Source organism: Seramator thermalis (assembly GCF_004138125.1).
GTDB classification, from domain to species: Bacteria; Bacteroidota; Bacteroidia; order Bacteroidales; family Dysgonomonadaceae; genus Seramator; species Seramator thermalis.
This window is the reverse complement of sequence record NZ_RXHS01000009.1, coordinates 57,672-115,342: the sequence shown is the minus strand read 5'-3', so window position 1 is coordinate 115,342 and position 57,671 is coordinate 57,672. Positions and strand designations below refer to the sequence as shown.

The window sequence follows — 57,671 nt, the reverse complement described above, 5'->3', positions numbered from 1 at the left end:
TGTACTCAACAAGGTCGAGAAGATCAGCCATAGCGCCGGCAACCGAACCATTCGAATGATGATGTCGTCTATCGGACTTTTTGTCTTTTGTGCCCGTTTCTGTAGTTTTTTTGATAAGGCATTCAAAAGAAATACAAGAATGAGGAATATCGCAGCAAATGCTATGAACAGAACTAAGTATCTACTCGATGGATAACGCTCAAAAAGTTGATCAAACCATTCCATATTATATTGCTGAAAAAATTAAGAGATGAGTTTTGTCAAAAAAGGAATTACTTTGGATTGTAGCGATATTCGGTATTTGGCGATGGGCGAAAAATCTCCTACTTTTATACTGATCCCGTCGCTCGGGATTGCGCGAAACATATCTTCATCGGTGGTGTCGTCGCCAATTACCAGCACAAAGTCAAATTTTTCTTTCTGCATGCGCCGCTTTATTTCGGTGCCTTTATTGAATGCAGATGGCTTTATTTCCAATATTTTATTACCCGGAACAATTTGTAGATTCAGCCTTGTGCAGGGCTCTATTAGCGCCCTCACCAATTGTTCTTCGCGCAAATTGGCCAACCATGTATCGGCCTTGCGATAGTGCCACACAAGAGCTGTATTTTTTATTTCTAACCACGAATTGGGAGTTTTTTCTATCGTGCGTTGTATGATGTCCAATATTTCGGAATCCCATTGCTCGATTTTTTTAAAATTTTCGTGCCATTCGCCATTTTCCTTATACAGTGCACTATGTTCCGCCGAAAGATCTATTGGCAAATCACCAAACCATTTTTCTAACATCTCACTGCTTCGTCCACTGTTGATCACCACGTGGTTAGCCGGATCTTTGGCCATTTTTTCGAGTAACGAAAGCAGTATGGGTGAAGGAGCCGCTTCTTCCGGCTTTTTATAAAAAGGCGCAAGTGTTCCGTCATAATCGAGTACGAGCAGCCTGTGTGACGATCTGTCGTATTGTCGTTTGATCTGTGCCAATTGTTTCTTATCGATGATTTTCTGGTAAATTTCTTCGTTTTGTTTTTTGATATAGGATAATTCCTTGACAAAATCGTTAGCCCATTTTTGAACGGTTTGATTGGAAATTGTTTTTTGCATTCTCCATAAGCGTTCTTTTTTTTCATGTTCACTCATTGTGATGGCTTGCAAAATGGCATTCTCTATTTCGTTGGCATCCATCGGGTTGATGATAATCGCATCGGTAAGTTCGATAGCTGCACCTGCCATTTCGCTCAGTATCAGCACGCCGGGTTTTTCACGTTTCGATGCGAGATATTCCTTTGCCACCAGATTCATTCCGTCGCGAAGAGGCGTAACCAGCGCTATATCTGCAACATCATACATGGCCGAGAGGCCTTCGAAATCGAAGCTTCGATAGTAATAATGGATAGGTGTCCATCCCACGGTGGCATACTTGCCGTTGACCTGCCCGATTGTTTGATCGATACGTGTTTTCAGATCGGCATATCTCTCTACATTGTCGCGCGAAGGTGTAACGATCATGGCCAGCGAAACTTTTTCGCGATATTCGGGATGATTCTCCAAAAATTGTGCAAACCCTTTTATTCTGTTGAGAATCCCTTTGCTATAGTCCAAACGATCTACGGATAATATGATAGTCTGATTGCCCAATTTCTTTTTCAGCTCGGCCGATTCTTTTCTCACTGCCGGAAGCAGAGCCGCATCGTGATATTTTTGGTAGTTGATTCCCATCGGAAAAGCATCCACATGTACGGTTCGGTCCTGAAGTTTTATTTCATCCAAATCGCAATTGAGATCGAGAACCCGATAAAGCGAACTGATAAAATGGCGCATGTAGTCGTGTGTATGCAGACCAATAAGGTCAGCCCCAAGTAAGCCTTCCAACAACTCTTTCCTTTCGGGGAGTACCCTGAATAGCTCGAATGATGGAAACGGAATATGATGAAAATATCCGATATTTGCCTGTGGTTTGTGGTCTCGAATCTTTTTGGGGAGCAACATCAATTGATAATCCTGTATCCAAACGATATCGTTTTCATCGATGAAGGGTAATGATTCTTCGCAAAACAGTGTATTGACTTCCTTATATGCTTCCCAAAAGCATGAGCCGTATTCGATATAGGAGAAAAAATAATGACAGAGTGGCCACAAAATGCTGTTGCTGTATCCTTCGTAGTATTTTTCAATTTGTTCCTGGCTAAGAAAGACAGGATGAAAATGCATGGCGTGCAGCCTTCGGGTTATTCGTTTTTGGAGGCTTTTGTCGTCCACGTAAATTCCTGGCCATCCAACCCAAAATTTTTCTATGGACGTATCCAATGAACTCAGCCCGGTAGCTAATCCGCCTTCACTTCGTTTGATGCTGTATGAATTGTTTTTTTCTTCGATTTTTACGGGTAAACGGTTTGCAATAATCACTAATTTCATACGCTTAGATATTAAATCCAAAAAACGACATATTCTTTCCTCTCTCGAAGTTTTATTTTTGCGTCCACTCTCGTTTTCAATTAAAATGGAATAAAGCAGTAAATGTTTTCATGTATAAAACGTCAAATATTAAAGAAAGATTATTTTTTAACCTTTTTTCAATATGAATCTAATCATTTTTCTTCTCGCATTATCGTATTGAACAAGAATTATATGAGAGTGTATATGTCAATAGTAATTTCGTATTGACTCGTCATCAAACTGTTTAATTTAGTTTTATACATTTCCTGAAAATTCGTTCCGGCCACGGTGACTGTGTTGATTGTCCTTCAAATTCGAGAGAAAGGTTATCGGTTTAACTCGATATGGATAAGTTAACAAATAAAAAAACTTGCATAGTGGTTGAATCGGTTCCAGAAGAAATTTTCTGTGCTTTTTCAGACGATCGTCTCGTGAATCTTCGTTCCATGTTTCCGTCGTATTTCCGTCGTACTTGGTTCGAATGAAGTTTATTCATACTTTCGATCATTTCCCGATTCTCTAAAATAAAGCAACCTGCACCAAAAAGCTTTTCCGAAAGAGGATGCTATTTGCAGTAAAAATACAGGAAATGAGCTGCTTAATTATTTTAGAAAAAAAATCGATAGGGCAGTTCAACATACAAAAAGTCGGTTTTCCCCGTTCGTTGAACATGGCGACAAACCTTTAAATCTCCGCTAAAATTCGACTTAAGAGTTATAAAAAGATAATATTCTTTGCTTGATCCACAATTTTATAGTAATTTCGTTGCTAATTTTGAGGTTTATTTCAAACGGAAAATAATAATCCGAAACTATTTAAATATTTCATACTAATCCTATGGCTAAAGAAAAAACTTACTTGACCTGTGACGGGAATCAGGCTGCCGCTCATATTGCATATATGTTTAGTGAAGTTGCCGCCATTTATCCCATCACGCCATCCTCAACTATGGCCGAATATGTGGACGAATGGTCTGCCGCCGGTCGTAAAAATCTTTTTGGACAACCGGTACTGGTTCAGGAAATGCAATCCGAAGCCGGTGCAGCCGGAGCTGTTCACGGTGCTTTGCAGGCTGGGGCACTAACCACCACCTTCACTGCTTCACAAGGGCTATTGCTCATGTTGCCGAATATGTATAAAATTGCCGGTGAACTTTTGCCGTGTGTGTTTCATGTTTCAGCTCGAGCTATAGCTTCACATGCCTTGTCCATTTTTGGCGACCAACAGGATGTGATGGCAGTTCGTCCTACCGGTTTTGCACTCTTTGCCACCGGTTCGGTGCAGGAGGTGATGGATCTGGCTGCCGTTGCTCATTTGGCTTCTCTCGAAAGTCGAGTTCCATTTGTGCACTTTTTTGATGGATTTCGCACCTCGCACGAAATTCAAAAGATTGAGGCCCTTAGCAACGAAGACATTCTCCCGCTTGTAAACCGGGAAGCCTTGGCCGCTTTTCGTAATCGCGCACTCGGCCCCGATAAGCCCGTAACCAGAGGAACAGCTCAAAACGATGATATTTATTTTCAGGCAAAGGAAGCTGCTAATCCTTTTTACGAAGCAGTGCCCGATATCGTCGAAAAGTACCTCGAAAAAATGGCGGAGGTTACGGGTCGCAAATACGGATTGTTCGATTACTACGGCGATCCCGAAGCCGACCGGGTGATTATTGCGATGGGCTCCGTTACCGAAACAATTCGCGAAGTGGTCGATTTTTTGCGTGCCAAAGGAGAAAAAGTCGGCGTGGTAGCCGTTCATCTCTATCGTCCTTTCAAGGCTGAAGCATTTCTGTCGGCAGTTCCCAAAACAGCGAAGCGAATCGCCGTGCTCGATCGTACAAAAGAATCGGGCGCACTCGGACAGCCACTTTATCTCGATGTGAAAGATTGTTACTACGGCCGTCCCGACGCCCCCGTAGTGGTGGGTGGTGTTTACGGATTGTCATCGAAAGATACTACGCCAAGTCAAATCATTTCGGTATTTGAAAATCTGACAATGAAAATGCCCAAAAACGATTTTACGATCGGTATCGTAGATGATGTAACCTTTAAGTCGCTTCCCGTCAAAGAGGAGGTGGCTATGGATGAAACTACTTACGAAGCCAAATTTTACGGACTCGGATCGGATGGCACGGTTGGCGCTAACAAAAACTCGATCAAGATTATCGGAGATAATACCAATAAATATGTTCAAGCATATTTTGCTTACGATTCCAAGAAATCAGGAGGATTCACCTGCTCACATCTTCGTTTTGGCGACAAACCCATTCGATCAACTTATTTGGTGAATACCCCCAATTTTGTGGCATGTCATGTTCCGGCATATCTTTATTTATATGACGTTACCAGAGGCTTGAAAAAGAATGGCACATTCCTGCTCAACTCTTTATGGCCGAAAGAAGAAGTGCCGAATCATCTGCCCGACAAAGTGAAAAAATATTTCGCTCAAAACAATATCAAACTCTATATCATCAATGCTACCAGCATTGCCGAGGAGCTTGGATTGGGTGGAAGAACCAATACAATTTTGCAATCCGCTTTCTTCAAGATTTCTAACGTTATTCCTTATGAATTAGCAGTAGAACAGATGAAGAAATTCATCGTGAAGTCCTACGGGAAGAAGGGTGAAGATGTGATCAGAATGAATTATGCTGCCGTTGATCGTGGTGGTGAAATCGAAGAGGTCGAAATCCCGAAAGAATGGGCTGATATTGTAGTGGGTGATGAACAGAACGATGATGCCCCCGAATTTATACAAAAAGTTGTTCGTCCGATGAACGCTCAGCGCGGATATGACCTTCCCGTTTCTGTATTTTCAGGACGAGAAGACGGCACTTGGGAAAATGGTACTACAGCTTATGAGAAACGCGGAGTTGCCACCTCTGTTCCCCTTTGGAATGCCGAAAATTGCATCCAATGCAATCAGTGTGCTTATGTGTGTCCGCATGCTACCATCCGACCGTTTGTACTCGATCAGAATGAACAACAACAGCTCGGAGAAGACGTAGTAATGCTTAAGGCACAAGGCCGTCAGTTCTCCGGAATGGCTTTTCGTATCCAGGTGGATGTGCTCGATTGTTTGGGATGTGGAAATTGTGCCGACGTTTGTCCCGGCAATAGAGGAAAGAAAGCTCTCGAAATGGTTCCAATCCAAACTCAGTACGAAAACCAGAAAAACTGGGATTTCATGGTGAAAAATGTTTCGAGCAAAGCTCATTTGGTGGATACAAAACTTAACGTCAAAAATTCGCAGTTTGCCACACCGTTGTTCGAATTTTCCGGTGCTTGTGCAGGTTGTGGCGAAACTCCTTACATTAAGCTCATTACTCAGCTTTATGGCGATCGGATGATGATTGCCAACGCCACAGGGTGTTCTTCTATTTATGGAGCATCAGCTCCCGCTACTCCATACACCAAGAATGATCAAGGTCGCGGACCTGCTTGGGCCAATTCTCTTTTCGAAGACAATGCCGAATTTGGCTTCGGATTTGTATTGGCTAATGGTTCGATGCGAAACCGCATCCATTCGCTCATGCAGTCCGGCATTGCCTCCAATGATTTCTCGGAAGAAGAAAAGCTGTTGTTCGGCGAATGGATCGACAACAAGGACGATGGCGAAAAATCAAAAGAAATTTCCGATAAATTAATTCCTTTGCTGAAACAGAATCAGAGCGAGACTGCCAAAGAATTGCTCAAACTCGAACGTTATTTCGTGAAAAAGTCGATCTGGGTTTTTGGCGGTGATGGTTGGGCATACGATATCGGTTTCGGAGGACTTGATCACGTATTGGCAATGGGGCAGGATATCAATGTGCTTGTTCTTGATACTGAAGTGTATTCCAATACTGGTGGGCAATCTTCTAAATCTACGCCTATAGCAGCAGTTGCCAAATTTGCGGCTGCAGGTAAGCGCATTCGCAAGAAAGATTTGGGGATGATTGCCACGACCTATGGTTATGTTTATGTCGCACAAGTGTCTATGGGAGCCAGTCAGAGCCAGTTCCTCAAGGCTCTGAAAGAAGCTGAAAGCTATAAAGGTCCATCGCTTATTATCGCTTACTCTCCATGTATCAGTCATGGATTGAAAAAAGGGATGGGAAGTGCTCAATCTGAAGAAAAATTAGCCGTCGAATGTGGATATTGGCATTTGTGGCGTTACGATCCCCGATTGGAAGATGAGGGTAAAAATCCTTTTATTCTCGACAGTAAGGAGCCGGATTGGAACAAATTCGATGATTTCCTTCGTGGCGAAGTGCGATATACATCTCTCGAAAAATCCTTCCCCAAAGAAGCTGCGGATCTCTACAAAGCAGCAAAAGAGAATGCACAATGGCGATATCGTTCCTATAAGCGAATGGCAGAAGCCCATTTTTCGGCTCCCGCCATTGATAATGCTGAAGTAATTAGCACGGCTGACCAGGATTAAGATATTTGTTTCATGGATATATGTGATAAAAAAGCGAATCAAACAGATTCGCTTTTTTATGTTACAGGTTTGTCGGGTGCAAGAAATGATGCAATCGAAAATTATCCACGGATAATGTCTGATCGTTTTAAATTGGCCAATGACACTTTAAAAAATAGCAGCGGTGTTTAATCGGGTTAGATATTAAAGTGTTATCTTTGTGTAATGAAATTGCGAACACGATGAAGATTCAAATCATTAATGGGCCTAATCTCAATTTGCTCGGTACGCGCGAACCCGAAATATATGGCAACAATTCGTTTGTCGATTATTTAACCGTACTAAATGCAATTTTTTCGGATATCGAAATTTCTTATTTTCAGTCGAATAGTGAAGGGGAAATCATCGATAAAATTCAGGAAGCCGGGTTTGGCTGCGATGGAATTGTTTTGAATGCCGGCGGATATACGCATACCTCGGTGGCTATTCGCGATGCCATCAAGGCTGTTCCCACGCCGGTTGTCGAAGTGCATATCTCAAATGTATATGCTCGCGAGGAGTTCCGGCATCATTCTATGCTTTCGGCCGTATGCAAAGGGGTGGTAGCAGGTTTCGGATTCGACTCGTATCGATTGGCTATTCAATCTTTTCTCATTCCCGATGTCTTATTAAATAAATCAACCCTCTCTCATACGTAAAATTTATAATGTTTTCTATACACTATTATGCATAAACATACAAAAATTATTGCCACTATTTCCGATAAACGATGCGATTCGTCATTTATTCGACAACTTTTCGACGAAGGAATGGACGTTGTGCGCATGAATTCTGCGCATATCAATGAAGAAGGATTTATCAGAATAGTTGAAAACGTCAGGGCGGTTTCTAATCGTATTGCCTTACTTTTGGATACCAAAGGACCTGAGATTCGTACAACCATAGCGGAGGCTCCTTATGAGCTGAAAACAGGTGATATTGTCCGTGTAGAGGGAAATCCTGCCGGCATTTCTTCTCGTGAATGCATCTATGTGTCTTATCGTAATTTGGCCAACGACATAAAGGTCGGCGAAGATATTCTGATTGATGACGGCGAAATAGGATTGAAAGTCATTGAAGCGGCTTCCGATCATCTGATATGCAGCGTTCAAAACGATGGAGTTGTCGGCAGCCGCAAGAGTGTCAACATTCCCGGCGTTCGCATCAACTTGCCGACAATCACCGATCGCGACCGCGAGTTTATTGCTCTTGCCGTTAAATACGACATCGATTTCATTGCTCATTCCTTTGTGCGGAGCAAAGAAGATGTGCTCGAGGTTCAACAGATTCTCGATTCATATAACAGTCCGATTAAGATTATTGCTAAAATCGAGAATCAGGAAGGCGTAGACAATGCCGACGAAATTCTCGATGTTGCTTATGGCATTATGGTAGCGCGTGGAGATTTAGGTATCGAGGTTCCTCAAGAAAAAATTCCGGGTATTCAGCGAGTTCTTATCCGTAAAGCCATACATCACAAAAAACCGGTTATAGTGGCCACGCAGATGCTGCAATCGATGATTGAAAACCCACGTCCTACACGCGCCGAAGTTACCGATATCGCCAATGCCATTTTCTATCGCACCGACGCTATGATGTTGAGTGGAGAAACGGCTTTCGGTAAATATCCCGTAGAGGCTGTCCGCACCATGACTAAGGTTTCATTCGAGGCTGAGAAAACCAAATTGGCCGAAAATGACATTCGCGTGCCCTACGATTTGGATGAGGAGCAGGAGGTAACTGTTTTTCTTGCAAAACAGGCAGTAAAATCGGAGACACGGCTCAATACGAAAGCAATCATCACCGATAGTCATACCGGTCGCACGGCACGTGTGTTGGCTGCCTTTCGCGGACCAAGTCCCGTGTATGCTATGACCACTACCGATCGCCTCGCAAGAGAGTTATCCCTGTCTTACGGAGTGTGGGCCGAACATCAGCCGGGACGTGGCATGGAGAATACCAATGAAAGTCGTCGTGCATATTACGTGAAAGCTATTCAACAGCTCATTGATGCCGGCATGATTAATCCCGAAGATCGGGTTGCCTATTTAGGGGGGAGTTTTGGTGAAACCGGAGGTACCACTTATCTCGATATAAGCGAGGCGTGGAAGATTCTGGAGGCAAAGGAAAAGTATAATTTGCCGGATTATACGCTTTAAAATAATTTGATGTTCGAATCGATCGAAGAGTATATTTTATCGCATATCGACAGTGAACCACCGTTGTTAAGTGACATGGCACGCGATGCGCAAGCTAATTTGCTCCACGGTCGCATGGTCTCGGGTCATTTGCAGGGACGATTGCTGAAAATGTTCGCACGGATGATTCGGCCTCGTCGAGTGCTCGAAATAGGAACTTATACGGGCTATTCGGCGATATGCCTTGCCGAAGGTATGGATGACGACGCCGAGCTCTACACAATTGAAAAAGATGATGAAATGGAGGATTTTATCCGAAAGTATTTCGATCGATCGGAGCAACAAAACAAAATTCGTTTGATTTTTGGTGATGCCTTGCAAATAATTCCTGCATTTGACGACGATTTTTTCGATATGGCATTCATTGATGGTGATAAACGACAGTACAATGCCTATTTTGAACAGGTTCTCCCTAAAATTCGTCAAGGCGGTTTTATATTAGCCGACAATACTTTGTGGAACGGAAAATTGCTCCAAAAAGTGGCCGGAAATGATTGGCAAACAAAAGGAATTATGGAATTTAACGAATCGCTGGTCAACGATAAGCGCGTTGAGAAGGTTATTTTGCCTGTGCGTGATGGCTTGACACTGATTCAAAAAAAATAAGGGGAAATATACTATGGATTCGAATCGACAACAAAAAATTAATAGACTTATTCAGAAAGAGTTAAGTGAGCTCTTTCTGCTCGAAACAAAAAAGACACATGGTGTGATTGTTTCGGTTACGGGTGTGCGTGTTACGCCTGATCTTAGTCTGGCTCATGCTTATCTGAGCATTTTCCCGTCCGAAGAAGCAGCCGATCTGTTGAAAAACATTAACGATAACGTGAAGTCCATCCGCTACGATTTGGGTAAACGGATTGCAAAACAACTGCGAATTATTCCCGATTTGCGGTTTCATCTTGACGACTCGCTCGATTATATCGAAAATATTGATCGATTATTAAAGAACGATTAATTTCAACCGAAAATTGAACCTTTCGTATTTCATAGCGCGACGATATCTGTTTTCCAAAAAATCGCACAATGCAGTAAATGTTATTTCGGCTATTTCGGTGGTCGGAATAGCTGTTGCTACGATGGCAATGGTGTGTGTCCTTTCAGTTTACAACGGATTTGGTGGATTGGTGGAAGGCATGTTCGGTGCATTCGATCCCGATCTTAAGATTACGGTTAAACAAGGTAAGGTTTTCGATTATCATACGCCTCGATTTGATAGTGCACTTTCTGTAGGTGTTGATTTAATATCGGAAACGCTCGAAGATAATGCTCTGGTCAAATATGAGGATCGTCAGGTTCCTGCCGTGGTGAAGGGCGTTTCACAAGATTTTAAATATCTGGCTGATATGGATAAACTCGTGATCGACGGATCGTTTCTTCTTCGGGAGGATTCTCTTGATTATGTTACTATCGGCGCCGGTTTGGCAGTTGCATTAGGAGTTCGGGCCGGATATTTGGGGAGTATCGAATTTTTTGCACCAAAACGTGATGTGCAGGTAAATTTGGCTAATCCCATTACCGCTTTCACTCAAGGTCATGCTCTTATCGGAGGAGTTTTCAGTCTCAATCAACCGGAATATGACGATCAGATGGTGATTGTTCCGATAGAATTGTCGAGAGAGCTTTTTCGGTATGATAACGAAGTTTCCTCGCTCGAAATCCGATTGAAACCCGATGTTTCTGCAAAGGAGATAAAATCCAGAATTGAACGCATTATTGGCGATCGTTATTTGGTTGAAGATCGTTTCGAGCAGCAAAAAGAATCTTACAATATGTTGCAGATAGAAAAGTGGGTGACATTTCTGATACTTGCTTTCGTTTTGCTGATTGCTGTTTTCAATGTTGTTGGTTCTTTGTCCATGCTCATCGTCGAAAAAGAGTCCGATATTCGGAGTTTGCAGCATCTTGGTGCTTCCAACAGCTTAATTTCCCGCATTTTTTTATACGAAGGCTGGCTTATTGCCTTTATCGGAATTATTGGCGGAATAGTTGTCGGTTTGATTTTATGCTTGTTGCAGCAACATTTTGGGTGGCTACGTCTTAGCGACACACCCGGCGCGTATATCATCGATGCCTATCCTGTCAGGGTATTATTTTCGGATGTAATCATCGTTTTTGTAGTTGTCAGCATCATCGCTATGTTGACGGTGCTTTATCCGGTTCGAAATTTAAATAAACGTCTAAATACTGATTCATTATGAATGTAGCAATTGTCGGAACAGGTTATGTCGGTTTGGTTTCGGGAGCTTGTTTTGCCGAAATGGGTGTAAATGTTACTTGTGTGGATATCGACGAAAAAAAAATCGAACGATTGAAACAAGGCATTATTCCTATTTACGAGCCCGGCTTGAAACCCATTGTGTTGCGAAATATCGAGGCTGAACGTTTGCATTTTACTACCGATTTGCCTTCGATTCTTAACGCGATGGATATCGTATTCATTGCGGTAGGCACGCCATCCGACGAAAATGGTAGTGCCGATCTGAAATATGTTTTTGAAGTAGCTAACACCATTGCCGACAATCTGAGCAATTATATTCTGATCGTTACCAAAAGCACGGTTCCTGTTGGCACTACTCATAAAGTGAAGGCGCTCATAAGACAGCGTCTTGACGAAAGAGGGCTGCATAATCTCGATTTTGATATTGCTTCGAATCCCGAATTTTTGAAGGAAGGTGCTGCAATTGATGACTTTATGAGTCCTGATCGTGTTGTGGTAGGTGTTGAAACCGAGAAGGCTAAAGAATTGATGACGCGATTGTACCGACCGTTTGTATTGAATAATTTCCGTGTCATCTTTATGGATATCCTTTCGTCGGAAATGACTAAATATGCCTCGAATGCCATGCTGGCAACTCGCATTAGTTTTATGAACGATATTGCGAATTTGTGTGAACGTGTAGGTGCCGACGTCAATATGGTGCGTCGTGGCATGGGTAGCGACTCACGCATAGGGAAAAGCTTTTTGTATGCCGGTTGTGGTTACGGCGGAAGTTGTTTTCCAAAAGACATCAGAGCGATTATCAAAATTGGTGAGGATGTGGGTTATGAAATGAAATTGTTGAAGGCGGTTGAGGCTGTGAATAATACGCAAAAAAATATTCTTTTTCGAAAGTTTTCGGAATACTTCGATGGTGATATTCGGGGCAAATTGGTTGCGGTCTGGGGTTTGTCTTTCAAACCCGAAACCGACGATATGCGGGATGCTCCATCGTTGACGCTTATCCGAAGCTTGCTCGATGCGGGCGTGGAAGTTCATGCTTACGATCCTGCGGCAATGGATGAGGCAAAAAAATATCTGGGTGACAGCATTTATTATGCCTCAGACATTTATGATGCGGCTAATAACGCCGACGCACTGATCGTTCCAACAGAATGGAAAGAATTTCGTCTTCCGAATTGGAGTATCCTCAAAAAAATTATGAGAGGCTCTCTTGTCGTGGACGGTCGAAATATTTACAACAGGAATGAGCTGTCATCTTATGGTTTTGAATATCGTGGCATTGGACAATAATAAGATGTTGCAAAGATTTTTTTATATATTCTCATGCGCCGGTTTCACGTGCAGCTTTCGGCGATTTCTGCCGGATTTGTTTCTTACTTTGAAATGTCAATAAATGCCTTTTTTGTTTAAGGCATTTCGGTAACGCGCAGCATTGATGGCGTGCTGTGCAAAATTTTCGGCAAAATTGTGTTTACCCGATAAATCTTCTTTTGCGCACATATACAGATAATTGTGTTTCGTGGGATTGAGCGTGGAGTCGATTGCCTTTATCGAAGGGATGCGAATCGGGCCCGGTGGTAGCCCTGTATGTTTGTATGTATTATAGGGTGAATCTACCGTAAGATGTTCGAAAAGTATTCTTTGCAAGCTAAAATCGCCTATAGCAAATTTTATAGTTGGGTCGGCTTCGAGCTTCATCCCTTTTCGCAACCGATTTAAATATAATCCGGCAATGGTGGAATACTCCTCTACATAGGTGGCTTCTTCTTCCACAATAGAGGCAAGGATCGAGATTTGGATGGGCGACAGCCCTGCTTTTTCGGCCATTGCTTTGCGATTGTCATTCCAAAAAACGTTATATTCCCGTTTCATTCGCGATAGAAAATTCGATACACCGGTGTCCCAATATACTTGATAGGTGTTTGGAATGAACATGGCAGGTATGGTGTGCGTGTCAAAACCCAATGCACTAACCGTAGCTGAATCGTTGAGGGCATCAATTAATGTAATACTGTCGAGCATCAATTGTTGTGAAATACGTCCCGCGAGCGCTTCTTTGGTTCGTATATTGTTGAATGTGAGGTTCACGGGAGTTTGATTACCCGAGCGAAGTGTTCGTATCAGTTCAGGCATTGTCATGCCGTCTTTCACAGCGTAACGACCCGTTTTTATGTTGTCGATATAATTCATTCTTTCAGCAATGAGGCGAAACAATTTTTCGGAAGGAAGTCCTGCTTTTTCTTGAAGTTGTTTTATTACATCTTCGAAATTTTTTTCGTTATCAATGTATATATACGCGGGTTCCTCTAATTGAAATGGTTTAAATATCCCGTTTCTCAAATATATGATGGCTGCAATGCTCATCGTAAACAATATGGACACGATCCAAATTGCGATTTTATGGCTGTTCCTGTTTTGTCTCTTGCTCATTTACTTTTCTTTTATCGAAAAAACGGCACAAATGTAGAAATATTCCTTGAAAATATCCTGTTTCCTTTGACAAGTTGAAAACAAACCATTATCTTTGCAGCCAATTCGATTGCATCAGGAAGTTTGGGTGAGTGGCTGAAACCAGCAGTTTGCTAAACTGCCGTACGGGTAACCGTACCGGGGGTTCGAATCCCCCAGCTTCCGCAAATGATGCTAACTATCAATTAGTTATAATGTTTACCTACATATTTACCTAAAAATATATGCACTTTTTTATGTAATAACATCAAAAAAAGGAATAAACATCGCTGCCTATTCCCCTTAATAAAAATCTTATTTTAAAGTTGATTTGTCAAATTATTGTCTTTCTGTTATTTTTTGACTGACAACGATTACGAGAGGTTTTGTGTTTTACTTATAATTATTTGTAAGAAATTTCTGCATTTTCAATTGCATTGGCAATAGCTATTGATTCAGCAAATGCTATTGATGTTCTTTGACCACCATCCCATTTTGTTTCATACCAATCAGGCATGGCGACCACTCCATACATGGCTATTCCCGTGTTAGCAGTCCATTCAGATTTAATTACTGCCCGTGAAACTCCATTATTTTCACTGAACACAATATTTGCTCTGTAAGAAGTTGATAATTGCAAACAACACTTTCCCTCCGTTGTTATATAGCCTTGATCTTTACTTTCTTTTTCAATCCTGTATCCACGATCAATTAATACTCTTACCATTTCGTCAAAAAGGGCATCTTTTGATACTTTCTTTTCAACGATAAGTTGCGTAGCACCTTTTGGGATAGCATTAATTTGCTCATTTGTGAAACCACGTTCTTTTAAAACACTCATACCACTTCCGCATCCGCTCAAAATGATAGTCAATAGTAATAATATCTTCTTCATATTGCAATATTTAAAGTTTGTTTTTAGTTAATTGTTAATCTCAATTTCAATTCAGTTCGAAATCCTGTTTGATCCGTTCCACCACTTCGTCAAACATTTCATCTGAAAGCTCGTCTATCAAGTCGCCCTGTGCCCGCATGGTCGGCAGAATGTACTTGGCCATCTCCAACAGTACGCTGAATTTCTCGCGTGGCTTCAACTCCGAAAACGAATCGTTTAGCTCGACCATATTGCGCTCTATGAAATCACTGAAAAACTGCCTGATCCTCTCGCTGCTTTTGTTCTTACTGCCGGCAGGCCTGCCCCTGCCTTTGCTCGCCTGGTTGCCGACGACAAATCGACCTTGAGCGTCCTTATTATTGTCATCCATTTTTCACCTCCTTTCTTTGCTCGGCTGCCAGCTGATCAAGATCAAACTGTTTGTAAATTTCAGAATCCTCTTTTGTAAGACAACCTGTAAAGTTTATAGTTGTTAAATCAAGATCAACTTCATGCTCCTCTTCGAGAAACGGCCTTCCGTCTCTGATACTCCATCGGCGAATGTAATGCTTATTCTTATTCTTACTTTTCGCAATCTGCTTTTGCAGCTCCTTAAGTTTTTTTGTTCTTTCTATCCCTTCCATCTTTAATTAATTTTATTGTTAATGTTTCCGTTTTTTCCCGATTGTTAATCGGTTTCAAAGATAATGTTTTAATTCTATAACCTCTTTTAAACCCCTTAATAATGAAAGATGTTTTTCTGTATCCCATTCCCCGCTTCGTATCGCTCGGATCGATCCTCTCACAAATCTATCCGGCTCGCAAATGCAGTAATCGGCTGCTATGTCCACCGGATGATCGGGCAACTGCACGCCGCTAAACCACCGCTCCAGCTCATCCGTTTCGACCTGTATCGCATCCACTTCCGATGTTTCCGATGTTTCCGATGTTTCCGATTTGTCCGAAACATCCAAATCCTTATTGACTTTCCTACTTCGGAGTGATCGCAATTCAAGTTTTAAGAAATAATCCGCAATGTCAAACCCGTTTTCCTTTTCCTCATCGGTCGCTATTTTTTCCAGGTAATCGGACACATATACCTTACAACCATACGCCTGCCGTATCTCGGCGGCTCTCTTTCGCCATAACTCAAACGCCGTTGGGCGGGTGGGCAGCTCTTTGCTTAGATCCGGGAATAGGATCACGGATCGCCCCCTTAGCACTTTTGACTTCTCAACGGTTAAACCGTTGAGGTTACCTGCGGCAAGCCAAACATACTCCGGCATAAATAGGCTTGCAATGATCGCCGTTTTTTCTGACTCAACGATCGCTACCGTTTTATGTGGGTTCGCAGATAGTAAATGTTCACCAAAGTAACATTGTACCAAATTAAAATCGTCGGGCAACGTGCCTGTACGTTTCAGCTTGTTATGAACCCAATCGATAGCACCGCTTTCATCGTGTACACGCTTCCCAGTGGTCGGGTCGTATCGCATGATCTTGCCTGTACGAACGTTCCCATGTATATCAATCTGCCAAAAGATCACGTTCCTATTCCTGGTTGCTCCCAGCTTATAATTGTTGCATACCTCATCGATCGGTATGTTATTAAACATGTTTTCCAGAAATTGCACGAAATCGCTTTCTTTACCTATTGATCTATTCACGTACTCAATAGGTATCAATCCCATCGGTTGAGGTTGTGCCGTCACCATCGGTTGTGCCTGCACTATGGTTGCCATCGGCATTGGGCTATAGCCCTTGAAATCCCGCTTGTGAGGGTTATCAATGTAGTATTGTTTTGGTGTGTAGTGGTAACCACATGAATTGGTGTGGTTACATATTCCCACTGTAGGATGAATAGGTTGTCCCGTTTCACCATCGAGGTATAACGTGAATGAATGACCCCTTTTACATTTTGGGCACGTTTTCCGACTGTCTCTCCCGGTGTACGGCTGCAAATAGGGCTGTTTGTACGTTTTATTCATTTTTTACTTCTTATCAAAAGTTAAACTCCGCTCCTACAAAGGCTTTGATTTGGTTCGGGTATGCCCATACCATATCAGGGGTAAAAAATCACGAAAATATTCGGTTCGGGTTGTCCTATAAACATTTTGCAAATATGGCTGTAAGTGTTTTGCAGACAACGTTTGATTTGGTTTGGGTATGCCCATACCATATTGCCCAAACCCATACCAATGGATATGGTTCGAGTTTGGGTACGCCCTTATATATAAAGGGCGACCCATACCGAATCGGTTAAACCATAAAATTAAACTCATTGATAAATCCATTGATAAACTCATACTAAATTATCGTGTAAATGGTTTGTCTCCCCTTCTCCTCCCACTTGATAAGCTCTTTATTTTTGAAATGCGAAATAAATTGCTTGGCTTTTGCTATTCCTATATTCCCGTATGCATTTTGTACCGCAAAAACAAAATCCCCATATTTCATTTGAGGCTCTTTCTCGAACATCCGCCCAAGTATGCCGGTGTGTTCCTCATCAGTCCAGTCGGTTGGTCGAACAACTTTCTTTTTGTCGGGTGTTTTCCTCAACGCATCCGCATCTTCCTCCGACAAAATGTATGGCAAACCGTCTTCAACGCCAAATACGATTGATGCCGGTTCTTTGTCTCGGGTGGCTATTGGAATGATCTCGGAGTATTCCTCATTATTATCAATCTTATTCACGCCCAAAACGGCCAGTGATTTATTCATCAATTCCGTTCCCACGTGTCCTCGAGCGTTGTTATCAGCCTTGTTCATATGCAGCACACAACAAATGTGGATCATCCGCTCCGTGCTCCATTTGAGTAGTTTGCTTGTTATCATTGTGGCTTGTTCCTCGTCGTTGATAGATGTAATCAGGTCACGTATTCCGTCTATCACTACAAATCCGAGATTTGGCATACTATATATAAGGTTCTCGATGACCTGCAACCTCTCGGGTGGCGAATATGGCCTCAACGTGTGTGCATGGAAGTTTGGCAAATCATCGCTCATATAGTCCTTATTCAAAATCCCGAAAACACGCCTGGCACTCGTTTTGGCGTAAAATTCGCTTTGTTCGGTGTCAACCAGTAGCACGTCCTGTTTATCAAACGGCAGCTCTCCGCGAATTCTTTCGTTAACTGACGTATTTCCTGCCATCGCCGCCAGGATAAGCCCGGATGCAAATGTTTTCCTTGATTTCGCCTTGCCTATGATCGTCGAAATGTCCCCGAGTCCCAAAACTGGTGCATCATCGATAAAGAGACAATAAGGAGGCCTCTCCGTATCGACCGCCAGATCCATTTTTGATGATCGGACTATTTCCTGCACCTGCCAATCGGACAACTGCGTTACCGCACCGCCTGTGGCTGTATATGGTGGCGCTGGTTCGACGATCGGTTGCTCCTTTAACCCTTGTTCCAGCTGCGCCGTATGCACCTTGAAATCGGCTAAAAAATTTCTGTCGTTATTTTCCATAGCTTTGCCCCTTTGCCCTTTTTATAGTAAATACTTTCTTGGGGTTGCATGGCATTTCAAACCAATCGGCAATATGACCTGTAAGCGAGCATCTGTCCCGCCCCCAATAGCGAATGTAATCGTTTTTTACCAGATACCAGAGAGACTGCCTGACTTGTTGGGTATCAAAATCGTAACCTTTGAATTTCAGTTCAACATCCACCATGTTTACTGTCCCTGCCCCGCTTTTCCTTAATTGTCTATACACGATCAGTGTTCGCTTCAAAAAACTACTTTCTTTTTTTTCGGATTTATGTTTCTCATTACAAAGATTTTGAGTATCTTTGTCCTGTCCAATCACGCCTCCAACGTTGATGATATTATCGCCCTTCGTCGGTCCCTGCCGACGGGGGCGTTGTTCGTTTTGTGTCATGATTTTACGCCTCCCTATTCTGTTTATTTTCGTTGAATAATTCGAGTGCTTTTTCCACGTCTACGATAATGACACGTCCTTGTTGCGAAACGGCGTCTTTGAGGATCGTATCCTTGTATCGTTGAGCGGTTGCATGTGAGACGCCAAAAAGCTCTCGGATACCTTTCAATCCTTTGACGTAACGTGGGTGATCTTTTGTCGCAACTTTTCTGTTTCCAAGTGCTTTTTCCACTGCGGAATAGATCGCTTTCTCAAAATCGGTTTCACTTATCAAAACCATTGTGTTTGTTTTAGAAAAATCCATAATGTTTGAATTTTAGTGTGAGTACTCCAGCTTGTGCCTCGCTTGCGTACCTCCGAATAGTTCGCACTTTCTATTCGTTTTACACGATACAAATTTACGAATGAATGTTACCTTGATGTACAATAATATACTAATAATTAATTAGTTAAGGTCGATGAGGTTGGTCGATTTTTCGGTTATCATTGGTTATCATGGTCGAAATATGTCGTTAAGGTGGTCGATTTTAGAAATAAAAAAAAGGTGCATATTTCAGCACCTTATTTAATATTATTCATTTTGGTTGGACAGTTTAAAAATAATGTTTTGCTAAAATCTTTGCCAATTTGCTGTTATCATTGTTTGTGTCCGTATTGTATCTTAATTTTTCTGTTATTTTATCCTTACTGTTTTTGTAAAGAAACATTTTATCCATATCCGTTGCCTTAATTTTCAGTTTGCGTCTAAATACGTGTGCATCCGCCTGTTTATTCCAGATAGGTTTCTCAGCTCCATCAGGCAATCGTTTGTAATCAATGATGCTTTCTATCACATCAGCATCAAAGCGCTCTAAAAACGGCTCTAAATCAGCCGACAAGTCCTTGTACTTTTTCTCCAGATATTTATCGAATGTTTCCTTTAGTATGTATTCCAGATCATCAAATAAAATCGCATCGATCCACATAAGGACAAACCAAACTTTCTTCACTTTCTTCACTTCCTTCACTTCCTTCACTTCCTCCGACTTCACTTCCTCCGACTTCACTTCCTCCGACTTCACTTCCTCCGATTTTAATTCTTCCTCCGACTTTAATTCATTGAATTGTCGTTTACATTCGATTAATTGATCTATTGCTTCTTTCCTGTCTGTTATATCCTTCAGCCATCCATCGATAACATCCTGAATTTGATTTTTGTATGTTCCGCATTGTGTGACAAAACCAAATTCGGTTATTTTGCCGTGAATGCTATCTATATAATCATTGATGTGGCTACCTCCTATATACTTTTGTAACTCATTTATTTTGTTTTTGTAGGCTGTATCATCATATAGCGGACTTTTTGGTTTTAAATTATAGGCTTCATTTCTCAACGATACACATTTATTTACCACGTCGTAATGATTTGCCAATTCAGTTTTTTTGTTGTAAAAAAATTCAACCAGCTCAAAAACTTTATTTGTTTCCATTGTGCATAATTTATAAGTTAAATTTATCCATCTCGTTTTTCTTTGCCGTGTCCGCTATAGCGATATACGGTTTCATGGCATTATAATCGCTGTGCCCCGTCCATTTCATCACTACGTTAACGGGGATACCTTTCATCAACGCGTTACTGATGAACGTTCTGCGGGCTGTATGCGTGCATATCATTTCGTACTTTGGTCTAACTTCCTCGATCCGTTCATTTCCTTTATAATATACCTCCGTAACGGGTGTATCAATTCCGCAAAGCTTGGCCATCTCTTTCAAATATTCGTTTGATCGCTGGTTGCTTATTACCGGCAAAGCTCTGTCATAAGGAAATTGTTCATCTTTGTATTTGTCCAGTATCGCTGCGGAATACTTGTTCAACTCAATTTTCAGATTGTCCGAATCCTTGATTGAGGTTAACGAAATATAGGTCTCATGAATATTAGAACGTTTCAAGTTCGCCGTATCCGAATAGCGAAGTCCTGTAAAGCAACTGAAACAAAACACATCTCTTACCCTTGTGAGATATTTTTTGTTGTCTGGAAACTCAAAATTATAAACACGGATCAATTCCTCCCAGTCAAGGAAAACAATTTCTTTGTCTGTCGATTTGATCGTTTTTATCTTTGGGTTGAATGACAGAAAAGCCGCTTCATTGTTATAACCCTTCTTTGTCGCCCACCTCAAAAACCATTTCAGAAAACTTATTCGGTTTTTGATTGTGCTGTTTCTCATTCCCTGTACATCCCCAGTTAATGGTACATTTTTGAGATAGTCCATGAATGAAATTAAACCGCTCTCATTAAGATTTTCGTATTTCAAGGCAGGGTTAAATGTTCTCAAATGGTTCTTTAAAGCATTGAATTTTTCAACGGTTGAAACAGTCCAGTCGTTAAGCTTACCTACTTCACTTATAAACTCATCCATATGATCAAAGATGGTTTCAGCTTTCTTTTTAGTCTTATTGGTACGGAATTTCTCGGCAAACTCATCTTTTAAATTAAAATTGGTCGTGTCTGAAATCTCGATTTGATTTTCAAGTTTAGAAAAATAACTCTCAATTTCAGATAACTTGTTATTGATCACATTGTAGGTAATCCCGTTTGCATTGGAAAACCCTTGATTTACTCTTTGGCGTTCCCTATTCCATTTGTCGGGCGAAATGCTGTATCCCGTCGTCGTTAACAGTCTTTCTCCTTTGATCACGATCGAAACATTTATCGGGTGATCTCCTTTTTTGTTTGATCGTGTGTCGAGGTAAAAATTTGTTGCCATTACAGTAGGTATTTATTATTTACCTACAAATTTACCTACAATAAATGATATATCAAAACATATTACGCTAAACTTTATCGAATTAAAAGTATTATAATATACACATAAACAGATTATTGGTTTTATTGAATCAAATTCCGATAAATTGTGCGGGTAGTACCCCAGCTTCCGCAATGATATTAGAATCAATTCGTTGTGAAATCTATCACATCAAGTGCCCACATTCGTAGTGGAATAACCTTAATTTCGTAAAAATTCCTACTTTTTCTTCATCAAACATAGACAGGTCTATAGCCCTTTACCGGTCTGAGTAAACAAGATAGCATTCTTCGAATCACCGGCAAAAATATGTGTTATGGCATCAACATTGGTCTCTATAGAATGGAAACGGCTCATCGTCGATTACTGAAATTTGTCAGATTCGGAGTTGAGGTGGTTGAAAGTCTTAACATATTGTTTATCAATATTTACGTCGAAAAATTCCTTTTTTGGAATTTGTGCAAGGTCAACAAGAGCGAAGTACGACGCAAATACGACCATAGTATCATTCGAACAATGATGAATTCGGAAGGGAATTTCAAATTGCGAATGACGAGTTACTAATTTTAATTCTGTTTGGTTTCTCTTTGACTGACGCGGATAATCCCGGATAAATGTGTTCAAGGTTTCTGAAGAAATAGGTTTTGTCTATTTTGTTTCGAAAAAATCTATCAAAAATATGTTGTACGGCATATTTTTTGTTGTATCTTTGTTGTGATTTTAATGGCAAGTGAGTTATTAAGAATCATTTTTTAGGTTATCAAAACATATTGTAATGGCTTCTTAAAGCGAGGTTGCCGATAATCATAAACAAAGAAAGGAATAATTATGGATATCAAAAACCTGACAAAAGAAGAAATTCTGTCGCAGATCAAGTATCTGGAACGGAATATTTTCAACGGGTCTGTGGTACATCGTATGTACAAAATCAACAGACTTAGAGAGCTGAAATCGTGCTTGCAACATTGAGCAAGCCACACTTATGATGTTGAAGCTGAGTAATCGTTTTTTAGGATGGTTGCAGAAGCTTTGTTTCGAAATTCAATTTAAATTAACAATAAATTCAAAGGCTGCCGTTAGGCAGCTTTTTTAGTTTTTAAATGACAAAAAGTAAAGAAAATACTTTTTTTGATAGCAAATTTTCAATCCAGAAGCTTTTTTATTATTTTTGTGGTCGATAATTTCTTCAATTTTCAAAATAAAAAAACAAACAATATGAATCCTTTATCGGCAAGATTGGCAGCCCTTTCGCCATCCGAGACGCTGGCAATGTCGCAAAAAAGCAATGAACTCAAGGTTCGGGGTATCGATGTTATAAATCTGAGCGTGGGAGAACCCGATTTTTTTACTCCCGATCACATCAAGGAAGCTGCCAAAAAGGCAATCGACGATAACTTTTCGTTCTATGCACCGGTTTCCGGCTTTTTGGACTTACGAAAAGCAATCTGCGAGAAGCTGAAAAAGGAAAACGGTTTGGATTATAAACCCGATCAGATCGTTTGTTCGAATGGTGCAAAACATTCCATCTACAATTTGATTCTTGCGCTTGTGGATAAGGACGAAGAGGTGATCATCCCGGCACCCTATTGGGTCAGCTATCCCGAAATGGTGAAGTTAGCCGAAGGCAAGTCGGTTTTCGTGGAAGCCGGCATAGAACAAGATTTTAAGATTACGGGGCAACAATTGGAAGAGGCGATTACGCCAAAAACCAAAGCCCTGATACTTTGCTCTCCATCGAATCCCACGGGAAGTGTTTATTCGAAAGCAGAACTGAAAGAATTGGCTGATGTGCTGGTCAAATATCCGAATGTTTTTGTTATCGCTGACGAAATTTACGAACATATCAATTATGTAGGAAAACACGAAAGTATTTCGCAGTTCGCTGAAATTCGCGATCGCGTGATCATCGTCAATGGCGTTTCGAAAGGTTACGCCATGACCGGTTGGCGTTTGGGGTGGATAGCTGCACCCAAGTGGATTGCTGATGCGTGCAGCACATTGCAGGGACAAAACACATCGTCCCCTTCGTCTATTTCACAGAAAGCTGCATTGGCTGCCTACACGGGTGACCAGTCTTGCGTGGAAACCATGCGCTTAGCTTTCGAAAGAAGAAAAAATTTGATTGTGGGTTTGTTGAGCGAAATTCCGGGACTGAAGGTTAATAATCCGATGGGAGCATTTTATGTATTTCCGGAATGTGACTATTATTTCGGGAAATCGTATAATGGTCGAGTAATCAACGATTCACCCGATTTGGCCATGTATCTGCTCGAAGAAGGTCATGTGGCCTGCGTAGGCGGTGCTGCTTTTGGAGCTCCCAAATGCATTCGTCTATCGTATGCTACTTCCGACGAAAACATTACGAAAGCCGTTGCCCGGATCAAAGAGGCTTTGGCTAAATTGTCGTAAGTAGAAAATATATAGAAAAGAAAAAAGTTATATCGAAAAAAACCGCCGGGGAAATTTCCTTAGCGGTTTTTTTTTCGTGGATGTTTGCAAACTTTCAGAACGACACTTTTACCATCACCGGAAAGTGGTCGGAGGGAAACCGTCCATATTGTTGTTCGTTGAGAACTCCATATTTTTTGACGACAATGCCATCGGTAACCCATATGTAGTCAATGCGTTCGCTGCAGGGCGAATGCAAATCAAAATTATTGAAAGTGCCTAAAGTTCCGTATGGCGGCTCTTTTGCGATTTGATAGGAATCCCTTAATTTACCGTCTTTGTAAATGACTTGAATGGGATCGTCGTCGGGAGTGGCATTGAAATCGCCCGTGCAGAAGACTGGCAAGTTACCTGCAATTTCTTTGATTTTAGCTAATAGAAGCAAAGACGAATTGTGTCGTGCCACTTTGCCTTGGTGATCGAAATGGGAGTTGAAAAAATAAAATTCGCGACCCGATTTCTTTTCACGGAATTTTCCCCACGAACAAATGCGGTTGCAGCAAGTTGCATCCCAACCTTTCGAGGGAACAGCGGGTGTTTCGGAATACCAAAAATTGCCCGAATCGAGCAGTTCGAAACGGTTGACTTTGTAGAAAACAGCCGAATGTTCGCCGGCGTCTTTTCCGTCGTCGCGGCCGGCGCCCGTGTAGGCATAGTTTCCAAGTTCGAGTATTCCGTCGAGCTGGTGCTTAAAGCCTTCCTGCGTTCCAAAAATATCAAAATCGTGGAATCGAATGAGCGATTTGACCATCTCCTTTCGATGCGACCAGGAATTGAGGCTGTCGCTTGGCGTGTCCAGACGCAGATTAAATGTGGCCACATTCATCTTACATGTGTTTTGTGCAAAAATGCCGGACATCGACATTGCAATACACGCTAAAATTAGAACTAATTTTTTCATTTTATGGGTTATTTTTGATTTTTGAATAGTTGACCATTGTCCAAACCGGCAAATGATCGGAAGCGACAGGTTCGTTTTCGACTTTGGTAATTGAAATTTTGAAAGAAAAAAACGGATTTTTCTTTGCCCAAATGTAATCGATACATTTCACCGGGCGATCTGAGGGGAAAGTCGCTTTTGACGGATCATTCAACATCATCCAATTTTTTGACAACAAATTTATTTCTTCGGAAGTCGCATCCGAATTGAAATCGCCTGCCAAAAATACCGGTTTGTGCAAATATTTCCCTACAGCCGCATTTATTCGGTCCGCCGAAGCCATTCTGTCCTCGTAGGTAAGCGACCAATGTGTGCAGCCAATCACATAGTTGGGCATTTCCACGATAAGGAAACTCCTCGATTCCTCACGACCGGGCAGCGGAATGACTTCTTTGTGAAGCGGCTTTTCTTTCGTCAGAATTCCTATCCCATAACCTCCGCCCTGATAATCGATAGATTTGCTGTAGGAGGCGTACATCCCTGTGCGCTTTGCCAACTCGTCGAGAATCACTTCGCCATTGCTTCGTGCCGTTGCACTGTCAAGTTCTTGCAGCGCCGCGCAATCGGGATGAATCGATCGGATGATTCCGGCAATTCGGTTATAATCGGTTTTTTCGTCCATCCCCCTTGCATTACGAATGTTATAGGTAAGAATTTTTATCTCATTTATGCCGTTATTTTGCTGCCGTTTCGTGATAGCACAGCTTCCAAAACCAATCAGGAGGAACAGACAGCTATAGAGTAAAAAACGTTTCATGTATAAAATTTTTCAAAGATAGCACATTTTTTGCGGTCGGAATGCGTCTCGAAAGGGATAAAACGTCAACGCATTCGCCTTTATTTACCGGCTGCTTTACAAAAGGGCGATTTGCATTTTTTCGATTGTTGTTTTTCAATTTATTGCTACCTTTGCAACCTGATTTTTAAAAGGAAAAATTTAGTTCGAAAATGGATAAGAAATTCCCGGAATACGATCATCTGGATTTATCGGCAGTCAACAAAGAGATGCTGAAAGAATGGGAAGATAAGGATATCTTTCGGAAAAGTCTGGAAACGCGCGAAGGCCACCCACGGTTCATTTTTTACGAAGGACCGCCGTCGGCTAACGGAATGCCCGGCATTCATCACGTTATCGCTCGTTCGATAAAGGATATTTTCTGCCGATACAAAACGATGAAGGGTTTTCTTGTCAATCGTAAAGCAGGGTGGGATACACACGGCCTTCCTGTGGAACTCGGTGTGGAAAAATCTCTTGGAATTACCAAAGAAGACATCGGCAAGAAAATTTCGGTGGAAGAATACAATGCTGCTTGTCGCAAAGAGGTGATGAAATACACCAAGGAATGGGAAACACTCACCAAAGAAATGGGTTATTGGGTGGATATGACCGATCCTTACATTACTTACGACAATCGATATATCGAAACGCTTTGGTATTTGATCAAGGATTTGTACGGCAAAGGATTGCTTTATAAAGGCTATACCATTCAGCCTTATTCTCCTGCAGCAGGTACAGGGTTGAGTACGCACGAACTCAATCAGCCCGGATGTTATCGCGATGTGAAAGACACTACGTGTACGGCGCAGTTTAAAATAAAAAATCCGCTTCCGGAATGGAGCGAATTTGGTGAACCGTTTTTCCTGGCCTGGACGACTACCCCCTGGACGTTGCCGTCCAATGTGCTTTTGGCCGTAGGGCCTGATATTGAATATGCTGCTGTTCAGACATATAATCCCTATACCGGCAAACCGATGACCGCTATATTGGCCGAAAGTTTGATTAAATCGTATTTTCCCGACAAAAACGCCAATTTGAAATTGGAAGATTACAAAGAAGGCGACAAAAATATTCCGTTTCGCGTTCTCGAAAAAAGATGGAAAGGAAAGGAACTTGCCGGATTGGAATATGAACAACTTTTCCCCTGGGTAAAAACGTCAGGAAATGCGTTGAAGGTAGTTACAGGCGATTTTGTGTCTACCGAAGATGGAACAGGAATCGTGCATATCGCACCGACTTTTGGAGCCGACGATGCCAAAGTAGGCAAGGAGAATGATGTCCCCGGTCTTATGCTTCGCGACAGGAACGGAGCACTTCGTCCGATGGTAGATTTGACCGGAAAATATTTCCGTATCGAGGATCTCGATCCCGATTTCGTTAAGGAAAACGTAAATGTAGAGTTATACAGTCGCTATGCCAGCCGATATGTGAAAAACGATTACGACGAAACGCTTACGGCTGAGGATAGCACCCTAGATATCGATTTGTGTGTGGATCTCAAGCAACAAAATCGAGCATTTCGCATCGAAAAACACGTCCACAGTTACCCGCATTGTTGGCGAACAGACAAACCCGTTCTTTATTATCCGCTCGACAGCTGGTTTATTCGCACTACTGCCCGCAAGGAAAGACTTATCGAGCTCAACAATACGATTAATTGGAAGCCTCAATCCACAGGAACGGGACGTTTCGGGAAATGGCTCGAAAACCTTCAGGACTGGAATTTGAGCCGCAGCCGTTATTGGGGAACGCCTCTTCCGATTTGGCGCACCGAAGACGGACAGGAAGAAAAATGCATTGGATCGGTAAAGGAGTTATGCGATGAGATGCAGAAAGCTTTGGATGCGGGCGTGATGAACGAATTGCCGTGGAAAGATTTCAAACCGGAAGACTATCAGCCGTTGCATTACGAAAAAATCGATTTGCATCGTCCTTATGTGGATAACATCGTGCTGGTTTCGGAAAGCGGAAAGCCTATGCATCGCGAGACAGATTTGCTCGATGTTTGGTTCGACAGTGGTTCTATGCCCTTTGCTCAAGTGTTTTATCCGCATATTTCCGAAGAAGAATTCAGTAAAATTTATCCGGCCGATTTCATTGCCGAAGGTGTCGATCAAACGCGTGGATGGTTTTTCACGCTACATGCCATCAGCACGCTGGTTAAAGATAGTGTAGCATTTAAAAATGTGGTTTCCAATGGATTGGTTTTGGATAAAAACGGCAACAAGATGTCAAAGCGTTTGGGAAATGCCGTCGATCCATTTGAAACAATCGAAAAATACGGTTCCGATCCTTTGCGTTGGTACATGATAACCAATGCTTCGCCTTGGGACAATCTGAAGTTCGATATCGACGGCGTGGAGGAAGTAAGAAGAAAATTTTTCGGAACGCTATATAATACATATTCGTTTTTTGCGCTTTATGCCAATGTTGACGATTTTTACAATCAATATCCTCAAATAGCTATCGAAAAGCGTCCTGAAATCGATCGTTGGATCATTTCGTTATTGAATTCGCTTATTGAAGAAGTGGATACCGATTTCGATAGCTACGAACCGACAAAAGCCGGACGAGCCATTTCGGATTTTGTGAACGACAATTTGAGCAACTGGTATGTTCGCCTCAACAGGAAACGTTTCTGGGGAGGAGAAATGACCGAGGATAAGCTTTCGGCCTATCAGACGTTGTACACTTGTTTGGTTACTGTGGCCAAACTCATGGCGCCTATTTCGCCTTTTTATGCCGATAAACTTTATCTTGACCTCACTGCTGCAGTGAATGACGAAAAATTCGAATCGGTGCATTTGGCCGATTTTCCCAAGGCCGATGCATCGCTGATTGATAAAACATTGGAAGACAGAATGTATTTGGCACAAACGGCATCGTCCATTGTTCTCGCCTTGCGGAGGAAGGTAAATCTGAAAGTGCGTCAGCCACTTTCGAAAATTATGATTCCGGTAACGGACGAGACTCAAAAAGCCAATATCGAAGCAGTGAGTGGTCTCATCCTGAGTGAGGTAAACGTGAAGTCGATCGAATTTGTGGATTCGGCAAATGCCATGCTTGTGAAACGGGTGAAGCCCGATTTCAAAAAACTCGGGCCTCGTTATGGCAAAATAATGAAACAATTAGCTCCGAAAATTCAGTCGATGACGCAGGACGAAATAAATTCACTGGAGAAAAATGGCCGTTATACCTTATCGATTGAGGGTGTTGAAGCCACGATTACGCTTGATGACGTGGAAATTATTTCGGAAGATATTCCGGGATGGCTTGTTGGCAACGAAGGCCGCTTGACGATTGCGCTCGACATCACGGTAACCGACGATTTGCGCAAGGAAGGAATAGCTCGCGAATTGGTAAATCGTATTCAAAACCTTCGCAAGGCGAAAAATTTTGAGATTACCGATCGCATCTCTATTCAAATTTCATCCGATCCGGCATTTGACGATGCTATTCGCGAATATGCCGATTATATCAAACAGCAGGTTTTGGGCGACAACCTCGTGATTTCGAAAGAAAAATTTGAAGATGAAATTGAAATTGACGATAAACCATTAACGATAAGCATCAAAAAAAATAATTGAGAAATTGCGCTTTTTCGTATATTTGAACAAAAAATAATAAGTGTGCGTTTAAAGCCAATAATTTAATATTGAAAAACGATTAAAAACAACAATTATGAGCGAAAAAACAAGATATTCGGATGAGGAGCTCGAAGAATTCCGTATTTTGATAAACGAAAAGCTGGAAGTGGCAAAACGTGAATATGAAAACCTTCGTGCAGCAGTGATGAATGCCGACGGCAACGATACCGTAGATACATCACCTACGTTTAAGAATATGGAAGAAGGTGCTTCTACCCTTTCGAAGGAAGAAGCAGGGCGGTTGGCTCAACGACAAATGAAATTTATCCAAAATCTGCAGGCAGCATTAGTGCGTATCGAAAACGGCACTTACGGAATTTGTCGCGAGACCGGCAAATTGATTCCGAAAGAGCGACTGCGCGCCGTGCCACATGCCACATTGAGTATTGAAGCAAAAGAGGCAAAAAAAAGAAAATGAAATCAGTTTCAGACGCGATTTTGTCCTCGTTTTTTCGAAATCCGAACGAACCAATTTTAGAAAACCGACATGTCGCGACAAAAAGATTGTATGAAGAATAAAATCTCCAAAGGCGTCATTGCCGTACTTACAGTTTTGCTGGTGTTGTTGATAGACCAACTTTCCAAAATTTGGGTAAAGACGCACATGGCGCTCTACGATTCATTCGACATTACGAATTGGTTCAAAATCTATTTTGTCGAAAATAACGGAATGGCATTCGGAATCGAAGCATTTGGGAAAATGTTTCTGTCTATTTTCCGAATAGGAGCTGTCGTGCTAATTATTATTTATTTAAAGAGACTGGTTAAAGAAAACTACAAAACGGGGTTCATAGTCTGTATTTCGCTAATTTTGGCAGGAGCATCTGGAAACATCATCGACAGTGTTTTTTACGGCACCATTTTCGAAGCGAGTTATCCGGGTCATGTAGCTTCTTTGGTCCCATTTGGCGAAGGATATTCTTCCCTACTGCATGGTAAAGTTGTCGATATGCTTTACTTTCCGTTGTTCGAAGGAACATTTCCGGAATGGTTACCATTTATTGGTGGGCAGGATTACCTTTTCTTCAGATTTATATTCAACATAGCCGATTCGGCCATTACGGTTGGAGTCATTATCCTGCTTTTGTTTTACAGAAAGACGTTATCCTATTCTTTGATGTCGAAAAAAGAAAAAGAAAAGCTTGCGCTAAACAGAGAAGAAAAAATTATCAGAGGTGAGGTTTAAGAGCATTGCATACTTTTTTTTGATTATCTTGTCGGGTGAAATTATTTTATCGTGCAGCAACCGACCCAAAGAGGTTTTGAACCGAAAAAAGATGGAGCAGTTGATGTATGATATCTATGTAGCCGAATCTATGATCGAAAATGATTATGCGTCGTTTGACTCACCCGAAAAAAAAGAAGCCCTTATTAACGAAGTATTCCGTAAACACGGCATAACTCCATCCCAATGGGATACTTCACTTTCTTGGTATTCTGATCATGTGGACATTTATTTGAAAATGAACGATTCGGTGAAGTCGCGTTTGAAACGGGAGCAGCTACGTATCGAACGAATGATTTCGCAAGAATATTCGCGAGAACAGGAATTGAATCGACGGAATCGTTCTCGTTCGTATATTCCGTCTTCGTATATATTTGGGTTGACAGAAGATGGCTCAGGATTTTCTTTTCAACTTTCAAAACCCGAAATCGATCAATATGCCTCTGCAAATCTCGATTTTCATTTCGACGCAATTGGCATTCCCGTCAGAGCCTCGTATGATATTCAATCCATGTTAATTCTCGAGTACAAAGATACTACAGTCTATCGTTCGGTATCGGTTTCGTCCAATACCCATTATTCGCTCCCGATTTCAAAATACATAACGAACGATACGCTGCAAAGCGCAAGCGGATTTGTGAAAATGCGTAAGAATCAGTTTGTTCCTTCATTTATTCAACTCTATAATATTTCTTTAGCAGAAAGTTCGCAGGAAAAACAAAGATCTCGGTCGAGCGAAATTTCCGGTGAAAAAATAATTGACCACACCATTCTTACCGACTCAATTCAGTAGATGAACCCGAATTTTTTTTATTATGAATACAATATGAATGTTAGAAAGTGCAAAAACCAAAAAAAATATCTATTTTTGCATCGTAAATGACGTTTGACAATTTAAAAATCTATAATTCAATTTATTAAACTAAATTAAATGGAAAAAAAGAGAGTTTACACCTTCGGTAACGGTGCAGCCGAAGGTCGTGCAGACATGAAAAATCTGCTCGGTGGAAAAGGTGCTAATCTTGCCGAGATGAATCTGATAGGAGTTCCTGTTCCACCGGGTTTCACAATCACGACAGAAGTGTGTACCGAATACAACGAATTAGGAAAAGATTACGTTGTAAGCGTATTGAAGGATGAAGTGGAAAAAGCCATCGAAGAAATCGAAAGGCTGACCGGAACCAAGTTTGGAGATAAAGACAATCCTTGTCTGGTTTCCGTTCGTTCGGGGGCGCGGGTTTCTATGCCCGGAATGATGGATACGGTTCTCAATCTGGGCTTGAATGACGAGTCGGTAGAGGGTATCGCAAAAAAAACCGGTAACGCTCGTTTTGCGTGGGATTCCTATCGTCGATTCATTCAGATGTACGGAGATGTTGTTCTCGGATTGAAACCTCAAACTAAAGAAGATATTGATCCGTTTGAGGAAATCATGGATGAGGTAAAACAGGCGAAAGGCATTCATAACGACACCGAACTTTCGACAGAAGATTTGAAAGAACTTGTCAAGAGATTCAAACTTGCCGTTAAAGAGCGTACCGGTAACGATTTTCCCGAAAATCCATGGGATCAGCTTTGGGGTGCGGTTTGTGCAGTTTTCGACAGTTGGATGAACGAGCGTGCTATCTTCTATCGGAAAATGAACAATATCCCCGAAGAATGGGGAACCGCCGTTAACGTGCAGGCCATGGTATATGGCAATATGGGGAATACATCCGGAACGGGTGTGGCCTTTACGCGCGATGCAGCCACCGGCGAAGATATTTTTAATGGCGAATATCTGATCAACGCGCAAGGCGAAGACGTTGTGGCAGGTGTACGTACGCCACAACAGATAACCCTCGAAGGATCGCGCCGCTGGGCTAAGCAGCAAGGAATTTCGGAAGAAGAACGAGCGGCAAAATATCCTTCCCTGGAAGAAAGTATGCCCGAGTGCGCAAAGGAGCTGATAGAGGTACAGCAAAAATTGGAAGATTATTTCAAAGATATGCAGGATTTGGAGTTTACCATTCAGGACGGAAAACTTTGGTTGCTTCAGACTCGTAGTGGAAAACGCACGGGTGGCGCGATGGTTAAAATTGCCATGGACATGCTTCGCCAGGGATATATTGACGAAAAGACCGCGTTGAAACGCTGCGATCCCGAAAAACTCGACGAATTGCTGCATCCGGTTTTCGATAAAAAAGCTTTGTCTGCTGCCAAACCCGTAACAAGGGGTATTCCTGCATCGCCCGGAGCTGCAACAGGACAAATCGTTTTTCATGCCGACGAAGCCGAAGAGTGGGCGAGCAACGGAAAAAAAGTGATCCTTTGCCGAATTGAAACATCTCCGGAAGACTTACGCGGTATGGCTACGGCTCAAGGCATCCTTACCGCTCGCGGAGGAATGACATCTCATGCAGCGGTTGTTGCCCGCGGTATGGGGAAATGTTGTGTATCGGCGGCCAATAATATGGTTATCGATTACAAAGCCCGTACGTTGACAATCAATGGAAAGGAAATGAAAGAAGGCGATTGGATTTCAATCGACGGAACGACCGGTTACGTTTATGAAGGAAAAATTCAGACGCAAGACGCCGAACTGAATGATGATTTTTCGGCTTTGATGGAGCTTGCGGACAAGTATGCCCGCATGGAAGTCAGGACGAATGCCGATACACCTCGTGATGCTCGCACGGCACGCAATTTTGGAGCGAAAGGTATTGGCTTGTGCCGCACCGAACACATGTTTTTTGAAGACGACAAAATTCTGGCCATGCGAGAGATGATTCTTGCCAAGGATGAACAAGGTCGTCGCAAAGCGCTCGAAAAATTATTGCCTTTGCAAAAAACCGACTTCAAAGGCATTTTCCGGACTATGGATGGACTTCCTGTTACCATTCGTCTGCTCGATCCTCCATTGCACGAGTTTGTTCCTCATGATGAAAAGGGACAGATGGAAATGGCCAAAGTGATGGGGATCTCTTATAAGGACATTCACGACAGGGTGGAAGATCTCATCGAAGCCAATCCGATGTTGGGACTTCGTGGTTGTCGTTTGGGTAATCTTTATCCCGAAATCACCGAGATGCAAGCGCGCGCTATCATCGAAGCTGCCCTGGAATTGAAAAAAGAAGGAGTTGAAGCCATTCCCGAAATCATGGTACCTCTAACGGGCATTGTTCACGAATTTAAGGCTCAGAAGGAGATTATAGAAAGTACTATCAAAAAAGTATTCTCTGAACAAAATGATTCTGTGGAATATAAGATTGGAACAATGATCGAAATCCCGCGAGCTGCATTAACAGCTCACCGCATTGCAGAAGAAGCCGATTTCTTTTCATTTGGCACGAATGACTTAACACAGATGACATTCGGTTACAGTCGCGACGATGTCGCGAAATTCCTTCCGATGTACATCGATAAAGGGTTTTTGAAGCACGATCCTTTTGCCGTGCTCGATCAAAAAGGAGTGGGACGACTGATGAGAATGGCTATACAGGAAGGCCGTAGCGTGAAACCCACCCTCAAATGCGGATTGTGCGGCGAACATGGCGGCGAACCTTCTTCGGTGAAATTCTGCCATACCATTGGTCTTAATTACGTATCGTGTTCTCCGTTTCGAGTTCCGATTGCTCGTCTCGCAGCTGCACAGGCTGCTATCGAAGGGTAGCTATTCCGGCTTTTGCATTTACAATACATTTAAGAGACGTCCTTCGGGACGTTTCTTTTTGCAATAATTTGAAAATTAAATTTTAATTCTGTAAGATATTTTTCGGTGGTTAGCATATCTTTGTCGATGATTTAGCAGAAAGATTTTTAAATGAAAACAAATCGTCGTTATTTCGGACTCGATAAGAATATTTTTTTTACAGGGCTTACCAGTTTTTTTACGGATACTTCGTCGAAAATGGTTTACAGCGTTATGCCGCTTTTTCTGCTTTCAATCGGAGCCACAAAAACACAACTTTCGCTCATCGAGGGAATTGCCGAAAGCACGGCATCATTGCTGAAAGCTGTTTCGGGATTCTGGAGCGATAAAATCGGGAAAAACAAACCTTTCATGATTATCGGATATGCTGCAACGGCATTGGTTACACCTCTTTATTCCTACGTAGTGCATCCGATGCAAGTGCTTGTCTTTCGTTTTCTCGAACGGGTAGGCAAAGGTATTCGGACCGCTCCTCGTGACAGTTTGGTTGCAGCATCCTCCCCTAAAAATGAAACGGGTAAAAGTTTCGGATTTCATAAGGCGATGGATAATAGCGGAGCAATCATCGGACCCTTGATTGCTGCTGCCGTTTTGTTTTTTTTACCCAAAGACAATCCGGATTTTCAATATAAAACCATCTTTTGGCTTGCGGCAATTCCGGCAGTTGTTGGTGTATTTGTTTTGATATTTTTGGTAAAGGATGTCAAAGTACAGTCGGTTTCGGCAAAAACACCCGTTTCCATCAAAAAGTTGCCCAAAAATTTTTATTTTTTCCTGTTGATAATATCCATATTCACCTTGGGAAATTCTACCGATTCGCTTTTAATTGTGAGAACAAGCGAAACGGGTATCAGTTCATCATGGATTCCGTTTATTTATATGATTTTCAATATGGTATCGGTATTTTTGGCTATTCCGATCGGAAAACTGTCTGACCGAATTGGCAGAGGGAAACTTATTACGCTTGGGTTTCTGGTATATTCAGTTGTTTATTTCATGTTTGGTGCATTTAACAATATCTGGGTGTTTGTGGGAATGTTTATAATGTATGGCATTTATAGTGCATTGACCGATACATGCCAGAAGTCGCTCGTTTCTGATCTGATACCCAAAGAACTGAAAGGTACCGGCTTTGGATTATATCATGCAGTGCTCGGAATAATGTTGCTTCCAGCCAGTCTGATCGCCGGATATTTATATGATAACGTGGGTGCTTCATGGGCATTTTATTTTGGAAGTATTATGTCGGGAATTGCAATGCTGCTGATGATCGCATTTCTTTACTTTATGCATTTGCCAAAGAAAGAAGAGCCCCTCAAATCGAAATTTTAACGTCATAATGTTGCGCGACTACTTTTTTTAACCATAAAAGCATTTGGCGGCTATGCGGATTATCACTACTTTTACAACGCTTATTTCAAAAAATAATTTTTTATGAAGCAACTGGTTAAGATTTTATTTTTATTTTTCGCATGCACTTCCACCCAACATATTTTCTGTCAAAATAATGTCATAGACGAAATAGTTTGGGTTGTTGGTGACGAAGCTATCCTCAAGTCTGAAGTAGAAGAATATCGCAAGGAGATTCTTATGCAAAACCAGCGCATTGATGGCGATCCTTATTGTTTTATTCCTGAGCAAATAGCAATCAACAAATTGTTTCTCGATCAGGCCAAGTTGGACAGTATTCAGGTGCAGGAACGTGAAGTGAATCGAATTGCGGATCTCTACATCAACGAATATATTTCCAATATCGGATCAGCGGAAAAAGTGGAAGAATATTTTCAAAAAGATATGGCTTCCATACGGGAAGATACACGAAAAATGGTCAGAGAACAACAATTGATACAGAATGTTCAGCAAAAACATTTTGGAGATGTTAATCTCTCTCCATCGGAAATTCGAAAATTCTATAATAAAATACCGCAAGACAGCGTTCCGTTTATTCCTACTACCATCGAAGTGCAAATTGTAACTGTAAATCCGAAAATTCCTCTAAGCGTTACGGATGCAATAAAAGCCAGGTTGAGGGATTTTACGGAACAAATTAATAGCGGGAAAAACAGTTTTTCGACTTTGGCTCTTTTGTACTCGGAGGATCCGGCGAGCGCGGTGCGTGGCGGCGAATTGGGATTCAGCGATCGCTCGTCCTTTGTCCCCGAGTTTGCAAATGTTGCATTTTCATTGACCGATCCCAATAAGGTATCAAACATCGTGGAAACCGAATACGGATTTCACATCATACAACTCATCGAACGCAGGGGAGACCGAGCCAATTTCAGACATATTCTGCTCAAGCCTAAGGTGCCGCAAGAGGAATTGGATAGTGCGATGATCAGACTCGATTCGATCAAAACTTTAATAGATACTCAAAAAATCACTTTCGAGGAAGCTGCAACATTTTTTTCGGCAGACAAAGATACCCGCAACAATAAGGGTATAATGGTAAATACTAATCGCCAAAGCAATTATTACGGTACGCCCCGCTTTCAGCTCAATGAACTCAATCAGGATATTGCTAATGTGGTTGGAAATATGAAAGTAGGAGAGGTGTCGAAACCTTTTATAATGATCGATAAAAACGGTTCAGGTAAGCAAGTGGCAGCTATTGTTAAAGTCACAAACCGTGTCGAAGGGCACAAGGCAAATCTTAACAACGATTATCAGGTCATTAAGTCAATGGCCGAGAATGCACGAAGGCAGGAGATGATTGACGAATGGCTTAGGGAAAAAATAAAAACGACTTATGTGCGGATAGACCCCGAATGGCAGAATTGCAAATTCAAATATGATGGTTGGCTCAAATAAACCGACAGTTTTTTCGGGTCAAAAATGAAAAATCACGCTTATAGACTTTTCGGTAAAAGTGAAAGCTTACTTTTAACAAGTATGCTTTTTGCTATTATTTTGTGTGTGAATGCACAACAACCGCCACCTATCTCCTCTAACAATAATAGTGACACCCAAATTATCGAATTAAGGCAGGCTGATTTGTTATTCAAACGCAAAGACTCCGAAGCGCAAATTCTTAAGGATCATGTAGTTTTATATCATCAAGGAGCAACTATGGAATGTGATAGCGCTTATTGGTTTGAAAAAGAAAACATATTCGAAGCTTTCAGTAATGTGCGCATGAATCAGGGAGATACTGTATTTGCCTATGGCGATTACCTCCATTACGATGGCAACTTGCAGTTGGCTAAACTTCGCTATAACGTGCGTTTAGAAGATAAACGTGCTACGTTGTTTACCGATAGTTTGGACTACGATCGTATGCTTAATCTGGGATATTATTTCGATGGCGGGCTATTAGTTGATGAGGAAAATGAATTGACATCGTTTTGGGGGCAGTACGATACGGAGATGAAGGTAGCCTTGTTTAGTGACAGTGTGAAATTGGTAAACGAAAATTTTACGCTTTATTCGGATACGCTCCGGTATAGTACCGAAACCAACGTCGCCGATATTCTTGGCCCTTCGACCATCGTTTCCGACAGCGGATATATCTATTCTACAAGAGGTTGGTACAACACCGCCACAGACGATGCTCAACTGCTCGATCGCTCGCAGGTATTTAGCGACGATGGGAGTAAAGTCCTTATTGGTGATACTATTTTCTATAATCGCGGCACCGGCATTGCCCAAGTTTATGGGCAACTGTTCCTGCAAGACACTCTTCACAATGTTATTTTAAGAGGCGATTACGGCTATTATGATGAAAAAATCGAATATGCACTTGCCACAGATTCGGCTTATGCTATTGATTATTCGCAAAAAGATAGTCTGTTTTTGCATGGCGATACGTTGAAAATGATCACTGATTCCATTGGGCGTCAAATATTTGCCTATCCTAATGTGCGATTCTATCGTGTCGATTTGCAGGGTATTTGCGATACCATGCATTATGTTTCCGCTGATTCGATACTCTATCTAAAAAAAGATCCCGTGATATGGAACGAAGATAATCAATTGATGGGTGATGCCATCGATGTGTATTTAAACGACAGTACTATCGAAAAAGCGGTTGTCAAAAATTATGCATTCGCTATTCAAAAACGACCGGTAGAAAATCAGTTTAATCAGTTGAAAGGCAAAAACCTGACAGCGCACTTTGTAAATGGAGAAATACGCCATGTTTTGGTTGAGGGGAGCGCAGAGTCGCTCTACTATCTGCTGGAGAAAGACAGTACGGTAATAGGCCTTAATAGAACCGAAAGCCCGTATTTGTCTATGGATCTTTTTGACGAAAAGTTGGAAAAACTCAAACTTTGGCCGAGTACCAAAGCTCAGACAGTACCATTGTCTCAACTCAAACCGGATGACGAAACATTGAAAGGTTTCGTATGGATTGATTATTTGCGGCCAATAAACAAATACGACATTTTTAGGCGAAACGAGCGAAATGCTTCTGAAATGATTGTACCTCCCCGACGATTTGCTCGGGATGATATTCTTTTAGAGTAACCACTTCGATTGGTCAATTTAATTTGCATTGGATCCATAATTAAAAAAACGTGTACTATGGGAATGTTCTTTTTTTACAATAACCGAAAACCTCGATCGTTCAACTACAAGCCCATTCTTTACAATCCCGAAGAAGAAGAACGTAAAGAAAGGTTGAACAAACGTATATCCGAGATAAAAAGGGAACTGATGGAAACTTCCGTTAAAAACGATGAAGAACAAATCAATCCAACCTCTGATATCAGAGGCGAATTTCTTTCTCAGACAAAACACTTGAAGCGTCGGGTAGAAAAAGAAGAATCAGGATCTCGTTCGTTTTTGTCGAACAACGGATTGTTGATTTTGATTCTGGTAATTCTTTTTGCTGTCTTCTTTTTCTGGATTTTGACGTAATTCGCTTCAATCCTTTTGCCGATAATTAATCCACATAAATTTTCCATTCGATAAAAAACCAACTTTTCAACCAAATATGCCCGACATCGTACATCTGTTGCCTGATTCGATCGCAAATCAAATCGCTGCCGGAGAGGTTATCCAGAGGCCTGCATCGGTAGTCAAGGAGCTGGTCGAAAATTCGATAGATGCGGGCGCGACCCATGTCCAGATTATTGTTAAAGATGCGGGTCGAACACTCATACAAGTGATAGACAATGGCAAAGGAATGTCGGTAACTGACGCTCGCATGGCTTTTGAACGACATGCCACATCGAAAATCAGAAATGCCGACGATCTTTTTTCGCTGAACACGATGGGATTCAGAGGCGAGGCTTTGCCATCGATAGCGGCAATAGCGCATGTTGAAGTGAAAACGCGTCGCTCCGAAGATGAAGTGGGAACGATGTTGTCTATCGTTGGATCGCGTGTCGAAAAACAAGAAGCCGTAATCTGCGCCGAAGGAACAATCGTTTCGGTAAAGAATATATTTTTTAATGTCCCTGCCAGAAGAAAATTTTTGAAATCGAATCAAGTGGAGCGACGACATATTCTGACAGAGATTCAACGTATAGCACTGGTTAATCCGCACATTTCTTTCACACTTATCGAGAACGACGTTCAAACACTTGTTCTTCCGGCTTGCAAGTTGCGTCAACGCATTTTGCAGTTAGATGGCAAAAACATGAATCAACAACTGATCGATATCGAAGAAGAAACTACACTTGGTAAAATTTTCGGATACGTCACCAAGCCCGAAAATGCCAAAAAAGGAAAGGTGAGCCAATATTTTTTTGTAAACGGTCGGTATATTCGACACCCATATTTTCATAAGGCGGTTATGACCGCTTATTCTTCACTCATTCCCGTGAATGAAAATCCTGCATACTATATCTATTTCGAAGTTGATCCGGCAACCATTGATGTCAATATCCACCCGACAAAAACCGAAGTGAAGTTCGAAAATGAATTGGCATTGTGGCAAATTCTGATGGTGACGATAAAGGAGGCTCTCGGAAAATTCAATGCTATTCCCAGTATAGATTTTGATACGGCCGATGCCATCGATATTCCTATTTATGACAGTTCAAAGCACACTCCGATGCCCCGACTGAGTATTGATCCTTCTTACAACCCTTTTCATACTTCTTTCGGAGGAAGTCGAAAACGGCCTACTCCCGATTTCAACTGGGAAACTCTTTACAAAGGATTCGAAAACGAGAATCGTGCTCCTGAGGCAATAGAGACATCATCAAATGAAGATTTATTTTCTCATGGCGATCAGTCACTTTCCAAGGAAGTTGAACTTAATCCGAATCATTATCAATACAAACAGAGATATATCCTCACATCCGTTAAATCGGGCTTAATGATAATTGATCAGCATCGGGCACACGTGCGGATATTATTTGAACAATATTTAAACCAAATTCAACAGCGAAAGGGGCTATCTCAACGTGTGCTTTTCCCCGAAATTATCGAATTAAATCCTGCTGAAGCTGCCGCACTCGAATCCATCATAGAAGATATAGAAGCTGTCGGGTTCGAACTAACTTCGCTCGGAAACAATAGTTTTGCTGTGCAAGCTACACCTTCAGAATTGCAAAACGCGGATTCGTCAAAACTCCTACGTTCGATGATCGAAAGCAGTATCGATACAGGATTGGATGTGAAATCCGAAATACACGAAACTATTGCTTTTTCGCTGGCCGAAGCTACTGCAATTCCTTATGGTAGAACACTTTCACCGGACGAAATTGCGATGATTGTCGATCGACTTTTTGCCTGTAAAATACCTAATCACAGTCCCGATGGACATATAATCGTAACCTTGATCACAGACGAGGAGATTGCGAAGAAATTGAAATAAAAAAAGAGATCGCATAAAATTCTTGTTCAAAATTCATACTTTTGGAAAACAATAAAAATTTAGAACTATGGAATATTCATTTTGTGGAAATAGCGGACTGAAATTGCCTAAAATTTCGTTAGGATTATGGCATAACTTTGGATATGTCGATGATTTTGAAATGGCCGAAAAGATGGTTCTCTATGCCTTCGAACATGGAATAACCCATTTTGATTTGGCAAATAATTACGGGCCACCTCCCGGATCGGCTGAATCGAATTTCGGTAAAATTCTGAAAAAAAATCTTGCTTCGCACCGTGACGAAATGATTATATCGTCCAAAGCCGGACATTTGATGTGGCCCGGACCTTATGGCGACGGTTCGTCGCGAAAATATTTGATGGCAAGTATCGACCAGAGTCTTCATCGTACAGGATTGGATTATTTCGATATTTTCTATTCGCATCGTTACGATGGCGAAACTCCTGTCGAAGAAACCATGCAGGCATTGGTCGATATCGTCCGGTCGGGTAAAGCCCTTTATGCGGGCATTTCTAAATATCCTCCGATTGAAGCTCGAAAAGCCTTGACTTATCTGAAAGAGCGTGATGTCCCCTGTCTTATATTTCAGGATAAATACAGCATGCTTAATCGGCAACCCGAAGATGAAATTTTGAATATCGTAAAAGAATTTGGGTGCGGATTTATTGCATTTTCGCCTTTAGCGCAAGGCGTGCTTACTAACAAATATCTGAAGGGTATTCCCGAACATTCACGCGCGGCCGATCCTACCGGATTTTTGCAACGTGAACAGGTGACAGAACAATTGATTGACAAAGTAAGGCAATTGAATGAAATTGCTTTACAGAGAGGACAGACAATGGCCGAAATGGCATTGGCATGGGTTTTGAGAGACAATCGGGTAACTTCGTTGATCGTGGGTGCACGTAATGTAGATCAGTTGGGGGATAATTTGAAAGCACTCGATCATCTATCGTTTTCTGAAGAAGAATTACATCGCATCGATACTATTTTGGATGGCGCTACGTTGTAATATAGTGTGCGATATTTAACGCCTGAATAACCTTCCTGCCATTAAATATCGCAACTTTAAACGAGTTGACGAGCAGCGATGAAACATATTTCATTGATATTTACGACGGCTATTTTCTTCTCTTTTTTGTCATCCTCCTGTACGCAGGAAATACCTGCCCTTACTATTCCGTCTGCGCCGGTAAATTTCAAAATCGATTTAATGACCGATAAAATCGATTATTTTGATTATGCAGTTTTCGATTCGCCGCGAAGAGCCGGCGAATACGTTGGGTATGCCGGATTATTAATTTTCAGGAATCAGGAAGGGCAAATCTTTGCTTATGATTTATGTTGTCCTAAAGAAAGATCGCAAACAGTGAAAGTCATTCCCAATTTAAGGGGAGAGGCTATTTGTCCTGTTTGTGGCAGTGTTTATAGCATTTGGACAGGATTTGGAAATGTCGTATCTGGTCCTTCAACGCTGCCGTTACAAAAATATAATGTTTCAAACGCAAATCCCGTTTACATCATTCGCCATTGAAATTATTATCCGTTTTCTTTGAAAAACCGATAAACATTTTTACATTTGCAGTCGCAAAAAATCGTAGGCGAACGATAAAGAATAAAAACGAATGCGGAAGTAGCTCAGTTGGTAGAGCATAACCTTGCCAAGGTTAGGGTCGCGGGTTCGAGTCCCGTCTTCCGCTCAAGGATGCTCGGATGGTGGAATGGTAGACACGCAAGACTTAAAATCTTGTGACCATTACGGTTGTGCGGGTTCAAGTCCCGCTCCGAGTACTTAAATAAGCTGTTAGTTTTTCCGATTTTCACTTATTTTATTTTATTAAGTGTCGCATTTTAGCTATCAGGGTTGCTTTTGCCATTTCTATGGTCGGGACTATAAAAAAAGCAACCCGATGGATGCTTTGTCTTTTACATATATTTACTTTTCTAACCTTCTAATTTTAAATCCATTAATTTCCAACATGTCAAGTTGGAAAATATCGACGGACTCTTTACAAAAATATTATTTTTCTGAGTTTCGGGCATCATATAAATGATTTTATTCCTGTGATATTTGACCTTTCGTTTGATTTTGAATCCGTCCAAATTATTTGTTTTGTGATGAAACTGTTTTATTAAGTCCTAATTGTTTCCACTTAATTTTGTCGACTATGCACATTGACGAATTTATTCTTTGTATTTTTGCGCACTTTTGTAAAGAGAACAATCCGAAAAAAAAATGAAAGATGGCGCGAAGTAAAAAACAATTACCCGTATTGGAGTCTGTTACAATAACCGATATAGCAGCTGAAGGAAAGGCTTTGGCCAAAGTAAACGGGATGGCAGTGTTTGTTCCTTATGCCGTTCCGGGAGATGTGGTTGATATTCAAATTACACGAAAAAAACAAAATTATGCCGAAGGCAGGGTTATGTCTTTTCGTTCGTATTCGGATAAGCGGGAGAATGCTTTTTGCGAACATTTCGGATTGTGTGGCGGTTGCAAATGGCAGATTCTGCCTTATGAAGAACAACTGAAATACAAGCAACAACAAGTAGAAGATAATCTTACACGCATTGGGAAAGTGAAGTTGCCCGAGATCTCGGCTATTATGGGTGCACCCAAAACAACGTTTTACCGCAATAAACTCGAATTTACATTTTCGAACAAACGCTGGCTTACAGAACAGGAAATAGGAACTACCGATGATCCACTGCAGATGAACGGATTGGGGTTTCATATTCCCGGAATGTTTGATAAAGTGCTCGATATCCATACATGCTGGTTGCAGGACGATATTTCGAATCGCATTCGAAATGCAGTGAAAACGTTTTGCCTGCAAAACGAGTATTCTTTTTTTGATCTTCGCAATCAATTGGGACTGATGCGAACCCTCATCATTCGAACCTCTTCGACCGGAGAAATTATGGTTGTCGTGGTTTTTTTTGAGGATGATCGCGAGAAGCGCGAAAGGTTGTTGAACTTTCTTTCGGAGGAGTTTCCGCAAATAACTTCGTTGTTTTATGTAATCAATGGCAAAGCCAACGATACGATTACCGATCAAGAGATTATCACTTGGGCCGGACGCGATTTTATTTATGAGGAAATGGAAGGTTTAAAATTCAAAGTTGGTCCCAAATCGTTTTATCAAACTAATAGCGAACAGGCATATAATTTGTATAAGGTTGCCCGCGAATTTGCTCAACTAACAGGCAAAGAGTTGGTGTATGACCTTTATACCGGGACCGGAACCATTGCCAATTTTGTTGCTCGCAATGCAGAAAAAGTGATCGGAATCGAATTTGTGGAAGAGGCCATTGAAGATGCAAAAGAAAATTCCCAAATCAATGGCATTGGCAATATTCTTTTTTTTGCCGGAGATATGAAAGATGTCCTCGACGTAGATTTTATTAACCATTACGGTCGTCCAGATGTATTAATAACCGATCCTCCCCGTGTTGGAATGCACACGGATGTAGTCGAAACCATTCTTTTTGCAGAACCCGATCGTATTGTTTATGTCAGCTGCAATCCGGCTACTCAAGCGCGCGACTTGAATTTGCTCGACGAAAAATACAAGGTAACCCGAGTTCAACCGGTAGATATGTTCCCGCATACACATCATGTAGAGAATGTAGTTTTAATGGAAAAGAGGCAAAGATGAAACAACAGTCATTTCACGGGTTCAACCCTGTAGCCTAAACGTCGAAGTCCTTCGATCAACCCGTACTTACCCGGAAGATGAGCGCATCCTACGGCGATGAACGATGATTTCTGCCCCATCAGTCGAGGCAGTTTTTCAAGCCATTTTTCGTTGCGATTCTTGCCGATGATATTTTTTTCTTCTTGAGTAGAAGGACAAGGATCGTCCGGAAGACCTCCTTCATATAATTTTTGAATTTTATCCAAATCCTGGTTGTAGTAGGCAACCTGAAGATCTTCGATTAACTTGGCTGTCAGATCGGGATGTTTCACTGCACACATCAGCAATTCTGTTTGTCTTTCGAGAGTTTGCGAGTTCAGTAAAACATAAATCTGATCTTCAACTGTTTCTAATCCTATAACCGGTCTGAAACGCTTATCGGCTTCTTGTTGAAAATATTCGTCCAGTCCCACGTTATTGGACGGCGATGGATATTTTTTTTGAAACTGTGCTATCGAAATTAAGTTTTGAAGCATTGCCGGCTTTAGTTGACCGAAAACATCTATTCCGTCGCCAAGAGTGTTTCTCAGAGAACTATCGAGCAATTGTTGATCTTCATCGTTAAGGAGCGAATCATACGTGACATGTTCAGGAAGAAAAGATTCGGAGAGCAATCTCATTTGCATTTCGCCCAAATTGTTCAAATCGAGTTCGCCGATAGTTTGTTCGGTTTGCTCAAATATCTCGAAAATGCCGGGTATGCTATCGAGAAAGGAGATGGGAGTCAAGTGATGCGTGCCAAAAAGATAAGAAGGATTTTCGAGGCCGTTTCCCGAAATTTTCCATAGAAGTGATTTGTAGTTATCGTTCGAGGCATTGCTGCACGAGAATGCCAGAAAAACGGATAAGAAAAGTGCACTCAGATTTCTGATTTTCATGAACGTAAGTTGTTTATTTTGATCGTATTAATATATTTTCATTTGCATGCCGGAATCTTTTCAATCTGATCGAACAGATTTTCACAAAACACTTCAAGCAAAATCTATTTACTCGGTTTTCAATCGCAAAAGATTTTCAATCGAAATTAAATTGATAGACGAGAATGCTGTCTCCGATAAAGTGTTCAAAAAAAACAAGAAAAAAGATGAGATTTTTCTCCCATCCTTTTTCTTGAATACAGATTTACTATTCGTTACTCGCAGATGATTTAAGTGGATTATAGGTGCGCTGCGCCAGCTCCTTGTCGAAAGTATAGATGCCAAATCCGTTGTCACCTATAAGTTTGATGCTGTCAATCAATGCCTTGGCCATCTCTTCTTCTTCTACCTGCTCGTTGACAAACCATTGAAGCATGTTTTCCGTAGCAAAGTCTTTTTCGTCGCGAGCCATTGCTACCAGATTATTGATACGCGAAGTTACAACTTTTTCGTGTTGGAGCGTATCCTCGAAAGCCGCCAAGATAGAATTCCATGAAGTACCCACCTTGTCGATCGACGATAATTCGACACGATTTCCCTTTGCGATCATATAATCCATAAATTTGAGGGCGTGATCCATTTCTTCCTGAAACTGGACTTTAAACCAGTTCGATATTCCCGGCAATCCTTCAGCACCGAAATGTGCCGACATTGATAAATAAAGATACGCTGACCAGATTTCGGCATTAATTTGTTCGTTGATAGCCGATTCTAATTTTTTGCTTAACATGTCGTTTTATTTTTAAAATGGTTAATTTCATAGTAAACGCCTTTATGTACAAAATGTTTTTTATTTCTTCTCGAAAAAGCTAACGGAGAAATGAAAAATATGATCAAATGTCATACAATCTGTTTCTATTTAGCAACATACGACAAAATGAGCAAACCAATTCAAAACATTATGGCGAAATAATTTAAATTTATTACTATCTTTGCAGGCTACTTATTCGAGAATATTTCTCAAAAAAATAAGAACGGCAGATAAACTTTTCCGCGGAAAGTTGATGAATACATCTAAAAATAATAGAATGAATCTGTTACGAGATAAAATGTCGAAATACGATGTTCCACAAAGAGCTAAAGCTGCAGGAATTTATCCGTATTTCAGGGCAATCGAAAGCGATCAGGATACCGAGGTTATCATTAATGGGAAAAAAGTATTGATGTTCGGTTCGAATGCCTATCTTGGATTAACGAATCATCCAAAGGTTAAAGAAGCCGCGATTGCTGCTACCAAAAAATATGGGACAGGAATGGCCGGATCGCGCTTTTTGAACGGAACATTGGACATTCATCTCGAATTGGAGCGAAAGCTGGCCAATTTTGTGAATAAAGATGAGGCGGTAGTGTTTTCTACCGGATTTAGTGTGAACGAGGGAGTCATCGGTTGTCTGACGGGACGCGAAGATTACATTATCTGGGACGAACGTGACCATGCTTCCATCATCGAAGGCCTCAGAACTTCTTTTTCCACCAAATATAAGTTTCGACACAACGATATGATTTCGTTGGAGAAACAACTCAAGCGATGCGATGCCAAAAATGTGAAACTGATCGTGGTGGATGGTGTTTTCAGTATGGAGGGCGATTTGGCGGATTTGCCCGGGATCGTGGAATTAGCAAAAAAATACAACGCCAACATCATGGTGGACGAAGCTCACGGATTAGGCGTGTTGGGGCGAAAATACAGCGGCAAAGGCGTTTGCGATCATTTCGGATTGTTGGATAGCGTAGATCTTATTATGGGAACATTCAGCAAATCGCTTGCTTCCATTGGCGGATTTGTGGCCGGGGATTATCCGACGATAAACTATTTGAGACATAATGCCCGCACCAATATTTTTAGTGCCAGTATCACACCGGCTGCCACTGCAGCTGCATCGGCTGCTCTTGATATTTTGAAATCCGAGCCTGAACGAGTTCAGAGATTATGGGAGCTCACAAATTATACCATTCAGCTTTTCGAAGAAAAAGGGTTTGAATTGGGACCAACCCAATCGCCCATTATGCCTCTTTATGTAAGAGACAACGACAAGACGTTTTTGGTTACGAAATTGTTGTTCGACGAAGGTATTTTCGTCAATCCGGTAGTAGCACCGGCCGTTGCGCCCGGCGACACCCTTATCCGATTTTCACTCATGGCAACGCACACCAAAGATCAAATTGATTTTGCAATCGATCGAATAGAAAAGGTATTTCGGAAACTCGATCTTTTAAAATAAATCTGTAACACCATACATACTGAGAGTGTCCCCAAAAGGCACTCTTTTTTGTTGGAAACCCTTATTGAATCTCAAGAATAATTTTGTCTATTTTTCCCATCGATTTTCTCCGATTTTAAAAAAAACGAGAGTGATCAGAATGCAATCCCCTTTATCTGCCAACAGGTGGGAAACGACAGGAAATATAACCGTACAACAGAGTTATCGGATGTTAAAATAGATCGAACAAAAAAGGACAATTTCGCTCGAATTTGATTCGAACCAAGTACGACGCAAATACGAGGGAAACCCTGAACGAAGAAGACTAGAAAAATAGTCGCCGAAAAAGTTAAAATTTATTTACGGCCCAATTGTGAGATATAGCGAATATTCTTGGATTTGACGAAGGAAAACTGTAATTTGTAACTTTGAATCTCTCGAAATTTGGTAAAGTTAATTTTCCGATTGAGGAGAATGAAGAAATTACAGACAAATTTGCGAGCGAGAGAACACGAAAAAAGCTTATGAGAAAATAGCAGAACAAAAAAAGAGACGAACTCGATATCGAGTTCGTCTCTTTAGAGAAGAAAAAATTACTGTTTCTGAGAAAGATAATCTGCGATGCCCTCGTGAGTCGGTTCGAGTCCTTTTTCACCCTTATGCCAGTTTGCAGGGCAAACTTCGCCATACTTTTCGGTAAACTGCAAGGCATCGATCATGCGAAGCGTTTCGTCCACACTGCGGCCGAGGGGCATATCGTTTACAACCTGATGGCGCACGATTCCTTCTTTATCGATCAGGAAGAGACCGCGATAGGCTTCGGCCGAACCTTTGAAGATAGGATTTCCTTCTTCGTCGGCATCAAATTCTCCGGCCAAAACGTCATACATCATTGAGATAGTTAACGTGTGGTCGGCAACAATCGGGTATTTCACGCCCTGGATTCCTCCATCATTTTGAGGTGTTTGCAGCCATTTCCAGTGACTCGTGGCAGAGTCTGTAGATGCAGCAACCACCACAGTGTCTCGTTCATCGAACTCGGCAATTCTTTCTTGAAATGCAATGATTTCGGTAGGACATACAAATGTGAAATCGGCCGGATAAAAGAAAAATACTACGTATTTTTTGCCGATGTATTGCTCGAGTGAAAAATTCTCTTGAATTTCCGAACCGTTCACTACGGCCGGTGCCCAAAATACGGGGGCTTTTTTACCAACTAATACTGACATAATTCTTTACTATTTTATGATTTGAACTATTTTTCGCTTCAAAAATACTCTATTTCGACCGAACAAAAAAATAAATATCAATAAATATGATATAAAAATTATCTATACTCATATAATTTTTTCTTCCTGATATAGAGAAAAATTAACGTACTACTTATATCGATATAAGCGAAAAATATCTACTTTTGTATGCAATAAAAACAGAAAGCAAAAATTTTATGTCATTTATTGCAGATAAAATCATAATGGAAGGGTTGACTTTCGACGATTTGTTGCTGGTCCCCGCATATTCTCAGGTATTGCCGCGCAACGTTGATCTAACGACCAAATTTTCCCGTAACATTACATTAAACATCCCGATGGTGTCGGCCGCCATGGACACGGTCACCGAGACGGCTATGGCCATAGCGATAGCTCGAGAGGGAGGTATCGGTGTCATTCACAAAAACATGACCATCGAGCAGCAGGCCAAGCAGGTGAGAGCCGTTAAACGTGCCGAAAATGGCATGATTATCAATCCGATAAGCATTACCAAAGACAAAACTGTTGCCGACGCAATGGCATTAATGGCCGAATTCAAAATTGGAGGGATACCGGTGGTAGATAATGAAAATCGACTTGTAGGAATTGTAACGAACCGCGATTTGCGATTCGAACGAGACTTGGATAAAAAAATTGATTTGGTTATGACGAAAGATAACCTCGTTACTACACGTCAAACCACCGATTTGGAAGCCGCTGCCGAAATTCTTCAACAATACAAAATCGAAAAACTTCCTGTGGTGGATTCCAATAATAAACTTGTTGGACTTATCACCTATAAGGATATTACCAAAGCCAAGGACAAACCATTTGCCTGCAAAGACGAACAGGGTCGTTTGCGAGTAGCTGCGGGTATTGGTGTAACATCCGATTCAATAGAAAGGGCAGAGGCTCTGGTGGAGGCGGAAGTAGATTCTATTGTGATTGACACTGCTCACGGCCATTCTCAAGGAGTGGCCGATATGCTGAAACAAATAAAAAAACTATTTCCTCAAATCGATATTGTGGTTGGAAACATTGCAACCGGTGATGCTGCGAGATTTCTTGCAGATGCAGGAGCCGATGCGGTGAAGGTAGGAATAGGACCCGGCTCGATCTGTACAACACGTGTGATAGCGGGGGTGGGAGTTCCCCAACTTTCGGCCATCTATGATGTGGCAAAAGCACTTGAAGGAACCGGAATTCCGATCATTGCCGATGGAGGTTTGCGCTACTCGGGAGATATTGTGAAAGCACTTGCGGCAGGTGCGTGGTCGGTGATGATGGGTTCTTTGCTGGCCGGTACGGAAGAATCCCCCGGTGAAACGATTATCTTTAACGGACGAAAATTCAAAACCTATCGAGGAATGGGATCACTCGCCGCTATGGAAAAAGGCTCGAAAGACAGATATTTTCAGGACGTTGAGGATGATATCAAGAAACTCGTTCCGGAAGGCATCGAAGCGCGTGTACCGTTTAAAGGGACATTGCAGGAAGTCATCTATCAGATGGTAGGAGGATTGCGTGCCGGCATGGGATATTGTGGAGCTCCCACTATCGAAAAACTGCACGATGCCAAGTTTACCCGTATCACCTCAGCGGGATACGTGGAGAGCCATCCCCATAATGTAATGATCACTCGCGAAGCTCCAAATTATAGTCGCGAGAACGATTAGATAGTGAATCGAATATTATAGACCGAGTTCCTCATTTTCTACATCTGAGGAACTTTTTTGTTTGCCGGGAATACTACTAACAAGATGCAAGTTCTTGTACACGCCGAGTTGGAAGGAAGCGTTAGCGATTGGCAAGGCTTCGGCCGTGAGCTCAGCCGAACGGGTGTTGCAGGTGACTGCAAATCCGAAAGAACTGTCGTTGTAGACATTGACTTGAAAACGATCTTCGATGTCGTCCACCATGACCGTTTAATGCATCGGCTGTCAGAGACCATTGGCGATAAAACGCTATTGAGACTGATACGCAAATACCTTCAAAGTGGAATAATGGTTGATGGCGTGGTAAGTCAACATACCGAAGGCACCCCCAAGGCAGCCCCCTGTCTCCACTCTTATCCAACATAGTTTTAGACGAACCGGACAAGGAGTTGGAGCGCAGGGGACACACATTTGTTCGATATGCCGACGATTGCAATATCTACGTACGCAGCCAAGAGGCAGGCGAGAGAGTCACGGAATCGGTAAGCAATTTTATCGAGAGCAAACTGAAACCACTTGTCAACAAAGACAAGAGTCAGGTTTGCGAGGTAAGTCAAACCAAATTCTTAGGCTACACCATCCAAAAGGATGGCAACCTAAGCACAGCAAAGAAGAGCATTGACCGCTTTAAAGAAAAAGTACGCAGTATAACCAAAAGAAACAGATGTATAAAGTTCGAGCAGGTAATAGCCGAACTCACTCCCGTCTTGCGCGGTTGGCTTAACTACTTTCACCACGCCCGATGTAAAGGTTTATTAAAGAATCTTGATTCATGGATACGCAGGAAACCTCGGTGCTACAGATTAAAGCAGTGCAAGAGGGTAATTACCCTGCAACGTTTTCTTGAAAGACCGGGAGTTGACGGCCGGCAAAGCCGGATATTGGCTCTATCGGGTAAAGGACACTGGCGCAAGTCAGGTTGCCCACAAGCACATCAGGCTCTCAACAACAGCTGGTTTGATGCAGCGGGTCTATACAACCTCACATTAAATTACGACAGGTTAAACAATTAAAAGAAACCGCCGGGTGCGAGAGCATGCCCGGTGGTGTGAGAGGGCGGGGGGAGTAATCCCCCTACCTCCTCGATCAACACGCTGAAAATTCTATTCGATACCTCCCGAATTGCTTACAAAAGCTATTTTCCGACTGTCCGGCGACCACGAAGGAACATTAATTGTTCCCTGTCCCCCATACAAATAAGCTATAACTATAGGCTTTCCTCCCGAAACCGGCATCATACGTAAATACACTTGTTTGTAGAACGGGTGATCACCGGGATCGACATCATTGCCAAAGGTGATAAAAACAATCCATTTGCCATCCGGAGAAACATGTGGAAACCAATTATTCAATTGGTCATGCGTTATTTGTTCCTGATCCGATCCATCGGGTTTCATGCGCCAAATTTGCATGGTTCCGGTTCGCACCGAATTGAAATAAATATAGTTGCCATCGGGAGTATATTCGGAGCCGTCGTCCAAACCTTCGGCAGTTGTCAATCTAATTTCTTCGCCCCCTTCGCGTGATATTTTATACACATCGAAATTTCCATTGCGTTGTCCGATAAATGCCATTTCTTTTCCATCGGGAGACCAGCCATGGAAATAAGACGGCGTATTTTTTGTAACTTTTATCGGCTCACCACCTGTTATCGGAAGGTAATACACCGCAGATTGGCCTTTGTCTGCAGGGTCGTGATTGCTACTTATGCCGATAAATTGGCCATCGAAAGTCAAAGCATGATCATTATTGTTTCCCGTGGCGCTGCCGGTATTCAACTGCTTGATTTTCCCGGATGCAAGATCATACGTATAGAGTAATCCTTCGCTGTTGTAAATGAGAAATTTGTTGTCCGGAGTCCAATTCGGGGCCTGAATCGAATTCGGGAATTGTTTTAAAATATATCTTTCGCCGGTGAAAACATCTAATGTTTCGAGATTGCTTCCTAAATAGTCGCGATACATCACCATCGTATCGGCAGCAGGAATCTCAATACGGACATTTTTGAAGATGGCTTTTTCTTTAACATCGGGATTGTGTGAACAAACAAAGATGCCGACGTATGCTTCGTCGGGAATGCCGCAAAAACCCATTTGTTCCGAAATGAACGTATCGCCCAATTGAGCAACGGACATGGTATAAATATTCCCTTTACGCATCAATCGGACTACATTTGGAGCCTTGATATCCAATTTTTTTTCGGACATATTTTTGCCCGACGTTTGTCGATATTGAAACGATGTTAGTCCATCGCCGTGAATAACTGCACTGACGTGTGGCGAAGATGCATCAAGTGATTCTCTGACCATCCATCCTAATTTTCGGTGAGGATCGATTCCTTCACCTACAAATTCCACTTGAGCAGTGAGAATAAAATCGCCCTTGATTTTTTTCCATGCGTATTGAAATTCATCCTGATCGAACCATATATTCGTGCCGGAACCTTCGAGTGTATAGATTTGTTTTTCGAGATCGTAAAATGTTGCTCCGGGAAGTTGGACGTTACCAACGTCGCAATTGGACCGGAAAATTCCCAACGAATTGTCATATTGCTGTGCAAATAGTTGAAATGCAATTGACCACAGGAGAAACGAGGAACAAATAATCTTTTTCATGACGGACGGATTGTTATGTTTAAATATGCCCAAATTTACGAGATAATTTTTAATTGTATGTCCCAAAGCGGAGAGAATTGTTTCGAAATCGCCGCTAATTGATGAATTTTTCTCAAAAAATGGAATACTTTTATTAAATAAATCACTATTTTTGTGCGTCGAGGTTGATCGAATGAAGATTCGATACCGGTTTCGGTGAAAACACAAATAATCGTAGCCATTTAAATTATATCTTTTAAATAAATATTTTTAGTTTTATGTTATCAATGAAATCGAAAAACCTGTTAATTTGCGGATTAACGGTAGGGACGCTTAGTTCCTGCTACCAGGAAATACCCAATCCTGCTCATTTTGGGAAAACAATCGAAGTTAATGCCTCTATTCAGGACGGGCAGATGCGTGCGGCCGATAAATCATGGGCTGTCGGCGATGCGATTGGCATTTACATGAAAAAATCGACAAATTCGCTTAGTTCAAGTGCGTTGGCACAAAATGTGAAATACATCACCGCTAACGGATCGGGAACTTTCGAATCGTCTGATTCTGCAAAAGCGATAACTCTTCCGTACACGGGTACAAAAGTAGATTTTATAGCTTATTACCCTTACAAGACAACCATTTCATCATATTCATATCCTGTTAATTTGTCCGATCAAAGCAAACAAACAGATATTGATTTGCTATATTCAGACAACGCAAAAGCGATAACGCCCTCAAATCCATCGGTAAGTTTAAATTTCGTTCATCAGCTTTCGAAGATTGTGTTAAATATCACAAGCAATAAATCCGATTACAGTTTGAGCGGACTGAGAGTGAAAATTGCCAATGTGGGTATTACTGCATCTTTTTCGTTGATTGATGGTTCGCTTGGTGCGCCCGAAACAATCGGAAATATAGCTCTGAAAACGAGTGCCGATGGATCGTCAGCCGAAGCTATTTTGATGCCTTCCTCTGATTTATCGGATAAAACGTTGATATTTATCGTCGGAGAAGATAGTTATACAATTCCACTGAAAACCATTTCGAACATCTCGTCATTCGACAAATCCACCAAATATACTTTCGATATAGAGCTTCATCCCATGACAGGAGCTACAGCAAAGATGACCAGTACGGAAATTACAGACTGGATTAACACTCCGGCCGAAAGTGCAACTATCGACCAAGACAGCCTTCCTTATGCGGGAAGTAGCGAGAATCCATACACAATAGAAGAGGCAAAGGGAAATATGGGCGAAAAAGATGTTTGGGTGAAAGGATATATTGTCGGTTATTATTCGGGAACCAGTTATTCATCTTTCGTAAATAATGCAGAAAGTGTGACAAAGAATACGAATATTGCGCTTGCATCATCAGCGACGGAAACCGATCCGGCTAAGACTTTCCCGGTAAGTCTAAGTGCCGGAAGTGACATCAAAGATGTACTTAATTTGCAGGAACATCCTGAAAACTTGAGTAAAGAAATACTGATTAAAGGGGACTTAGAATCATATTACGGTACTGTCGGGATGAAAACAGTGAAAAATGTAACAATCGATGGGGTTTCTTATTAAGAAAGATGGTACCCGATGCTGTTTAATTCGGACGCGCGAAATATATTGTATTTTTGCTCTACTAATGGATAATCCCAACAACCGAGAGTAGAATGCATTTTGCCGCCGAATCCCGATTTGAATTTATAAAGACCATACAGTGGGTGGTTTGGGTCGGGTGACGGCGAAATGCCAAACATATCATATTCGGTGCATCCCGCATTTTTTGAAATGCAAATTGCTTCCCACTGCAAAGCATAGGTAGCCATTTTGTTGCGGTGGAGGGACGAAGAGGCTCCATAAAGATAGGATCCCCGATGGCCGGAAATAACCAAAAACATCGCGGCTAAAGGTTTTCCTTGATATTCGGCTATCAACAACTTAACTTTGGCCGGCGATCGAGTATCGTCGGTTTTAGCTTCGAGTACGGCTCTAAAATACTTAACATCGTTGACGAATAAACGATTTCGAATAGCTGTTTCTTTGTATAGTTCATACCATATATCGATTGCTTCAATTCCCGTTTCGCGAACAATTATTTCTTTTCGTTTTGACAGTCCGATATTGTAACGAGTTTTTCGTTTCATGCGACTGAGAATGGTATCGATATCCTGTCGCAAATCAAGGAATATTGTATTGGATGGCAATATGTTTGTAGATGCTTTTCGAAAATTCCAATTCGATGTATTGAAATTAAAGCGAAATTCTTGCGTTTTAATTTCGGGATCGCTTTTTCGGATTCCATATTCGTCGAAATCGCCAGAGTCTTTTGCCCAATAAGAGTGCCAACACAAGTCGTAGCGAATGAGAATGCAATTTTTCGGCAAAAACGGACGAATGCATTCCGATAATTCTTCCAGGAATCGTCCTTGAATTTCGTCTGACGGTTCCAATTCGGGTCCATAAGGAACGTAAGCAATGGTATGGTTGCGATCGATGTGTTGCAGAATAATGAGCAAATCCGATAAAATCGGTATGTCTTCGTCGATTTGTGTAAACAAATCCGATTTTCGTGCTTTGAAATTGATAGCGATCGTTTTACTTCCCAATCGGTTCTTTACAACCGACCAAAAAGCACTTTGTTGAACAATGGGTGTTTTGTTAAGTTCGCAGATGGGTTTGTTTCTAATATCTGTCAACATATTTTACGCTAAAATGGCGAATTTAATTAGAGTATGTTTTTTTAGTCGGAAAGTTGGTTAAAAGTTTGTTTATATGATTGATATTTATTATCTTAGCTAAAAATTAAAGCAAAATGAAACTGTATAATGAACTCAAGCTCCGTTTTGACACACCCATTTGGGGTTTACATCCCGAATTAGCCCTTTTCGATGTGTTGTTGGACAGAAACCCTCATTTTGTAAAATTGGTCGGCAGCGATATTCTTTCGGACATCAAAGAAAGCAGTTTTGGTCGCAAAGATTCACCTACGGTGGAACAAGTACTGCGTGCTGCCATATACAAAGAGATAAAACGTCTCACATACAGAGAATTGGAAATAGATATGTACGATTCGAGAATATGCTCCGTGTTTTTGAGACTGGAAGATAATCAGGGCTACAGTTATTCCGTAATGCAAAAATACATATCCAAAATCAGCGAAAAGTCTATCAGGTCTATCATTTTGGAAATAAACAATATAGCTATATCGGAAGGCATTGAAACGGTAGATAAAACAAGTACCGATGTCACCAATATTGAGACCAATGTTCATTATCCGACCAACAACAGTTTGGTGCTTGACTGTATTGAAACTGCTACCCGTTTGTTGAAACGCATCAAGAAAGACAAAAAAGATGACAATGACAGATTGGACGAGCAACGCAAAGCAGCCAAGAAACTCAACTATGATATAAACAACGGCAAGAAGGAAAACTTGCCAAGTTTGTTCGATCCTTATTTGGACATGTTGAAGAGTCTTATTTCGGAATCATGGACTACAGTAAGAGACAATTCAACTCATATCAAAGCAAAATCGGAATTGAAAACATTTTTGCCACTGATGATAAAAGTGTACAGAAATGCCTGTAAACTTCAGATAGAAGGTGAAAAGGTTGCGAATTCGGATAAAGTCTTTTCGGTTTTCGAAACCCATACCGACATTCTGATGAAAGGTCAAAGAAAAGTTGAATTTGGTCATAAAGTTTTGATTTCAAGAGGATCAAGTTGCATGATATCAGACCATGATGTATTTGAAGGGAATCCAAGCGACAAAAGTTTGCTTATTCCGAGTATTACAAGAATTAAAACCAATTATACCCGTATCCCCGAGAGTTCTTCCGCCGATGGTGGTTTTTGCAGCCGGGAAAACCTTGAAAAATGCAAAGAGTTGGTACTTAACCAATATTGTATTTACCAAAGTAACCAAAAGTTTGCAAAACATCGTCATTTCACCGAAAACGGAAAGAATGCTCAAAAAGTGGAGAGGAACTACCGAGGCGGTCATATCCAACCTCAAAAGAGGATTCGATCTGCAAAGAGTACTATGGGAGGGATTCGAGAAATTCTGTTCAAAAATTGCCCGGAGTATATTGGGATACAATCTCCGAGTAATGGTGAACAGGATGTTGGAATAGGAAAAACCGCATCCAAAGTCTTATAAAGAAAATCAACATAGGGATTAGTGTGTCAAGACGTCAAAGAACTCTGTAAAATTGTACCAATAAATGTATATAATTAAAAATTACCCGGCATGAGTAGGTTTAAAACTGTAAAACATGAAATTTAAAAAGGAAAACTTTTTAAAAAAATCGTTTTTTAATACAATAGTTCGTTAGAAAAAATAGCTATTACGCAGCTTTAATGCCGAAATATAGAAGTTCTTTGACAAGGTGGCGACTTTTTAGGGTTTTAGGTTTTACACCGAAAGCCTCAATAAATCGATTCAACATAAAAGCATTGTGATACAATAGTTTATAGTTGGCGATCGAGAATGGTTCTTCT

General features: G+C 41.5%; 49 protein-coding genes, 3 tRNA genes and 1 pseudogene (2 of these 53 cut by a window edge). 32 read left to right on the top strand and 21 right to left on the bottom strand.

Annotated elements, in window-relative coordinates:
* Positions 1 to 225, bottom strand: the beginning of a protein-coding gene (locus tag EJN84_RS08340) for a mechanosensitive ion channel family protein (protein WP_129594992.1). Its footprint begins 864 nt before the window's first position; only the first 225 of its 1,089 coding nucleotides appear in the window; the start codon lies at positions 223 to 225; the stop codon falls past the left edge of the window.
* Positions 226 to 243: 18 nt separating this feature from the next.
* Positions 244 to 2,412 (bottom strand): bifunctional alpha,alpha-trehalose-phosphate synthase (UDP-forming)/trehalose-phosphatase, encoded by a 2,169-nt coding sequence (locus EJN84_RS08335; protein ID WP_129594991.1) that lies wholly within the window; start codon positions 2,410 to 2,412, stop codon positions 244 to 246.
* Between the two features lie 858 nt (positions 2,413 to 3,270).
* On the opposite strand from EJN84_RS08335, the gene nifJ reads away from it, so the two are divergent.
* From nifJ to EJN84_RS08300, 7 genes are all read left to right on the top strand, one after another.
* Entirely contained in the window at positions 3,271 to 6,852 is a 3,582-nt protein-coding gene (gene nifJ, locus EJN84_RS08330; RefSeq protein ID WP_129594990.1) for a pyruvate:ferredoxin (flavodoxin) oxidoreductase, read from the top strand.
* 221 nt (positions 6,853 to 7,073) lie between these two features.
* The gene (gene aroQ / locus EJN84_RS08325; RefSeq protein WP_129594989.1) at positions 7,074 to 7,529 is read left to right on the top strand and encodes a type II 3-dehydroquinate dehydratase; all 456 of its coding nucleotides are present in this window, start codon (positions 7,074 to 7,076) and stop codon (positions 7,527 to 7,529) included.
* Between the two features lie 24 nt (positions 7,530 to 7,553).
* Complete coding sequence (pyk, locus tag EJN84_RS08320; RefSeq protein ID WP_165004200.1) at positions 7,554 to 9,029, top strand: pyruvate kinase; 1,476 nt, start codon at positions 7,554 to 7,556, stop codon at positions 9,027 to 9,029.
* Positions 9,030 to 9,038: 9 nt separating this feature from the next.
* Entirely contained in the window at positions 9,039 to 9,674 is a 636-nt protein-coding gene (locus EJN84_RS08315; protein ID WP_101487105.1) for an O-methyltransferase, read from the top strand.
* Positions 9,675 to 9,687: 13 nt separating this feature from the next.
* The gene (gene rbfA / locus EJN84_RS08310) at positions 9,688 to 10,026 is read left to right on the top strand and encodes a 30S ribosome-binding factor RbfA (RefSeq protein ID WP_129594987.1); all 339 of its coding nucleotides are present in this window, start codon (positions 9,688 to 9,690) and stop codon (positions 10,024 to 10,026) included.
* A 13-nt stretch (positions 10,027 to 10,039) separates the two neighbouring features.
* A complete protein-coding gene (locus EJN84_RS08305) occupies positions 10,040 to 11,269 on the top strand; it encodes an FtsX-like permease family protein (RefSeq protein WP_129594986.1) in 1,230 nt (409 codons plus the stop codon).
* On the top strand, positions 11,266 to 12,582 hold the full coding sequence (locus tag EJN84_RS08300; RefSeq protein WP_101487108.1) for a UDP-glucose dehydrogenase family protein: 1,317 nt from the start codon (positions 11,266 to 11,268) through the stop codon (positions 12,580 to 12,582). Before EJN84_RS08305 ends, EJN84_RS08300 begins: the two co-directional genes overlap by 4 nt.
* A 96-nt stretch (positions 12,583 to 12,678) precedes the next feature.
* On the opposite strand, the gene mltG is transcribed toward EJN84_RS08300, so the two are convergent.
* On the bottom strand, positions 12,679 to 13,722 hold the full coding sequence (gene mltG / locus EJN84_RS08295) for an endolytic transglycosylase MltG (protein ID WP_129594985.1): 1,044 nt from the start codon (positions 13,720 to 13,722) through the stop codon (positions 12,679 to 12,681).
* A 117-nt stretch (positions 13,723 to 13,839) separates the two neighbouring features.
* Here mltG and EJN84_RS08290 point away from each other — a divergent pair.
* A tRNA-Ser gene (locus EJN84_RS08290) sits at positions 13,840 to 13,926 on the top strand.
* 217 nt (positions 13,927 to 14,143) lie between these two features.
* Here EJN84_RS08290 and EJN84_RS08285 read toward each other — a convergent pair.
* Genes EJN84_RS08285 through EJN84_RS08270 form a run of 4 tightly spaced genes read right to left on the bottom strand, consistent with a single transcriptional unit; the run spans position 14,144 to position 16,602 of the window.
* Positions 14,144 to 14,635, bottom strand: a complete 492-nt coding sequence (locus tag EJN84_RS08285; RefSeq protein WP_129594984.1) for a hypothetical protein — start codon at positions 14,633 to 14,635, stop codon at positions 14,144 to 14,146.
* A gap of 46 nt (positions 14,636 to 14,681) precedes the next feature.
* On the bottom strand, positions 14,682 to 15,005 hold the full coding sequence (locus EJN84_RS08280) for a hypothetical protein (RefSeq protein WP_129594983.1): 324 nt from the start codon (positions 15,003 to 15,005) through the stop codon (positions 14,682 to 14,684).
* Positions 14,998 to 15,258 carry a hypothetical protein gene (locus EJN84_RS08275; RefSeq protein WP_129594982.1) on the bottom strand — a complete coding sequence of 87 codons (261 nt, stop codon included), beginning with the start codon at positions 15,256 to 15,258 and terminating at the stop codon, positions 14,998 to 15,000. The genes EJN84_RS08280 and EJN84_RS08275 overlap by 8 nt, the downstream gene beginning before the upstream one ends.
* Before the next feature lie 54 nt (positions 15,259 to 15,312).
* On the bottom strand, positions 15,313 to 16,602 hold the full coding sequence (locus EJN84_RS08270) for a DUF6965 family protein (protein ID WP_129594981.1): 1,290 nt from the start codon (positions 16,600 to 16,602) through the stop codon (positions 15,313 to 15,315).
* A gap of 134 nt (positions 16,603 to 16,736) precedes the next feature.
* Here EJN84_RS08270 and EJN84_RS12255 point away from each other — a divergent pair, with 134 nt between their 5' ends.
* On the top strand, positions 16,737 to 16,877 hold the full coding sequence (locus EJN84_RS12255) for a hypothetical protein (protein ID WP_165004194.1): 141 nt from the start codon (positions 16,737 to 16,739) through the stop codon (positions 16,875 to 16,877).
* 44 nt (positions 16,878 to 16,921) lie between these two features.
* Here EJN84_RS12255 and EJN84_RS08265 read toward each other — a convergent pair whose 3' ends face one another.
* The 5 genes from EJN84_RS08265 to EJN84_RS08245 all read right to left on the bottom strand — a co-directional run bounded on the left by EJN84_RS08265 (position 16,922) and on the right by EJN84_RS08245 (position 21,245).
* Positions 16,922 to 18,085 (bottom strand): AAA family ATPase, encoded by a 1,164-nt coding sequence (locus EJN84_RS08265; RefSeq protein ID WP_129594980.1) that lies wholly within the window; start codon positions 18,083 to 18,085, stop codon positions 16,922 to 16,924.
* A complete protein-coding gene (locus EJN84_RS08260; RefSeq protein WP_129594979.1) occupies positions 18,075 to 18,497 on the bottom strand; it encodes a hypothetical protein in 423 nt (140 codons plus the stop codon). Before EJN84_RS08260 ends, EJN84_RS08265 begins: the two co-directional genes overlap by 11 nt.
* Positions 18,498 to 18,501: 4 nt before the next feature.
* Positions 18,502 to 18,801, bottom strand: coding sequence for a DUF3853 family protein (locus EJN84_RS08255; RefSeq protein WP_129594978.1), 300 nt, complete (start codon positions 18,799 to 18,801; stop codon positions 18,502 to 18,504).
* A gap of 289 nt (positions 18,802 to 19,090) precedes the next feature.
* A complete protein-coding gene (locus EJN84_RS08250; protein ID WP_129594977.1) occupies positions 19,091 to 19,966 on the bottom strand; it encodes a hypothetical protein in 876 nt (291 codons plus the stop codon).
* A 10-nt stretch (positions 19,967 to 19,976) separates the two neighbouring features.
* Positions 19,977 to 21,245, bottom strand: a complete 1,269-nt coding sequence (locus tag EJN84_RS08245) for a site-specific integrase (RefSeq protein ID WP_129594976.1) — start codon at positions 21,243 to 21,245, stop codon at positions 19,977 to 19,979.
* A gap of 867 nt (positions 21,246 to 22,112) precedes the next feature.
* Between EJN84_RS08245 and EJN84_RS12250 the strand changes: the two genes are divergently transcribed.
* Both EJN84_RS12250 and EJN84_RS08240 read left to right on the top strand, forming a co-directional pair.
* Positions 22,113 to 22,253: a hypothetical protein gene (locus EJN84_RS12250; RefSeq protein WP_165004191.1), complete on the top strand. Its 141-nt coding sequence runs from the start codon at positions 22,113 to 22,115 to the stop codon at positions 22,251 to 22,253.
* A 246-nt stretch (positions 22,254 to 22,499) separates the two neighbouring features.
* Positions 22,500 to 23,693, top strand: coding sequence for a pyridoxal phosphate-dependent aminotransferase (locus EJN84_RS08240; RefSeq protein WP_129594975.1), 1,194 nt, complete (start codon positions 22,500 to 22,502; stop codon positions 23,691 to 23,693).
* A 94-nt stretch (positions 23,694 to 23,787) separates the two neighbouring features.
* Here the strand turns inward: EJN84_RS08240 and EJN84_RS08235 are convergent, their stop codons facing one another.
* Positions 23,788 to 24,633, bottom strand: coding sequence for an endonuclease/exonuclease/phosphatase family protein (locus EJN84_RS08235; RefSeq protein ID WP_129594974.1), 846 nt, complete (start codon positions 24,631 to 24,633; stop codon positions 23,788 to 23,790).
* Between the two features lies 1 nt (position 24,634).
* Entirely contained in the window at positions 24,635 to 25,429 is a 795-nt protein-coding gene (locus EJN84_RS08230) for an endonuclease/exonuclease/phosphatase family protein (RefSeq protein WP_129594973.1), read from the bottom strand.
* Positions 25,430 to 25,620: 191 nt separating this feature from the next.
* Between EJN84_RS08230 and ileS the strand changes: the two genes are divergently transcribed.
* From ileS to rlmD, 15 genes are all read left to right on the top strand, one after another.
* Positions 25,621 to 29,037 carry an isoleucine--tRNA ligase gene (gene ileS / locus EJN84_RS08225; protein ID WP_129594972.1) on the top strand — a complete coding sequence of 1,139 codons (3,417 nt, stop codon included), beginning with the start codon at positions 25,621 to 25,623 and terminating at the stop codon, positions 29,035 to 29,037.
* Positions 29,038 to 29,131: 94 nt separating this feature from the next.
* Positions 29,132 to 29,515: a TraR/DksA family transcriptional regulator gene (locus EJN84_RS08220; protein ID WP_101487113.1), complete on the top strand. Its 384-nt coding sequence runs from the start codon at positions 29,132 to 29,134 to the stop codon at positions 29,513 to 29,515.
* A 90-nt stretch (positions 29,516 to 29,605) separates the two neighbouring features.
* The gene (locus tag EJN84_RS08215) at positions 29,606 to 30,283 is read left to right on the top strand and encodes a lipoprotein signal peptidase (RefSeq protein ID WP_129594971.1); all 678 of its coding nucleotides are present in this window, start codon (positions 29,606 to 29,608) and stop codon (positions 30,281 to 30,283) included.
* The gene (locus tag EJN84_RS08210; RefSeq protein ID WP_262707353.1) at positions 30,273 to 31,115 is read left to right on the top strand and encodes a DUF4296 domain-containing protein; all 843 of its coding nucleotides are present in this window, start codon (positions 30,273 to 30,275) and stop codon (positions 31,113 to 31,115) included. The genes EJN84_RS08215 and EJN84_RS08210 overlap by 11 nt, the downstream gene beginning before the upstream one ends.
* A gap of 138 nt (positions 31,116 to 31,253) precedes the next feature.
* Complete coding sequence (ppdK, locus tag EJN84_RS08205; RefSeq protein ID WP_129594969.1) at positions 31,254 to 33,974, top strand: pyruvate, phosphate dikinase; 2,721 nt, start codon at positions 31,254 to 31,256, stop codon at positions 33,972 to 33,974.
* Positions 33,975 to 34,124: 150 nt separating this feature from the next.
* Positions 34,125 to 35,345, top strand: coding sequence for an MFS transporter (locus EJN84_RS08200; RefSeq protein WP_129594968.1), 1,221 nt, complete (start codon positions 34,125 to 34,127; stop codon positions 35,343 to 35,345).
* A 102-nt stretch (positions 35,346 to 35,447) separates the two neighbouring features.
* Positions 35,448 to 36,821 (top strand): peptidylprolyl isomerase, encoded by a 1,374-nt coding sequence (locus EJN84_RS08195; protein ID WP_129594967.1) that lies wholly within the window; start codon positions 35,448 to 35,450, stop codon positions 36,819 to 36,821.
* Between the two features lie 24 nt (positions 36,822 to 36,845).
* Positions 36,846 to 38,477 carry an OstA-like protein gene (locus tag EJN84_RS08190; protein ID WP_129594966.1) on the top strand — a complete coding sequence of 544 codons (1,632 nt, stop codon included), beginning with the start codon at positions 36,846 to 36,848 and terminating at the stop codon, positions 38,475 to 38,477.
* Between the two features lie 57 nt (positions 38,478 to 38,534).
* A complete protein-coding gene (locus tag EJN84_RS08185; protein WP_129756382.1) occupies positions 38,535 to 38,870 on the top strand; it encodes a hypothetical protein in 336 nt (111 codons plus the stop codon).
* 76 nt (positions 38,871 to 38,946) lie between these two features.
* Complete coding sequence (gene mutL, locus EJN84_RS08180; protein ID WP_129594964.1) at positions 38,947 to 40,779, top strand: DNA mismatch repair endonuclease MutL; 1,833 nt, start codon at positions 38,947 to 38,949, stop codon at positions 40,777 to 40,779.
* 67 nt (positions 40,780 to 40,846) lie between these two features.
* The gene (locus EJN84_RS08175) at positions 40,847 to 41,812 is read left to right on the top strand and encodes an aldo/keto reductase (protein ID WP_129594963.1); all 966 of its coding nucleotides are present in this window, start codon (positions 40,847 to 40,849) and stop codon (positions 41,810 to 41,812) included.
* 78 nt (positions 41,813 to 41,890) lie between these two features.
* Positions 41,891 to 42,334 carry a Rieske (2Fe-2S) protein gene (locus tag EJN84_RS08170; protein ID WP_129594962.1) on the top strand — a complete coding sequence of 148 codons (444 nt, stop codon included), beginning with the start codon at positions 41,891 to 41,893 and terminating at the stop codon, positions 42,332 to 42,334.
* Between the two features lie 93 nt (positions 42,335 to 42,427).
* Positions 42,428 to 42,500, top strand: a tRNA-Gly gene (locus EJN84_RS08165).
* Between the two features lie 7 nt (positions 42,501 to 42,507).
* Positions 42,508 to 42,591: transfer RNA gene (locus EJN84_RS08160), tRNA-Leu, on the top strand.
* 452 nt (positions 42,592 to 43,043) lie between these two features.
* Positions 43,044 to 44,459, top strand: coding sequence for a 23S rRNA (uracil(1939)-C(5))-methyltransferase RlmD (gene rlmD / locus EJN84_RS08155; RefSeq protein WP_129594961.1), 1,416 nt, complete (start codon positions 43,044 to 43,046; stop codon positions 44,457 to 44,459).
* 8 nt (positions 44,460 to 44,467) lie between these two features.
* On the opposite strand, the gene EJN84_RS08150 is transcribed toward rlmD, so the two are convergent.
* Together EJN84_RS08150 and EJN84_RS08145 are read right to left on the bottom strand one after the other, a co-directional pair.
* Positions 44,468 to 45,376 carry a TraB/GumN family protein gene (locus EJN84_RS08150; protein ID WP_129594960.1) on the bottom strand — a complete coding sequence of 303 codons (909 nt, stop codon included), beginning with the start codon at positions 45,374 to 45,376 and terminating at the stop codon, positions 44,468 to 44,470.
* Between the two features lie 247 nt (positions 45,377 to 45,623).
* Complete coding sequence (locus EJN84_RS08145; RefSeq protein WP_129594959.1) at positions 45,624 to 46,145, bottom strand: ferritin; 522 nt, start codon at positions 46,143 to 46,145, stop codon at positions 45,624 to 45,626.
* A 298-nt stretch (positions 46,146 to 46,443) separates the two neighbouring features.
* Between EJN84_RS08145 and spt the strand changes: the two genes are divergently transcribed.
* The gene (gene spt, locus EJN84_RS08140; protein ID WP_101487150.1) at positions 46,444 to 47,637 is read left to right on the top strand and encodes a serine palmitoyltransferase; all 1,194 of its coding nucleotides are present in this window, start codon (positions 46,444 to 46,446) and stop codon (positions 47,635 to 47,637) included.
* Positions 47,638 to 48,209: 572 nt separating this feature from the next.
* Here spt and EJN84_RS08135 read toward each other — a convergent pair.
* Positions 48,210 to 48,845, bottom strand: coding sequence for a peroxiredoxin (locus EJN84_RS08135; RefSeq protein WP_129594958.1), 636 nt, complete (start codon positions 48,843 to 48,845; stop codon positions 48,210 to 48,212).
* Positions 48,846 to 49,063: 218 nt separating this feature from the next.
* Here EJN84_RS08135 and guaB point away from each other — a divergent pair, with 218 nt between their 5' ends.
* Positions 49,064 to 50,542: an IMP dehydrogenase gene (gene guaB / locus EJN84_RS08130; RefSeq protein ID WP_129594957.1), complete on the top strand. Its 1,479-nt coding sequence runs from the start codon at positions 49,064 to 49,066 to the stop codon at positions 50,540 to 50,542.
* Between the two features lie 15 nt (positions 50,543 to 50,557).
* Here guaB and EJN84_RS12380 read toward each other — a convergent pair whose 3' ends face one another.
* The gene (locus EJN84_RS12380; protein WP_238943976.1) at positions 50,558 to 50,785 is read right to left on the bottom strand and encodes a hypothetical protein; all 228 of its coding nucleotides are present in this window, start codon (positions 50,783 to 50,785) and stop codon (positions 50,558 to 50,560) included.
* A gap of 110 nt (positions 50,786 to 50,895) precedes the next feature.
* Here EJN84_RS12380 and EJN84_RS12455 point away from each other — a divergent pair.
* A pseudogene (locus EJN84_RS12455) lies at positions 50,896 to 51,150 on the top strand (reverse transcriptase domain-containing protein); the annotation flags it as partial.
* Positions 51,151 to 51,159: 9 nt separating this feature from the next.
* On the top strand, positions 51,160 to 51,594 hold the full coding sequence (locus EJN84_RS08120; protein WP_262707354.1) for a group II intron maturase-specific domain-containing protein: 435 nt from the start codon (positions 51,160 to 51,162) through the stop codon (positions 51,592 to 51,594).
* A gap of 90 nt (positions 51,595 to 51,684) precedes the next feature.
* On the opposite strand, the gene EJN84_RS08115 is transcribed toward EJN84_RS08120, so the two are convergent.
* The gene (locus EJN84_RS08115; RefSeq protein ID WP_129594956.1) at positions 51,685 to 53,196 is read right to left on the bottom strand and encodes a TolB family protein; all 1,512 of its coding nucleotides are present in this window, start codon (positions 53,194 to 53,196) and stop codon (positions 51,685 to 51,687) included.
* 257 nt (positions 53,197 to 53,453) lie between these two features.
* Between EJN84_RS08115 and EJN84_RS08110 the strand changes: the two genes are divergently transcribed.
* On the top strand, positions 53,454 to 54,749 hold the full coding sequence (locus tag EJN84_RS08110; RefSeq protein ID WP_129594955.1) for a fimbrillin family protein: 1,296 nt from the start codon (positions 53,454 to 53,456) through the stop codon (positions 54,747 to 54,749).
* Here EJN84_RS08110 and EJN84_RS08105 read toward each other — a convergent pair.
* Positions 54,746 to 55,870 (bottom strand): lipid II:glycine glycyltransferase FemX, encoded by a 1,125-nt coding sequence (locus EJN84_RS08105; RefSeq protein ID WP_129594954.1) that lies wholly within the window; start codon positions 55,868 to 55,870, stop codon positions 54,746 to 54,748. The two genes, EJN84_RS08110 and EJN84_RS08105, sit on opposite strands and share 4 nt — an antisense overlap.
* A 113-nt stretch (positions 55,871 to 55,983) precedes the next feature.
* Here EJN84_RS08105 and EJN84_RS08100 point away from each other — a divergent pair, with 113 nt between their 5' ends.
* Complete coding sequence (locus EJN84_RS08100; RefSeq protein WP_129594953.1) at positions 55,984 to 57,330, top strand: ISNCY family transposase; 1,347 nt, start codon at positions 55,984 to 55,986, stop codon at positions 57,328 to 57,330.
* Between the two features lie 187 nt (positions 57,331 to 57,517).
* On the opposite strand, the gene EJN84_RS08095 is transcribed toward EJN84_RS08100, so the two are convergent.
* On the bottom strand, positions 57,518 to 57,671 hold the final stretch of the coding sequence (locus EJN84_RS08095; protein ID WP_238943975.1) for a transposase. 923 nt of this gene lie beyond the right edge of the window; 154 of the gene's 1,077 nt are visible here — the last part of the coding sequence; its start codon lies off the right edge, out of view; its stop codon occupies positions 57,518 to 57,520.

Excerpts from the sequence above, each read along its gene's own strand:
- EJN84_RS08335 (WP_129594991.1), bottom strand. The coding sequence starts at position 2,412 with ATGAAATTAGTGATTATTGCAAACCGTTTACCCGTAAAAATCGAAGAA.
- nifJ (WP_129594990.1), top strand. The coding sequence starts at position 3,271 with ATGGCTAAAGAAAAAACTTACTTGACCTGTGACGGGAATCAGGCTGCC.
- aroQ (WP_129594989.1), top strand. The coding sequence starts at position 7,074 with ATGAAGATTCAAATCATTAATGGGCCTAATCTCAATTTGCTCGGTACG.
- EJN84_RS08315 (WP_101487105.1), top strand. The coding sequence starts at position 9,039 with ATGTTCGAATCGATCGAAGAGTATATTTTATCGCATATCGACAGTGAA.
- rbfA (WP_129594987.1), top strand. The coding sequence starts at position 9,688 with ATGGATTCGAATCGACAACAAAAAATTAATAGACTTATTCAGAAAGAG.
- EJN84_RS08300 (WP_101487108.1), top strand. The coding sequence starts at position 11,266 with ATGAATGTAGCAATTGTCGGAACAGGTTATGTCGGTTTGGTTTCGGGA.
- mltG (WP_129594985.1), bottom strand. The coding sequence starts at position 13,722 with ATGAGCAAGAGACAAAACAGGAACAGCCATAAAATCGCAATTTGGATC.
- EJN84_RS08285 (WP_129594984.1), bottom strand. The coding sequence starts at position 14,635 with ATGAAGAAGATATTATTACTATTGACTATCATTTTGAGCGGATGCGGA.
- EJN84_RS08280 (WP_129594983.1), bottom strand. The coding sequence starts at position 15,005 with ATGGATGACAATAATAAGGACGCTCAAGGTCGATTTGTCGTCGGCAAC.
- EJN84_RS08275 (WP_129594982.1), bottom strand. The coding sequence starts at position 15,258 with ATGGAAGGGATAGAAAGAACAAAAAAACTTAAGGAGCTGCAAAAGCAG.
- EJN84_RS08270 (WP_129594981.1), bottom strand. The coding sequence starts at position 16,602 with ATGAATAAAACGTACAAACAGCCCTATTTGCAGCCGTACACCGGGAGA.
- EJN84_RS12255 (WP_165004194.1), top strand. The coding sequence starts at position 16,737 with ATGGCTGTAAGTGTTTTGCAGACAACGTTTGATTTGGTTTGGGTATGC.
- EJN84_RS08265 (WP_129594980.1), bottom strand. The coding sequence starts at position 18,085 with ATGGAAAATAACGACAGAAATTTTTTAGCCGATTTCAAGGTGCATACG.
- EJN84_RS08260 (WP_129594979.1), bottom strand. The coding sequence starts at position 18,497 with ATGACACAAAACGAACAACGCCCCCGTCGGCAGGGACCGACGAAGGGC.
- EJN84_RS08255 (WP_129594978.1), bottom strand. The coding sequence starts at position 18,801 with ATGGATTTTTCTAAAACAAACACAATGGTTTTGATAAGTGAAACCGAT.
- EJN84_RS08250 (WP_129594977.1), bottom strand. The coding sequence starts at position 19,966 with ATGGAAACAAATAAAGTTTTTGAGCTGGTTGAATTTTTTTACAACAAA.
- EJN84_RS08245 (WP_129594976.1), bottom strand. The coding sequence starts at position 21,245 with ATGGCAACAAATTTTTACCTCGACACACGATCAAACAAAAAAGGAGAT.
- EJN84_RS12250 (WP_165004191.1), top strand. The coding sequence starts at position 22,113 with ATGGATATCAAAAACCTGACAAAAGAAGAAATTCTGTCGCAGATCAAG.
- EJN84_RS08240 (WP_129594975.1), top strand. The coding sequence starts at position 22,500 with ATGAATCCTTTATCGGCAAGATTGGCAGCCCTTTCGCCATCCGAGACG.
- EJN84_RS08235 (WP_129594974.1), bottom strand. The coding sequence starts at position 24,633 with ATGAAAAAATTAGTTCTAATTTTAGCGTGTATTGCAATGTCGATGTCC.
- EJN84_RS08230 (WP_129594973.1), bottom strand. The coding sequence starts at position 25,429 with ATGAAACGTTTTTTACTCTATAGCTGTCTGTTCCTCCTGATTGGTTTT.
- ileS (WP_129594972.1), top strand. The coding sequence starts at position 25,621 with ATGGATAAGAAATTCCCGGAATACGATCATCTGGATTTATCGGCAGTC.
- EJN84_RS08220 (WP_101487113.1), top strand. The coding sequence starts at position 29,132 with ATGAGCGAAAAAACAAGATATTCGGATGAGGAGCTCGAAGAATTCCGT.
- EJN84_RS08215 (WP_129594971.1), top strand. The coding sequence starts at position 29,606 with ATGAAGAATAAAATCTCCAAAGGCGTCATTGCCGTACTTACAGTTTTG.
- ppdK (WP_129594969.1), top strand. The coding sequence starts at position 31,254 with ATGGAAAAAAAGAGAGTTTACACCTTCGGTAACGGTGCAGCCGAAGGT.
- EJN84_RS08200 (WP_129594968.1), top strand. The coding sequence starts at position 34,125 with ATGAAAACAAATCGTCGTTATTTCGGACTCGATAAGAATATTTTTTTT.
- EJN84_RS08195 (WP_129594967.1), top strand. The coding sequence starts at position 35,448 with ATGAAGCAACTGGTTAAGATTTTATTTTTATTTTTCGCATGCACTTCC.
- EJN84_RS08190 (WP_129594966.1), top strand. The coding sequence starts at position 36,846 with ATGAAAAATCACGCTTATAGACTTTTCGGTAAAAGTGAAAGCTTACTT.
- EJN84_RS08185 (WP_129756382.1), top strand. The coding sequence starts at position 38,535 with ATGGGAATGTTCTTTTTTTACAATAACCGAAAACCTCGATCGTTCAAC.
- mutL (WP_129594964.1), top strand. The coding sequence starts at position 38,947 with ATGCCCGACATCGTACATCTGTTGCCTGATTCGATCGCAAATCAAATC.
- EJN84_RS08175 (WP_129594963.1), top strand. The coding sequence starts at position 40,847 with ATGGAATATTCATTTTGTGGAAATAGCGGACTGAAATTGCCTAAAATT.
- EJN84_RS08170 (WP_129594962.1), top strand. The coding sequence starts at position 41,891 with ATGAAACATATTTCATTGATATTTACGACGGCTATTTTCTTCTCTTTT.
- rlmD (WP_129594961.1), top strand. The coding sequence starts at position 43,044 with ATGGCGCGAAGTAAAAAACAATTACCCGTATTGGAGTCTGTTACAATA.
- EJN84_RS08150 (WP_129594960.1), bottom strand. The coding sequence starts at position 45,376 with ATGAAAATCAGAAATCTGAGTGCACTTTTCTTATCCGTTTTTCTGGCA.
- EJN84_RS08145 (WP_129594959.1), bottom strand. The coding sequence starts at position 46,145 with ATGTTAAGCAAAAAATTAGAATCGGCTATCAACGAACAAATTAATGCC.
- spt (WP_101487150.1), top strand. The coding sequence starts at position 46,444 with ATGAATCTGTTACGAGATAAAATGTCGAAATACGATGTTCCACAAAGA.
- EJN84_RS08135 (WP_129594958.1), bottom strand. The coding sequence starts at position 48,845 with ATGTCAGTATTAGTTGGTAAAAAAGCCCCCGTATTTTGGGCACCGGCC.
- guaB (WP_129594957.1), top strand. The coding sequence starts at position 49,064 with ATGTCATTTATTGCAGATAAAATCATAATGGAAGGGTTGACTTTCGAC.
- EJN84_RS12380 (WP_238943976.1), bottom strand. The coding sequence starts at position 50,785 with ATGGTGGACGACATCGAAGATCGTTTTCAAGTCAATGTCTACAACGAC.
- EJN84_RS08115 (WP_129594956.1), bottom strand. The coding sequence starts at position 53,196 with ATGAAAAAGATTATTTGTTCCTCGTTTCTCCTGTGGTCAATTGCATTT.
- EJN84_RS08110 (WP_129594955.1), top strand. The coding sequence starts at position 53,454 with ATGTTATCAATGAAATCGAAAAACCTGTTAATTTGCGGATTAACGGTA.
- EJN84_RS08105 (WP_129594954.1), bottom strand. The coding sequence starts at position 55,870 with ATGTTGACAGATATTAGAAACAAACCCATCTGCGAACTTAACAAAACA.
- EJN84_RS08100 (WP_129594953.1), top strand. The coding sequence starts at position 55,984 with ATGAAACTGTATAATGAACTCAAGCTCCGTTTTGACACACCCATTTGG.